Source organism: Actinocorallia populi (assembly GCF_002995495.1).
Taxonomy (GTDB): Bacteria; Actinomycetota; Actinomycetes; order Streptosporangiales; family Streptosporangiaceae; genus Actinocorallia; species Actinocorallia populi.
The window spans coordinates 668,835-726,505 of the sequence record NZ_PVZV01000004.1 but is presented as its reverse complement, the minus strand read 5'-3'; the positions used below and the strand labels follow the sequence as shown (position 1 = coordinate 726,505).

General features: G+C 67.9%; 44 protein-coding genes, 2 tRNA genes and 1 pseudogene (2 of these 47 cut by a window edge). 18 read left to right on the top strand and 29 right to left on the bottom strand.

Annotated elements, in window-relative coordinates; translation table 11 throughout:
* The 11 genes from C2865_RS20080 to C2865_RS20030 form a co-directional block, all read right to left on the bottom strand.
* Positions 1 to 246: the 5' portion of a TIGR03960 family B12-binding radical SAM protein gene (locus tag C2865_RS20080; RefSeq protein WP_106399994.1), read on the bottom strand. The gene continues 1,686 nt to the left of window position 1, outside the view; 246 of the gene's 1,932 nt are visible here — the first part of the coding sequence; its start codon is at positions 244 to 246; its stop codon lies off the left edge, out of view.
* A gap of 84 nt (positions 247 to 330) precedes the next feature.
* A complete protein-coding gene (gene rodA / locus C2865_RS20075) occupies positions 331 to 1,488 on the bottom strand; it encodes a rod shape-determining protein RodA (protein ID WP_106399993.1) in 1,158 nt (385 codons plus the stop codon).
* The gene (gene mrdA, locus C2865_RS20070; protein ID WP_106399992.1) at positions 1,485 to 3,533 is read right to left on the bottom strand and encodes a penicillin-binding protein 2; all 2,049 of its coding nucleotides are present in this window, start codon (positions 3,531 to 3,533) and stop codon (positions 1,485 to 1,487) included. Before mrdA ends, rodA begins: the two co-directional genes overlap by 4 nt.
* Positions 3,530 to 4,111 carry a rod shape-determining protein MreD gene (gene mreD / locus C2865_RS20065; RefSeq protein WP_106399991.1) on the bottom strand — a complete coding sequence of 194 codons (582 nt, stop codon included), beginning with the start codon at positions 4,109 to 4,111 and terminating at the stop codon, positions 3,530 to 3,532. The genes mrdA and mreD overlap by 4 nt, the downstream gene beginning before the upstream one ends.
* Positions 4,112 to 4,113: 2 nt before the next feature.
* On the bottom strand, positions 4,114 to 5,013 hold the full coding sequence (gene mreC / locus C2865_RS20060) for a rod shape-determining protein MreC (RefSeq protein ID WP_106399990.1): 900 nt from the start codon (positions 5,011 to 5,013) through the stop codon (positions 4,114 to 4,116).
* The gene (locus C2865_RS20055; RefSeq protein WP_106399989.1) at positions 5,013 to 6,053 is read right to left on the bottom strand and encodes a rod shape-determining protein; all 1,041 of its coding nucleotides are present in this window, start codon (positions 6,051 to 6,053) and stop codon (positions 5,013 to 5,015) included. Before C2865_RS20055 ends, mreC begins: the two co-directional genes overlap by 1 nt.
* Positions 6,054 to 6,311: 258 nt before the next feature.
* Entirely contained in the window at positions 6,312 to 6,722 is a 411-nt protein-coding gene (gene ndk / locus C2865_RS20050) for a nucleoside-diphosphate kinase (RefSeq protein ID WP_106399988.1), read from the bottom strand.
* Positions 6,723 to 6,746: 24 nt separating this feature from the next.
* Positions 6,747 to 8,144 (bottom strand): hypothetical protein, encoded by a 1,398-nt coding sequence (locus C2865_RS20045; RefSeq protein ID WP_106399987.1) that lies wholly within the window; start codon positions 8,142 to 8,144, stop codon positions 6,747 to 6,749.
* Between the two features lie 121 nt (positions 8,145 to 8,265).
* The gene (locus C2865_RS20040; RefSeq protein ID WP_106400089.1) at positions 8,266 to 8,583 is read right to left on the bottom strand and encodes a DUF4233 domain-containing protein; all 318 of its coding nucleotides are present in this window, start codon (positions 8,581 to 8,583) and stop codon (positions 8,266 to 8,268) included.
* Positions 8,583 to 9,950 carry a bifunctional folylpolyglutamate synthase/dihydrofolate synthase gene (locus C2865_RS20035; RefSeq protein ID WP_106400088.1) on the bottom strand — a complete coding sequence of 456 codons (1,368 nt, stop codon included), beginning with the start codon at positions 9,948 to 9,950 and terminating at the stop codon, positions 8,583 to 8,585. Before C2865_RS20035 ends, C2865_RS20040 begins: the two co-directional genes overlap by 1 nt.
* A 320-nt stretch (positions 9,951 to 10,270) precedes the next feature.
* The gene (locus tag C2865_RS20030) at positions 10,271 to 12,853 is read right to left on the bottom strand and encodes a valine--tRNA ligase (RefSeq protein WP_106399986.1); all 2,583 of its coding nucleotides are present in this window, start codon (positions 12,851 to 12,853) and stop codon (positions 10,271 to 10,273) included.
* Between the two features lie 121 nt (positions 12,854 to 12,974).
* Between C2865_RS20030 and C2865_RS40100 the strand changes: the two genes are divergently transcribed.
* Genes C2865_RS40100 through C2865_RS20010 form a run of 4 tightly spaced genes read left to right on the top strand, consistent with a single transcriptional unit; the run spans position 12,975 to position 17,154 of the window.
* A complete protein-coding gene (locus C2865_RS40100; protein WP_198653441.1) occupies positions 12,975 to 13,787 on the top strand; it encodes a hypothetical protein in 813 nt (270 codons plus the stop codon).
* A gap of 53 nt (positions 13,788 to 13,840) precedes the next feature.
* Positions 13,841 to 14,614 carry a sensor histidine kinase gene (locus tag C2865_RS20020; protein WP_106399985.1) on the top strand — a complete coding sequence of 258 codons (774 nt, stop codon included), beginning with the start codon at positions 13,841 to 13,843 and terminating at the stop codon, positions 14,612 to 14,614.
* Between the two features lie 10 nt (positions 14,615 to 14,624).
* A complete protein-coding gene (locus tag C2865_RS20015; protein ID WP_232835726.1) occupies positions 14,625 to 15,227 on the top strand; it encodes a response regulator in 603 nt (200 codons plus the stop codon).
* Entirely contained in the window at positions 15,217 to 17,154 is a 1,938-nt protein-coding gene (locus C2865_RS20010; RefSeq protein ID WP_232835710.1) for a sensor histidine kinase, read from the top strand. The genes C2865_RS20015 and C2865_RS20010 overlap by 11 nt, the downstream gene beginning before the upstream one ends.
* Positions 17,155 to 17,369: 215 nt before the next feature.
* On the opposite strand, the gene clpX is transcribed toward C2865_RS20010, so the two are convergent.
* From clpX to tig, 4 genes are all read right to left on the bottom strand, one after another.
* A complete protein-coding gene (clpX, locus tag C2865_RS20005; RefSeq protein ID WP_106399983.1) occupies positions 17,370 to 18,644 on the bottom strand; it encodes an ATP-dependent Clp protease ATP-binding subunit ClpX in 1,275 nt (424 codons plus the stop codon).
* Between the two features lie 176 nt (positions 18,645 to 18,820).
* On the bottom strand, positions 18,821 to 19,471 hold the full coding sequence (locus tag C2865_RS20000; RefSeq protein WP_106400086.1) for an ATP-dependent Clp protease proteolytic subunit: 651 nt from the start codon (positions 19,469 to 19,471) through the stop codon (positions 18,821 to 18,823).
* Positions 19,472 to 19,521: 50 nt separating this feature from the next.
* Positions 19,522 to 20,094, bottom strand: coding sequence for a ClpP family protease (locus C2865_RS19995; RefSeq protein ID WP_106400085.1), 573 nt, complete (start codon positions 20,092 to 20,094; stop codon positions 19,522 to 19,524).
* A 288-nt stretch (positions 20,095 to 20,382) separates the two neighbouring features.
* Positions 20,383 to 21,849, bottom strand: coding sequence for a trigger factor (tig, locus tag C2865_RS19990; RefSeq protein WP_106399982.1), 1,467 nt, complete (start codon positions 21,847 to 21,849; stop codon positions 20,383 to 20,385).
* A 244-nt stretch (positions 21,850 to 22,093) separates the two neighbouring features.
* On the opposite strand from tig, the gene C2865_RS19985 reads away from it, so the two are divergent.
* Positions 22,094 to 22,167, top strand: a tRNA-Pro gene (locus C2865_RS19985).
* A gap of 73 nt (positions 22,168 to 22,240) precedes the next feature.
* On the opposite strand, the gene C2865_RS19980 is transcribed toward C2865_RS19985, so the two are convergent.
* Positions 22,241 to 23,620: an MFS transporter gene (locus tag C2865_RS19980; protein WP_106399981.1), complete on the bottom strand. Its 1,380-nt coding sequence runs from the start codon at positions 23,618 to 23,620 to the stop codon at positions 22,241 to 22,243.
* Between the two features lie 321 nt (positions 23,621 to 23,941).
* Between C2865_RS19980 and C2865_RS19975 the strand changes: the two genes are divergently transcribed.
* A complete protein-coding gene (locus C2865_RS19975; RefSeq protein WP_106399980.1) occupies positions 23,942 to 24,418 on the top strand; it encodes a cation:proton antiporter regulatory subunit in 477 nt (158 codons plus the stop codon).
* A gap of 8 nt (positions 24,419 to 24,426) precedes the next feature.
* Positions 24,427 to 25,716: a cation:proton antiporter gene (locus tag C2865_RS19970; protein WP_106399979.1), complete on the top strand. Its 1,290-nt coding sequence runs from the start codon at positions 24,427 to 24,429 to the stop codon at positions 25,714 to 25,716.
* Between the two features lie 21 nt (positions 25,717 to 25,737).
* Here the strand turns inward: C2865_RS19970 and C2865_RS19965 are convergent, their stop codons facing one another.
* The 4 genes from C2865_RS19965 to C2865_RS19950 all read right to left on the bottom strand — a co-directional run bounded on the left by C2865_RS19965 (position 25,738) and on the right by C2865_RS19950 (position 29,739).
* Positions 25,738 to 26,751 (bottom strand): hypothetical protein, encoded by a 1,014-nt coding sequence (locus C2865_RS19965; RefSeq protein ID WP_106399978.1) that lies wholly within the window; start codon positions 26,749 to 26,751, stop codon positions 25,738 to 25,740.
* A gap of 177 nt (positions 26,752 to 26,928) precedes the next feature.
* Entirely contained in the window at positions 26,929 to 27,999 is a 1,071-nt protein-coding gene (locus C2865_RS19960) for an acyl-CoA dehydrogenase family protein (protein WP_106399977.1), read from the bottom strand.
* Complete coding sequence (locus C2865_RS19955) at positions 27,996 to 29,186, bottom strand: acyl-CoA dehydrogenase family protein (protein ID WP_106399976.1); 1,191 nt, start codon at positions 29,184 to 29,186, stop codon at positions 27,996 to 27,998. Before C2865_RS19955 ends, C2865_RS19960 begins: the two co-directional genes overlap by 4 nt.
* A gap of 79 nt (positions 29,187 to 29,265) precedes the next feature.
* Positions 29,266 to 29,739: an anthrone oxygenase family protein gene (locus C2865_RS19950; RefSeq protein ID WP_106399975.1), complete on the bottom strand. Its 474-nt coding sequence runs from the start codon at positions 29,737 to 29,739 to the stop codon at positions 29,266 to 29,268.
* Positions 29,740 to 29,856: 117 nt separating this feature from the next.
* On the opposite strand from C2865_RS19950, the gene C2865_RS19945 reads away from it, so the two are divergent.
* Both C2865_RS19945 and C2865_RS19940 read left to right on the top strand, forming a co-directional pair.
* On the top strand, positions 29,857 to 30,840 hold the full coding sequence (locus tag C2865_RS19945; protein WP_106399974.1) for an AraC family transcriptional regulator: 984 nt from the start codon (positions 29,857 to 29,859) through the stop codon (positions 30,838 to 30,840).
* A gap of 8 nt (positions 30,841 to 30,848) precedes the next feature.
* Positions 30,849 to 30,922 (top strand) — tRNA-Gly (locus C2865_RS19940).
* Between the two features lie 1,064 nt (positions 30,923 to 31,986).
* Here C2865_RS19940 and C2865_RS19935 read toward each other — a convergent pair.
* The 5 genes from C2865_RS19935 to rmuC form a co-directional block, all read right to left on the bottom strand.
* Positions 31,987 to 35,205 carry a type I restriction endonuclease subunit R gene (locus C2865_RS19935; RefSeq protein ID WP_106399973.1) on the bottom strand — a complete coding sequence of 1,073 codons (3,219 nt, stop codon included), beginning with the start codon at positions 35,203 to 35,205 and terminating at the stop codon, positions 31,987 to 31,989.
* A complete protein-coding gene (locus tag C2865_RS19930; RefSeq protein ID WP_332873377.1) occupies positions 35,202 to 35,984 on the bottom strand; it encodes a restriction endonuclease subunit S in 783 nt (260 codons plus the stop codon). Before C2865_RS19930 ends, C2865_RS19935 begins: the two co-directional genes overlap by 4 nt.
* Before the next feature lie 346 nt (positions 35,985 to 36,330).
* Positions 36,331 to 37,953, bottom strand: coding sequence for a class I SAM-dependent DNA methyltransferase (locus tag C2865_RS19925; RefSeq protein ID WP_106399971.1), 1,623 nt, complete (start codon positions 37,951 to 37,953; stop codon positions 36,331 to 36,333).
* A gap of 14 nt (positions 37,954 to 37,967) precedes the next feature.
* Positions 37,968 to 40,004: a DNA methyltransferase family protein gene (locus C2865_RS19920; protein ID WP_106399970.1), complete on the bottom strand. Its 2,037-nt coding sequence runs from the start codon at positions 40,002 to 40,004 to the stop codon at positions 37,968 to 37,970.
* Between the two features lie 82 nt (positions 40,005 to 40,086).
* The gene (gene rmuC, locus C2865_RS19915; protein WP_198653439.1) at positions 40,087 to 41,652 is read right to left on the bottom strand and encodes a DNA recombination protein RmuC; all 1,566 of its coding nucleotides are present in this window, start codon (positions 41,650 to 41,652) and stop codon (positions 40,087 to 40,089) included.
* A gap of 359 nt (positions 41,653 to 42,011) precedes the next feature.
* Here rmuC and C2865_RS19910 point away from each other — a divergent pair, with 359 nt between their 5' ends.
* The gene (locus tag C2865_RS19910) at positions 42,012 to 43,694 is read left to right on the top strand and encodes a DUF6119 family protein (RefSeq protein WP_106399968.1); all 1,683 of its coding nucleotides are present in this window, start codon (positions 42,012 to 42,014) and stop codon (positions 43,692 to 43,694) included.
* A gap of 241 nt (positions 43,695 to 43,935) precedes the next feature.
* Positions 43,936 to 44,829 (top strand): annotated as a pseudogene (locus C2865_RS19905) (transposase); the annotation flags it as partial.
* On the opposite strand, the gene C2865_RS41845 reads toward C2865_RS19905, so the two are convergent.
* The 3 genes from C2865_RS41845 to C2865_RS19890 form a co-directional block, all read right to left on the bottom strand.
* Positions 44,771 to 45,424, bottom strand: coding sequence for a transposase (locus C2865_RS41845; protein ID WP_408608324.1), 654 nt, complete (start codon positions 45,422 to 45,424; stop codon positions 44,771 to 44,773). The pseudogene C2865_RS19905 and the gene C2865_RS41845 sit on opposite strands and share 59 nt — an antisense overlap.
* A 243-nt stretch (positions 45,425 to 45,667) precedes the next feature.
* Positions 45,668 to 46,222 carry a hypothetical protein gene (locus tag C2865_RS19895; RefSeq protein WP_157963822.1) on the bottom strand — a complete coding sequence of 185 codons (555 nt, stop codon included), beginning with the start codon at positions 46,220 to 46,222 and terminating at the stop codon, positions 45,668 to 45,670.
* 307 nt (positions 46,223 to 46,529) lie between these two features.
* Positions 46,530 to 47,183: an HAD family hydrolase gene (locus tag C2865_RS19890; protein ID WP_106399966.1), complete on the bottom strand. Its 654-nt coding sequence runs from the start codon at positions 47,181 to 47,183 to the stop codon at positions 46,530 to 46,532.
* 14 nt (positions 47,184 to 47,197) lie between these two features.
* Between C2865_RS19890 and C2865_RS19885 the strand changes: the two genes are divergently transcribed.
* The 7 genes from C2865_RS19885 to C2865_RS19855 all read left to right on the top strand — a co-directional run bounded on the left by C2865_RS19885 (position 47,198) and on the right by C2865_RS19855 (position 57,426).
* A complete protein-coding gene (locus C2865_RS19885; protein ID WP_157963821.1) occupies positions 47,198 to 48,481 on the top strand; it encodes a helix-turn-helix domain-containing protein in 1,284 nt (427 codons plus the stop codon).
* Positions 48,482 to 48,601: 120 nt separating this feature from the next.
* Positions 48,602 to 49,594: a TauD/TfdA family dioxygenase gene (locus tag C2865_RS19880; RefSeq protein WP_106399964.1), complete on the top strand. Its 993-nt coding sequence runs from the start codon at positions 48,602 to 48,604 to the stop codon at positions 49,592 to 49,594.
* Positions 49,595 to 49,651: 57 nt separating this feature from the next.
* Positions 49,652 to 50,743 carry an amidohydrolase family protein gene (locus C2865_RS19875; protein WP_106399963.1) on the top strand — a complete coding sequence of 364 codons (1,092 nt, stop codon included), beginning with the start codon at positions 49,652 to 49,654 and terminating at the stop codon, positions 50,741 to 50,743.
* 26 nt (positions 50,744 to 50,769) lie between these two features.
* Positions 50,770 to 51,885: a radical SAM family protein gene (locus C2865_RS19870; protein WP_106399962.1), complete on the top strand. Its 1,116-nt coding sequence runs from the start codon at positions 50,770 to 50,772 to the stop codon at positions 51,883 to 51,885.
* A gap of 132 nt (positions 51,886 to 52,017) precedes the next feature.
* The gene (gene aspS, locus C2865_RS19865) at positions 52,018 to 53,319 is read left to right on the top strand and encodes an aspartate--tRNA(Asn) ligase (RefSeq protein ID WP_106399961.1); all 1,302 of its coding nucleotides are present in this window, start codon (positions 52,018 to 52,020) and stop codon (positions 53,317 to 53,319) included.
* A gap of 445 nt (positions 53,320 to 53,764) precedes the next feature.
* Positions 53,765 to 54,409, top strand: coding sequence for a hypothetical protein (locus C2865_RS19860; RefSeq protein ID WP_157963820.1), 645 nt, complete (start codon positions 53,765 to 53,767; stop codon positions 54,407 to 54,409).
* Positions 54,410 to 54,768: 359 nt separating this feature from the next.
* Positions 54,769 to 57,426 (top strand): AIPR family protein, encoded by a 2,658-nt coding sequence (locus tag C2865_RS19855; protein WP_106399959.1) that lies wholly within the window; start codon positions 54,769 to 54,771, stop codon positions 57,424 to 57,426.
* A gap of 40 nt (positions 57,427 to 57,466) precedes the next feature.
* Here the strand turns inward: C2865_RS19855 and C2865_RS19850 are convergent, their stop codons facing one another.
* A protein-coding gene (locus tag C2865_RS19850) for an IS5 family transposase (RefSeq protein ID WP_106399958.1) crosses the window boundary here: on the bottom strand, positions 57,467 to 57,671 show its final stretch. 632 nt of this gene lie beyond the right edge of the window; 205 of the gene's 837 nt are visible here — the last part of the coding sequence; the start codon falls outside the window, past its right edge; its stop codon occupies positions 57,467 to 57,469.

Sequence of the window (57,671 nt, the reverse complement as noted above, 5' to 3'; positions counted from 1 at the left end):
GGGCCAGACCGAGTAAGTGCGCTCGGCCAGCACGCCCTCGCGCTCGTTGAGCACCTCGTACAGGATCTGCACGCCCTGGTTGGGCAGGCCCACCTCGTAGGCGTCGGGATACATCAGCGCCCAGCGCACCTCGGCGGAGTCCCAGTCCTTGACCTGGGAGTTGAGTTCTCCGCCGACGTACTGGATCGGCTTCTGCACCGACGGCAGCAGCGGCTCCAGCCGGGGGAACACCGACTCAACAGGCATGTCGTACCTTCCAGAAGACTTACGGGGTTCCCGGGGGCAGTGGCGGGATCGCGCTCCCGGATCAAACCCCCAGCGTACCGCCGCTCACAGGCTCCTGCCCCGGGCGTGCACTCCCTGCAGCAGCCCGAAGGCGATCATCGTGGCGAACGTGGCGGAGCCGCCGTAGGAGACCAGGGGCAGCGGGAGTCCGGTGATGGGCATGATCCCGATGCACATGCCGATGTTCTCGAAGGTCTGGAATCCCAGCCAGCAGACCACTCCGGCCGCCACCAGGGTACCGAACTGGTCGCCGGCGTGGACCGCGATCCGCAGGCCGCGGTAGAGGATCACGCCGATCAGCAGGATGATCATCAGCGACCCGAGGAAGCCGAGCTCCTCCCCCGCCACGGTGAAGATGAAGTCGGTCTGCTGCTCGGGCACGAACTGGCCGGTGGTCTGCTCGCCGTGGAACAGCCCCTTGCCCAGCAGGCCCCCGGAGCCGACCGCGATCTTCGCCTGGTTGGCGTTGTAACCGGCCCCCCTGGGGTCGGCGGTCGGGTCGACGAAGGCGGTGAACCGGGCGATCTGGTAGTCCTCCAGCAGCCCCAGCGCCACCGCCGCGACGGCGGTGCCCACCCCGGCCAGCACCAGGCCGATCGTCCAGCGCTTGGCCACCCCGGAGATCACCAGCATGCCCATCAGGATGGCGCCCAGCACCATCGTGGTGCCCAGGTCGGGCTGGAGCATGATCAGCGCCGCCGGCACCCCGGCCAGCACCAGCGCGGTCAGGATGTCCTTGCGGCCCGGACCGACCTCGCCGTCCCTGGGCTCGCCCAGGATCATCGCCAGCAGCACGACCAGACCGACCTTGGCGAACTCCGAGGGCTGCACCTGGAAGCCGCCGCCGATCACGATCCACGAGTGGGAGCCGTTGATCGTCTCGCCCAGCGGGGTGAGGACCGCGATGAGGCCGACGAGCGAGAGTCCGTAGAGGATCGGCGCGTAGGCGCGCAGCAGCCGGTAGTCGAAGGAGGACACCACCGCGTAGAGGACCGCCCCGATGCCCAGGTTGAGCAGGTGCTTCTTGAGGAAGGCCTCCGGGTCGGCGCGGTGCCCGGCCCGGGTGGCCGAGTAGACCAGCAGCGCGCTGATCACGCCGAGCACGATGACGGGCAGCACCAGCCCCCAGTCCAGCCGGCGCAGCACCGAGTCGCGGCGCACCATCCGGCTCGGCCAGGACCGCCGCTCCTGCAGCGTCGTCATTGGCTCACCTTCGGCAGTCCGGCGGGGATCTCCCCGTTCTCCAGCGCGGCGGGCGTGTCACCGAGCCCGTAGATCGCCTCGTAGATCTTGCGGACGGCCGGGGCCGCGTAGGTGCCGCCCGTGCCGGCGTCGGTGATCATGACGACCACCGCGTACTTGGAGTTCTTGGCCGGGGCGAAGGAGGCGAACCACGCGGTGTCCTTGTAGCCGTACGCCTCGGCCGTACCCGTCTTGCCCGCCACGTGCACCTTGTCCAGCGGGAAGTCGCCGAAGACGCCCGCCGCGGTGCCCTCGGTCGTGACGGCCGCCAGCGCCTTGCGCATGTACTCGATGACCTTCTTGTCGACCTGCAGCTTCATGCCGCGCTCCGGCTTGATCTCGCGCACCACGGTGCCGTCCGGGCGGACGACCGCCTTGGCCACCTGCGGGACCACCAGGGTGCCCCCGTTGGCGATCGCGGCGTACGCGCGGGCGAGCTGCAGCGGGGTGACCAGCACGTTGCCCTGGCCGACGGAGAAGTTCGCCGCGTCGCCCGCGCGCCACATGTGGCCCTCCAGGCAGTTCTCCTTGGCGATCGCCGTCAGGTAGGACGCGTGCGTGGCGTTCTTGACCTCGGGGTAGCCGGTCTTGGCGCGCTTGCAGTCGACCTCCTTGGTGCTCTCCCAGTAGCTCTTCTTCCAGGCCCGGTCGGGGATGCGGCCGGGCACCTCGCCGGGCAGGTCGACCCCGGTCCTGGCACCGAACCCGAACACCCGGGCCATCTTGATCATCGGGTCCTTGGGGTCGGGCACCGGCTTGGTCGACCCGTCGCGGATCCACTGCTCGTAGGCGAACTTGTAGAAGATCGTGTCGCAGGAGACGACGATCGCCCGGTGCAGGTCCATCGGGGGGTAGGGCGTGCTCCGGAAGTTGGTGAACGCCCGGCTGCCGACGTTGTAGGAGCCGGGGCACGGGTAGATCCCGTTCAGCTTGTAGCCGTCGGCCACCGCCGCGGCCAGCGAGGAGACCTTGAAGGTCGAGCCGGGCGGGAACTGGCCGGCGATGGCCCGGGAGATCAGCGGCTCGCCCCGTTTGGGGCCCAGCAGCGCGTCGTACTCCTCCTGGGAGATGCCGCCGGTCCACACCGCGGGGTCGTAGGTGGGGTAGCTGGCCAGCGCGACGACCTTGCCGGTGTCGACCTCCAGCACCACCCCCGCCGCCGCCGGGTCCCCGCCGATCTTCTTGACCGCCGCGATCTGCTCGGCGAGCGCGTCCTCGACCGCGGCCTGCACCTTGGCGTCCAGGTTGGTCACCAGGTGCGAGCCGGGCACCGCCTCGGTCTCGGAGGCGGTGCCGGTGACCCGGCCGCGGGCGTCGACGTTCACCCGCCGGACGCCCGGCTCGCCGCGCAGGTCGACGTCGTAGGAGGCCTCCAGGCCGTCCCTGCCGATGAGGTCGACGCCGCTGTAGCCGGTGACCTTCAGGCCCTCGCGCTTGTCGAGCTCCTCCTGGGTGACCGGCTGGAGGTAGCCGAGCGTCTGCGCGGCGCTGGCGCCCTCGGGCTCGGGGTACTCCCGGACGGCCTGGACCTGGGCGATGACGCCGTCGAAGTCCTCGGGCCGCTCCAGGATCTGCAGGCCCTCCTTGGCGCTCACCCGGTCGTCCACCGGGATCGGCTGGTAGGGCGAGCCGGGCCAGCAGGGCCGCGGCACCGTCGGCGAGCACAGCCGGGTCTTCAGCTCCAGCTGCTCGCGGGTGGTGCCCAGCACCTCGGCCAGCCGGGCGAGCACCGCCCTGCCCTGGTCCTCCTGCCTGCCCAGCGCGGTCTTGTCGACCGACACGACCAGCGCGGTGCGGTTGCGCACCAGCGGCCGGCCCATGTCGTCGAGGATCGAGCCGCGGACGGCGGGGACGACGATGTCGCGGGTGCGGTTGTTGGCGGCTATCGCCTGGTACTCCTCGCCCTGGGCCACCTGGAGCACCCACATGCGGCCGACCAGCACCAGCAGCAGCGTCCCCACCATGACGTGGAGCACCAGGAGCCGGGAGTACGTACGGGAGTTCACCGCTGCTGCCTGCCCAACCGAGCCGAGAAACCGGGGACGCTGAGCCCGCCGCGCGGTTCCAGCCTTTCGTTGCGCTGCGAGAGGCGCAGCACCGCCCAGACCACGAACGGGCTGGCCAGCACGTTGTACAGGACGGCGAGCGGCACCGTGCGCGAGACGATGGACCAGTCGGCGCGCGGGTCGCCGAGCATCACCCCCACCAGCGCGTAGGCGAGGTTGCCCACCAGCGCGCCGATCGCCACCGCCACGAACGGCAGGGACTGCGACCGGTCCATCTCGGGGCTGACCAGCCCCGAGAGGTAGCCGACGACGCAGTAGACCAGCGCGTACATGCCGATGGTGTGGTCGGCGGGCGGCACCAGGTCGGTGGCCAGCCCGGCGAAGAAGCCGGCGACCATGCCGACCGTCTCGCCCTTGAACAGCGCCAGCGCCACCACGGTGAGCATGACGAGGTCGGGCGTCACCGAACCCGGCAGCGGCAGCCTGTTGGCCACCGCGACCTGGAGCAGGATCGCCACGACGATGATGAGGACGGAGCGGAACGGTCCGCTCCTGACCTCCTCGACCGAGTTCAGCACGGCTAGCTCCCCGACGGGCTCGCGGCAGGCTGGGGCGGCAGGACGGCGTCGTGCGGGTCGCGCTGCGGCGGGGCGACCACCACGCCGACGACGTCCAGCCTGGTGAACATGACGTAGGGACGGATCAGCGCGGTGCGGGTGAGGGACCCGGGGGTCTTCTCGATCCTGTCCACCGTGCCGATCGGCACGCCCGGCACGTACGGGCGGTCGCCCTTGGAGCCGAGCGTCACCACCCGCTGGCCGACGGCCAGCGGCGCGTCCGCGGAGAAGAGCTGCAGCCGCAGCGGGGTGGCGCCGACGCCCAGGCCGCGCCTGCCCTCGCCCTTGATGACGCCGATCTCCTTGGAGTCCTCCAGGCGCGCGCCCACGGTGGAGGAGGCGTCGGTGGCCAGCAGGACCGTCGCGGTGGCGGGCCCGGCCCTGGTGATCCGGCCGACCAGCCCTTCGCCGGTCATCACGGTCATCTCGGGCTTGACCCCGCTGAGGGTCCCGGCGTCGATGGTGACGGTGTCCTCGTAGCCCTGTCCGGCCGAGATGACGTTCGCCGCCACGATCTTGTAGCCGCCCAGCCCGGCGCTGCCCAGCAGCCGCTCCAGCTGGGCGGCGCGGTCCTTGTCGATGGTGTTGGAGCGCAGCTGCTCGCGCAGGCGCTGGTTCTCCCGCTGCAGGTCCTCGGCGCGCCGGCGCTGGCCGGGCGCGTCGCGCAGCGCGTCGAAGGTGTTGCCGACGGGACGCACGACACCGGAGGCGACCCGCTCCAGCGGCCCGAACACCGTCGCGCCCAGCCCCCGCAGCCCGCGCAGCGGGGAGTTCTCCCCGCCCTGGTGGTCCACGGTGATCAGGAGCAGCGAGGTGACGAGCAGGACGCCCAGCACCAGCCGGGTTCGTCGGGTGTCTCGCATCAGTGACGCGGCTCGGGCACCAGGACCTGGCGCAGCGACTCGAAGTCCTCGACGCACTTGCCGGTGCCGAGGACGACCGAGTCGAGCGGGTTGTCGACGAGGTGGATGGGCATGCCCGTCTCCTCGCGCACCCGCTCGTCGAGCCCCTTGAGCAGGGCGCCGCCGCCGGTGAGCGCGATGCCGCGGTCCATGATGTCGCCGGACAGCTCCGGCGGGCACTTGTCCAGGGTGGTCTTCACCGCGTCGACGACGGTGCTGACCGGCTCCTCGATGGCGCGGCGCACCTCCTCGGCGGAGATCACGACGGTCTTGGGCAGGCCGGAGACCAGGTCGCGGCCGCGGATCTCGGCGTTGGGCTCCTCCTCGCCGTCGCGGGCGGGGTAGGCGCTGCCGATGGCGATCTTGATCTCCTCGGCGGTGCGCTCGCCCAGCATGAGCGAGTACTCCTTCTTGGCGAAGGTGATGATCGCCTGGTCGAGCTCGTCGCCGCCGACGCGCACCGACTGGCTGGTGACGATGCCGCCCAGGGAGATGATGGCCACCTCGGTGGTGCCGCCGCCGATGTCGACGACCATGTTGCCGGTCGGCTCGTGCACCGGCAGGCCCGAGCCGATCGCGGCGGCCATCGGTTCCTCGATGATGAAGACCCGGCGGGCGCCCGCCTGGTAGCCGGCCTCCTTCACCGCGCGCTGCTCGACGCCGGTGATGCCCGAGGGCACCGCGACGACGATGCGCGGCTTGGCGAAGTGGCGGCGCTTGTGCACCTTCTGGATGAAGTACCGCAACATCCGTTCGGTGACCTCGAAGTCGGCGATCACGCCGTCCTTGAGCGGGCGGACCGCGACGATGTTGCCGGGCGTGCGGCCGATCATGCGCTTGGCGTCGATGCCCACCGCCACGATTTTGTTCGTGTGGGTGTTGATGGCCACCACCGAGGGCTCGTTCAGCACGATCCCTCTTCCCCTGACATAGACGAGGGTATTGGCGGTGCCCAGATCAACCGCCATGTCACGGCCGAGGAACGACAACTTGTTACCCATGGAGAAAAGGGGGCCCTTCCTGCTGGCGGTGTCACCAGAGATGACGATCGAAGCGGCGTGATTCATCGTAACGCGATATCCACTCCGGGGGCATCCGCCAACGGGGTGCGCTTACGCGAAAAAACGTCCGGCCAACGTTCAGTTTCCAGCAAAACGACTGCCGGTCTCTGAAAGACAGCCGCACCGCGCGCCGATCATACGGCGCGCGGTGCGGCTGTGATACCCGTACGGCCCGATCTCATGCGACCGGGCGCGGGTTCAGGCGAGGCCGGGGAAGAAGATCTTGATCTCCCGGGCGGCGGACTCCGGCGAGTCCGAGCCGTGGACGATGTTCTCGCCGATCTCCAGGGCGAAGTCGCCGCGGATGGTGCCGGGTCCGGCCTCGACCGGGTTGGTGGCGCCGGCCAGCGAGCGGAAGGCCTTGATGGCGTGCGGGCCCTCGGCGACCAGGGCGACGAGCGGGCCGCCGGTGATGAACTCGACGAGCTCGCCGAAGAAGGGGCGCTCGCTGTGCTCGGCGTAGTGCTCCTCGGCCACCTCGCGGGGCAGCGTGCGCAGCTCCAGCGCGACCAGCTTCAGGCCCTTGCGCTCGATGCGCGAGACGACCTCGCCGACGACGCCCTTGCGTACGCCATCGGGCTTGACCAGGATCAGAGTGCGCTCGGACACGGCGGTGTTCTCCAGTGAGTTCGGCTAGTGGGATACCCCCGAAAGCCTATCCCCCCCGATCATGTCCCGGCGCCGCGTCACGGCGGCGGCGAGCGCGGACAGCGCCAGCGCCAGCACTCCGGCCGCCGCCAGCCAGGTCTGCTGCGCCGTGCCCAGCGCCGCCAGACCGGCCGCGGCGCCGTCCGCGCCCCGCACCCGGTCCGCCTGGAGCGAACCCGCGACGAGGTTGCCGCAGAGCAGCGCGGGGAAGCACAGCGCGAGCGCGAACTGCGCGGCTCCCGGACCCGCGCCGCGCAGCGAGGCGGCCAGCGCCAGGCCCGCGCCGCCGCCCAGCAGGGCCAGGCACGCCGCGAGCTCCGCCGCGCCCGCCCGGGGGCCGGCGCCCAGCAGCAGGAGGACCGCGAGCACCAGCAGCGCGTCCCCGGCCAGGACCGCCCTGCGGGCGGGCGGGCGCGCGGCGCACAGCGCTCCGGCGAGGGCGGCGGGGACCGCGGCGGCGAACGGCCACGCCCCCTGCCCCGCAGGGGCCGCGGTCAGGAAGGCCAGCCCGCCCGCCGGGGCGGCCACGGGCAGCACCAGCCATCCGATGAGGACCGCCTGCAGCGCCGGGGCGCACGGCCCGCCGAGAGCCGCGTCGCGGGTGCAGGCGAGCGCCAGGCCCGCGAACGCCGTGATGCCCAGGCCCGCCACCAGGACGCCCACGCCCGGCTCCCAGGAGGCGCCGACGGCGGTCACCGCCAGGAAGGCGAATCCGGCGGAGGGCACCAGGGGGAGCAGCAGCCGGGTGCGTTCGATGGCGCGCAGCGGCGGCAGGGGGCGTCCGGCGCCGCCCGGCAGGCAGGCCAGCAGAGCGCACGACAACGCCAGGCCCAGCAGCCAGGGGAAGGGCGTGAGCGCCTCGCGCCAGCGGCCCGGCTCGCGCGGCACCGCGCCGAGGGCCAGCGGCACGGCGAGCGCCAGGGAGCCGCAGAGCGCCCCGGCGAACAGGGCCAGGGGCGTCCTCGAACGGCTCTGCCAGACGAGGGCGAGCGCGGCGGACAGGACCGCCCCGGCCCCCGCGCCCTGCAGCACCCGGGCGGCGCCCAGCACGGGCGGGGATCCTGCCTCCAGCGCCAGGACCTGCCCGGCCAGCACGGCGAAGATCCCGGCCAGCAGCACCAGCGGCGGCGGGAGCCTGCGGGCGGCCACCGCGGCGGGCGCCAGCGTCAGCACCAGGGCGGGCAGCGCGGCTCCCGCGGCCTGCACCAGGGCGGCCGACCCGCCGCCCAGATCCCGCCGGGCGGAGGCCGCGACGAGGGTGATCACGTTGGGGACGGTCAGCACCGCGGCGGGGACCGCGGTCAGCGCCACCGCGGCCGCGACCGCCGCGGCGAACCGTGTTCCCCGCCCGCCGGAGCGGTCCCCGGTGCCGGATTCCCGCACGCCTTCCTCCGAAAGTCGGCGGCATTGTCGACAGCGGATATCACATATGGTGATAATTGGCTGTAATACCCGGTTTTTCCAGGGGTAAATACCCCGCGGAAAAGGCCGCCCGGAGAAGAAGCTAGCGCTTCTGCCGCCCCTCCACCTTCACTCCCAGCCAAATGGCATAGGCCCACAACGCGCCGAAGACCACGCCCAGGATGAACATGGTCGGCACGAAGAAGCCGAGCGCCAGCACGACGACCTGGAAACCCGTGGCCAGGGGAACGCCCCAGGACCTGCCCAGCGTTCCGGCCAGCAGCAGGGCGAGCACCGCCAGCACTCCCCCGGATATCCCGGCGGTCCTGGCGTCCACGTGCGCGACCGAGATCGCGACCGGAATCGCCAGGGCGAGGATGATCGCCTCACATGTCAAGATCGTGGCGAGCAGGCGCCGCATCACTTCACCTTCAACAGAACTCGTGCGTCGCCGGCCGTGACGACCGACCCGGTGATGACCACACCGGAGCCCCCGTATTCCCCCGCCTCGTCGGCCAGCGCCACAGCCCGCTCGAACGCGTCGTCCAGGCGCCCGGCGCGGTGCACCCGCTCCGGACCGAAGATCTCCGCGGCCAGCGCGGCCAGTTCGTCCACCGGCATGGCGCGCGACGAGGAGTTGCGGGTCGCGACCACCTCGGTCAGGACCGGCTCCAGCTCCGCCAGGATGCCGGCGACGTCCTTGTCGGCCGAGACGGCCACCACCCCGACCAGCCGGGTGAAGTCGAAGGACTCGCTCAGCGTCTGGGCCGTGGCGGCCATGCCCGCGGGGTTGTGCGCGGCGTCCAGGATCACGGTGGGGCCGGTGCGCACCACCTCCATCCTGCCGGGCGAGCTCACCCGGGCGAAGCCGTCCCTGACCAGCTCCGGGTCGAGCCTGCCCTCGCCGCCCTCGGGGGCGGCGTAGTCCGAGGAGACCCTGCCCCGGGTCACCTCGCCGGGGTCGAGGACCGCGTTGGTGGGAGCGCCGCTGGCGAACGTCTCGACGGCCACGAGCGCGACCGCGGCGTTGGCCGCCTGGTGCGCGCCGAACAGCGGCAGGAAGACCTCCTCGTAGTCGCCGTGCACGCCGCGCAGGTGCAGCCGCTGGCCGCCCAGGGCCAGGTCCCGCTGGAGCACCCCGAACTCCATGCCCTCCCGGACGACCGGCGCGCCGGTCTCCGCCGCGCGGCGCAGCAGCACCTCGGCGGCGGCCGGCTGCTGCTGGGCGATCACCGCGACCGTGCCGGGCTTGATGATCCCGGCCTTCTCGTGGGCGATGTCCTCGATCGTGTCGCCGAGGTAGTCGGTGTGGTCCAGGCCGATCGGGGTGATCACCGAGACGGCCGGGTCCACCACGTTGGTGGCGTCCCAGGTGCCGCCCATGCCGATCTCCACGACCGCGACGTCCACCGGCGCGTCCGCGAACGCCGCGTAGGCCATCGCGGTCAGCGTCTCGAAGAACGACAACCGCACCGGGTGCTTGCCGTCGATGAGCTGCAGGTACGGCTCGAGGTCGGCGTAGACCTCGGCGAAGCGCTCCTCGCTCAGCGGCTCCCCGTCGATCGCGATGCGCTCGCGCAGCTCGCTCAGATGCGGGCTGGTGAACCGCCCGACGCGCAGTCCCCGCTCGGTGAGCAGCGCGTCGATCATCCGGGAGACGCTCGACTTGCCGTTGGTCCCCGCCACCAGGATCACCGGGCAGGCCCGCTGGGGTTCGCCCAGCAGGTGCAGCAGGTCCTGGATCCGGTCGAGGGTGGGGTCGAACTCCCATTCGACGCCCCGTGCCATGACCGCCGACACGGCGGTCCGATAATCCGTCACGCCGAAAAGGCTATCTCTCCCCCGGCCCGGCCCGGTTCCGGCCTTGCCCGGCCCCGGACGCCGGAGCAGCCGGACCCGGTGGGACCACCGGGTCCGGCTGCGGTTCAGTCGTCACTTCTTCTCCGGAGGGACACGACCCGCCGGTCGCCCCCTGTGTCTTCAAGATGCCCCCGCCCTCTGAGCAGGCGCTGAGCCGATGATGAGAAGAATCTGAGAGCCGCCCCCGGGACGCCGGCGGCCCGGCTCCCCGCGGGGGGCCGGGCCGTCGGCGCGGTGGACGGGGCCGCTCAGCCTGCCGGGAGGGAGGCGAGCTGGGACTCCAGGCGGGTGATGTCGGCCTGGGCGGCCTCGAGGCGGGCGCGGTTCTTGCTGATGACCGCCTCGGGGGCCTTGGCGACGAAGTCGGCGTTGGCCAGCTTGCCGGAGGTCTGGGCGACCTCCTTGCGGGCGGCCGCTAGGTCCTTCTCCAGGCGGGCGCGCTCGGCGGCCACGTCGATGGCTCCGGCGGTGTCCAGCTTCACCACGACGCCCTCGACGGGCAGGGACGCGGTGGCGGAGAAGGAGCCGCCGGGGGCGGTCAGCTTCAGCAGCGAGCGGATCTGCTCCTCGTAGGCGGCCAGCGGGCTGCCGTCCAGCTCCAGCGCGGCGGTGACCCGCTGGCCGGACTTCAGGCCCTGGTCGGAGCGGAACCGGCGGACCTCGGTGACCAGGCGCTGCAGCGAGACGACGACGGCCTCGGCGGCGGCGTCGGCGCGCGCGGTGTCCGCGGTCGGCCAGGGGGCGCGCACGATGGTCTCGCGGCCGGTCAGGGCCGTCCACAGCTCCTCGGTGACGAACGGGACCATCGGGTGCAGCAGCCGCAGCAGGGTCTCCAGGACCTCGCCCAGCACCCGGCGGGTGGCCTCGGCCGTCGCGCCGCCCTCGGCGAGCGGGACCTTGGACAGCTCCAGGTACCAGTCGCAGACCTCGTCCCAGGCGAAGTGGTAGAGCGCCTCGCACGCCTTGGCGAAGTCGAAGTTCTCGATGTGGGCGTCGACCTCGGCGATGACCGTCTGCAGCCGGGAGAGGATCCACGCGTCGGTCGTGGACGGCTCGGCGGGGAGCTCCCCGTTGACGTGCGCGCCGTTCATCAGCGCGAACCGGGTGGCGTTCCACAGCTTGTTGCAGAAGTTGCGCGAGCCCTGCGCCCAGTCCTCGGCGACCGGGACGTCACCGCCGGGGTTGGCGCCGCGCAGCAGCGTGAAGCGGGTGGCGTCGGCGCCGTAGCGCTCGATCCAGTCCAGCGGGTCGACGACGTTGCCGAAGGACTTCGACATCTTCTTGCCGTGCTGGTCGCGGACCATGCCGTGCAGGGCGATGACCTTGAACGGCGCCACGCCGTCCATCGCGTACAGGCCGAACATCATCATCCGGGCGACCCAGAAGAAGAGGATGTCGTAGCCGGTGACCAGCACGGAGGTGGGGTAGAAGCGCCGCAGGTCGGGCGTGTCGTCGGGCCAGCCCAGGGTGGAGAAGGGCCACAGCGCGCTGGAGAACCAGGTGTCCAGCACGTCGGTGTCCTGGGTCCAGCCCTCGGGCACCTCCTCGCCGGGGCCGAAGCACCGCTGCTCGCCGTCGGGCCCGTACCAGACGGGGATGCGGTGGCCCCACCACAGCTGCCGGGAGATGCACCAGTCGTGCATGTTGTCGACCCAGGCGAAGTACCGGGCGGACAGCTCCGGCGGCTGGATCTGGACCCGGCCGTCGCGGACGGCGTCGCCCGCGGCCTCGGCCAGCGGGGCGACCTTGACGAACCACTGCAGGGACACGCGCGGCTCGACGACCGTCCGGCAGCGCTGGCAGTGGCCGACGGAGTGCTCGTAGGGGCGGACCTCCTTGACGATGCGGCCCTGCTCGCGCAGCGCCTCCACCACCGCGGCACGGGCCTCGTAGCGGTCCATGCCCCGGAAGGGGCCCTCGGCGGTGACCTCGGCGTGCTCGTCCAGGACCGTCAGGGACGGCAGGCCGTGCCGCCGCCCGATCTCGAAGTCGTTCGGGTCGTGGGCGGGCGTGACCTTGACCGCGCCGGTGCCGAACTCCGGGTCGACGTGCTCGTCGGCCACGACCGGGATGCGGCGGCCGGTCAGCGGCAGCTCGATCTCGGTGCCGACCAGGTGGGCGTAGCGCTCGTCGGACGGGTGGACGGCCACCGCGGTGTCGCCGAGCATCGTCTCGGCCCGGGTGGTGGCCACCACGACCTCGTCGGTGTAGCGGATCGAGACGAGCTCGCCCTCGCGGTCGGAGTGCTCGACCTCGATGTCCGACAACGCGGTCAGGCAGCGCGGGCACCAGTTGATGATGCGCTCGGCGCGGTAGATGAGGTCGTCGTCGTACAGCCGCTTGAAGATGGTCAGGACGGCGCGGGAGAGCCCCTCGTCCATGGTGAAGCGCTCACGCGACCAGTCGACGCTGTCGCCCAGGCGCTTCATCTGGCCGAGGATGCGGCCGCCGGACTCGGCCTTCCACTGCCACACGCGCTCCTGGAACGCCTCGCGGCCCAGGTCGTGGCGGGTCAGGCCCTCCTTCTTGAGCTCGCGCTCGACCACGTTCTGGGTGGCGATGCCGGCGTGGTCCATGCCCGGCAGCCACAGCGCCTCGTACCCCTGCATGCGCCTGCGGCGTACCAGCGTGTCCTGGATGGAGTGGTCCAGGGCGTGGCCCATGTGCAGCGAGCCGGTCACGTTGGGCGGCGGGATGACGATCGTGTACGCCGGCGCGTCGGGAGCGCGCTCGGGGTCGGCCTCGAACAGGCCGGCGGAGGTCCAGCGTTCGTAGAGCCTTCCCTCGACCTCGGCGGGCGCGTACTGAGTGGGCAACTGGGACTGGGTCACGAACGCAGATTCTACGGCGTGGCGGCCCCTGTTTCCGGCGGTCGCCGGGGAGACCGGGACAAGGAACACCAGATAGGACACAATGGTCCCCTGTCCGTTCCCCTCGCACACGCTCCCGGAGATGACCTTGAGTGGTTGGAACCCCCCGCCCCAGGGCCCCGGCTACGGCGGGCCCCAACCGCCGCAGCAGCCCTACGGCCAGCAGCCCCAGCAGCCCCAGCAGCCTTACGGCCAGCCCCAGCAGCCTTACGGGCAGCAGCCCTACGGCCAGCCGGCCCAGCCCGGCCAGCCCTACGGGCAGCCGACGCCTCCCCCGTTCGGGCAGCCCACGCCGCCGCCCTTCGGGCAGGCCGGGCACCACCCCGCGCCGCCCAAGAACAACAAGACCGGCCTGATCCTGGCGCTCGCCGGCGGCGCGGTCGTCGTGGTGATCGTCGCGGTGATCGCCATCGTCGGCCTGAGCGGCGACGGGGGCGACGGAGGCGGCGAGTACACGCTCAGCGCCCCGCCGAGCGCGGGCGGGTACCCGCAGGTGAACGACTCCTCCGGCGACGCCTACGGCAGCACCTTCCGCAACCTCCTCGGTTCGCAGGGCACCGTCGTGTCGGCGACCTACGACGCCGAGGGCTCCAAGGTCACCTTCACCGGGATCACCGGCCCCGGCATGGGCGACAGGAACGACTTCCGCCAGGGCCTGCAGAGCTCCGGCGCCAACATCAGCTTCCACGAGACGGACGCGGGCGGCTCCGGCACGGCGAGCTGCGCCGAGATGACGATGTCCAGCATCAAGATCCCGCTGTGCTACTGGCAGACCGACAACACGCTCGGCATGGTGATGGCCGCCCCGAACGTCACCGGCGGCCCGTCCCTCGGCTGGTCCCAGCTGGCCGACGTCATGCGCAAGATGCGGCCCGACGTGGAGAAGCCCGCCTGATCCGGGACACGCGTCCCTGTCGGTGATCTCGGCGGTCGGGGAGGGTTTCGGGTATGTACGGCGTCACCGCGCTCGGCGCGTTCCTGCTGGGGCTCGCCGTCGGCGTCCTGCTGACCCGACGGCTAGCCCCCGCCGCGGATGACCGCGCCGGCGCGCTCCAGCGGTCCCGGGAACGCATCCTCGCGGCCGCCGAGGAGGAGCGCCGCCGGCTGCGGCACGACCTGCACGACGGGCTCGGCCCCACCCTGGCCAGCCTGGCGATGGCGCTCGACACCGCCAGGCTCACCCTGCGCGACCGGCCCGAGCAGGTCGGCCCGCTGCTGAGCGACCTGCGCCGGCGGCTGGCCGACGCGGTCGGCGACATCCGGGAGCTGGTGGCGGGGCTGCGCCCGCCGGCGCTGGACGACCTCGGCCTGGCCGGGGCGGTCGGCGGGCTGGCGGACGGAACCGACGGGATCCTGGTCGACGTCAAGATCAGCGGCGAGCTGACCTCGCTTCCCGCGGCGGTCGAGGTCGCCGCCTACCGGATCGTCTCCGAGGCGCTCAGCAACGTGCGGCGGCACTCCCTGGCCGCCAGCGCCCTGGTGCGGCTCAACCGCGGCCCGGACGCCCTCCACCTCGTCGTCGCCGACCCCGGCACCGGCGTCCCGCAGGGGCGGGACGGCACGGGCCTGGCGGCGATGCGCGAGCGCGCCGCCGAGATCGGCGGCGTGTGCACCATCGGACCCCGACCCGGCGGCGGCACCGCGGTGGTCGCCCGTCTCCCCCTCAACCCGCTCCCGGAGGAACCCCGTCGTGTCCGACGACATCCGAGTGATCATCGCTGACGACCACCCCATGTTCCGCCAGGGCCTGCGCGCCCTGCTGGAGGCGCTGGGCATCGAGGTCGTCGGCGAGGCCGAGAACGGCCCCGCCGCCGTCCGGCTCGCCCACGACGTGCAGCCCGACGTGGCGGTGATGGACCTGCACATGCCCGGCGGCAACGGCATCGAGGCCACCCGCACCATCACCCGCACCAGCCCGCACATCGGCGTGCTGGTGCTGACCATGTTCCGCGACGACGACTCGGTGTTCGCCGCGATGCGCGCGGGGGCGCGCGGCTACCTGCTCAAGGAGTCGGGCGCCGAGGAGATCGCGCGGGCGGTGCGCGCGGTGGCGGCTGGCGAGGCGATCTACGGGCCGGAGATCGCCCGGCGGGTGCTCACCTACTTCACCGAGATGCCCGACCCGCGCAGGTCCGCCTTCCCCGAGCTGACCGACCGGGAGCGCGAGGTCCTCGAGCTCATCGCCCAGGGGCGCAACAACGGCGAGATCGCCGGAATCCTCTTCCTTTCGCCGAAGACGATCCGCAACCACGTCTCCAACATCTTCATGAAACTGCACGTGGCCGACCGCGCGCAGGCGATAGTGCTGGCGCGCGAGGCCGGCCTTGGCACGTAGGACCGTCCTGTGGGCCGGGGCGCTGGCCGGCCCGCTGTGCATCATCCTGGCGTACGCCTTCCGCTACTCGGTGCCCGTGGAGTACCGGACGAGCCAGTCCTGGCGCCCCGAGGTCGTCATGGGCTGCCTGTACCCGGTGGTCGGGGCGTACCTGCTCAGCCGCAGGCCCGGCCTGGTCGTCGCCCGCCTGCTGTGGGGGATCGGCCTCGTCGCGGCGGCGCACTGGCTGCTGATCCCCTTCTCGCGCTGGGCGCTGCTGCACGACCTGCCCGGAGCCGTCTTCCTGCGCTGGGGCGCCACCTGGCTGTACATGCTGGAGTTCCTGCCGCTGGTGATGATCGTCCCGCTGCTCTTCCCCGACGGCAGGCCCCCCTCCCGGCGCTGGCGGCCGGTGCTGTGGTTGTCGGTGGCGCTCATCGGGACGAACGTCCTGCACCGGATGCTGCTCCCGGGCGACCTGAGCGTGGGCGGCAAGGAGGCGCACAACCCGTTCGGCGTGCAGGCCCTCCTCGATCTGGAAGGTCCGTACCTGAACATCGTGCAGCCGTTCACGGTGGCCGTCACCTTCCTGAACTTCCTCTCGCTGGCGCTGCGCTTCCTGGCGGGCAACCCCATAGCCCGGCGGCAGATCGCGCTCATCGCCTACCCCCTGCTGGGCACCGCGCTGGCCGGCTACTCCGACCTCATCTGGAAGGACGTCCCCTTCTGGCTGTTCGCCACCCTGACCTGCACCGCGGTGGCCACCGTGCCGGTCGCGCTGGCGATCGCCATCCTGCGCTACCGGCTCTACGACATCGACGTGATCGTCAACAGGACGCTGGTCTACGGCACGCTGACGCTGATCCTGGGCGCCGTCTACTTCGGGCTCATCGCCCTGGTCAACAACCTGGTCGTCGGCCATGCCGCCGGGTTCTTCGGCGCGCTGGCGGTCGGCGCGCTGTTCCAGCCCGTCCGCTCCCGCGTCCAGCTCTCCATCGACCTGCTGTTCGGGATGGAGCGCGACCCCTACCTGCTCGCCGACCGGCTCGCGCGGACCGTCCAGCAGACCGAGGACCCCGCCACCGCGCTGCGGCTCGCCGCACGGGCGGTGCGCCGGACGCTGGCGCTCTCGGGGGTCTGCGTGGAGATCGACGACGTCGTCGTGCACACCGACGGGGTGGAGGACGGCCCCGCGCAGGTGGTCCCGCTGGTGTGGCACGGCGAGCAGATCGGCCGGATGCTGCTGTACGGGCCCGGACACGCCGACCACCGGCTGGTCGAGGTGCTCACCCGGCACGTGGCCGACCTCGCGCACACCGTCCGGCTGCTGCGCGTCTCCCAGGAGACCGTCATCAACACCCGCGAGGACGAGCGCCGCAGGCTCAGCCGCGACCTGCACGACGGGCTGGGGCCCACCTTGGCGGCGCTGGCGCTGTCGGTGGACGCCGCCCGGGTGCGCCTGACCACCGACCCGGAGTCGGTGGAGCCGTCGCTGCTGGCGCTGCGCGAACGCATGACCACCGCGATGGGCGACATCCGGGAACTGGTGCACGGGCTGCGCCCGCCCACCCTGGACCGGCTGGGGCTGCTGGGCGCCGTCCAGGCGCTCGCCGCCGACCTGCCCGAACCCCGGGTGGACGTGTACTGCGCGGACCTCCCGCAGCTCGCCCCCGTGCAGGAGGTCACCGCCTACCGCATCATCCAGGAGGCCCTCACCAACGCCCGGCGGCACGCCAAGGCCACCAGCGTGGAGCTGCGGCTGGCCGAACGGAACGGGGAACTGGAGATCACCGTCTCCGACGACGGCCGCGGCCTGCCCCGCCAGGCCCGCCAGGGCCTCGGCCTGACGTCCATGCGCGAGCGCGCCTCCGAACTCGGCGGCACCTTCACCATCGCCTCCCGCCCAGGAGGCGGCACCACCGTCACCGCCCGCCTCCCCCTCGCCTGACCCTCCGGTGCCCGCCCAGGGAACCGGCGGGCCCATGCCCGGCGACCCCGCGCCCTCACGTAGGGCGCTCGGCGAAGCCGGTGTCCGGCGGCACCGGATCCGGGAGCCGGCCGGGCCGGTGCCCGGCCGGGGCCCTGAGGGCCTCGTGGCGGGCTCGGCCGCGGCCGGAGACGACAGAACCCGGCTCGCGGGAGCCGGGTTCGTCTGGGGTGTGCTCAGGCGCTCTTCTCGCGCGGTTCACGCTTCTGCGAGCGCTCGCGCGGGACGAGCGTCGGATTCACGTGCTCCAGCACCGATTCCCGGGTGATGACCACCTGGGCGACGTCCTCGCGGCTGGGCACCTCGTACATCACCGAGAGGAGCACCTCCTCCAGGATGGCGCGCAGGCCGCGCGCGCCGGTGCCGCGCAGGATGGACTGGTCGGCGACGGCCTCGAGGGCGTCGTCGGTGAACTCCAGGTCCACCCCGTCCAGCTCGAACAGGCGCCGGTACTGCTTGATCAGCGCGTTCTTCGGCTCGGTGAGGATGTTGATCAGCGCGGCCCGGTCCAGGTTGTGCACGCTGGTGATGATCGGGAGGCGGCCGACGAACTCGGGGATCATCCCGAACTTCAACAGGTCCTCGGGCATGACGTCGCCGAAGATGTCGCTGTTCTTGGCGAAGTCGACCTTCGAGCGGATGACCGCGCCGAAACCCACGCCCTGCTTGCCCACCCGCGACTCGATGATCTTCTCCAGGCCGGAGAAGGCGCCGCCGCAGATGAACAGGACGTTGGTGGTGTCGATCTGGATGAACTCCTGGTGCGGGTGCTTGCGCCCGCCCTGGGGCGGGACCGAGGCGGTCGTGCCCTCCAGGATCTTCAGCAGGGCCTGCTGCACGCCCTCCCCGGAGACGTCCCGGGTGATCGACGGGTTCTCGCTCTTGCGGGCGATCTTGTCGACCTCGTCGATGTAGATGATGCCCGTCTCGGCCTTCTTGACGTCGTAGTCGGCGGCCTGGATGAGCTTCAGCAGGATGTTCTCGACGTCCTCGCCGACATAGCCCGCCTCGGTCAGTGCCGTGGCGTCCGCGATGGCGAACGGGACGTTGAGCAGTTTGGCCAGGGTCTGCGCGAGGAGCGTCTTGCCGGATCCGGTCGGGCCGAGCAGCAGGATGTTCGACTTGGCCAGCTCGATCCCGTCATCGCGGGAGTCGCCGGACTGGATCCGCTTGTAGTGGTTGTAGACCGCGACGGAAAGTGCCTTCTTGGCCTTCTCCTGCCCGATGACATAGCCGTCGAGGAACTCGTAGATCTCCCGGGGCTTGGGCAGGCTGTCCCACTTGAGGTCCGAGCTCTCGGAGAGCTCCTCCTCGATGATCTCGTTACAGAGATCGATGCACTCGTCGCAGATGTACACACCCGGGCCCGCGATGAGCTTCTTGACCTGCTTCTGTGATTTGCCGCAGAAAGAGCATTTCAGCAGGTCACCACCGTCGCCGATGCGTGCCACCCGGTTGTCTCCTTTTCGTGGGGCCGCCTCGCGCCCGGCGGTACGCGGAGCTCATGCTCCCCGTACCGCCGACGAAGGCTGCTTCGACGGTACCGTCTCCGGGGCGCCGGGCCGTGCCCCGAGAGTCCCGGGACCCGACCGCGAAAGCCGGGGGTCTCCCCGAACTTAGCGCCGTCTTATGAAGACACTACCTCTACCCGGCGCTTCTTGCTGACGAAGACGTCGTCGATCAGGCCGTAGGCCTTGGCCTCGTCCGCCGTGAGGATCTTGTCGCGCTCGATGTCCTGACGGACCTCTTCCAGCGACCGACCGCTGTGCCGGGAGATGATGGTCTCCAGCTGCTCGCGGATGCGCATGATCTCGCGGGCCTGGATCTCGATGTCCGAGCCCTGCCCGTAGGTGCCCTCCGTGGCGGGCTGGTGGATCAGGACCCGCGCGTGCGGCAGCGCCGCGCGCTTGCCCGGCGTGCCGGCGCCCAGCAGCACCGCCGCCGCCGAGGCCGCCTGGCCGATGCAGACCGTCTGGATGTCGGGCTTGACGTACTGCATCGTGTCGTAGATGGCGGTCATCGCGGTGAACGAGCCGCCCGGCGAGTTGATGTAGATGCTGATGTCGCGGTCGGGGTCGATCGACTCCAGGGTGAGCAGCTGCGCCATCACGTCGTTGGCCGACGCGTCGTCGATCTGCACGCCCAGGAAGATGATCCGCTCTTCGAAGAGCTTGTTGTACGGGTTCATCTCCTTGACCCCGTACGCCGTCCGCTCCACGAAGGACGGGATGATGTAACGGCCGTCGACCGGCCGCACGCCGCCGGCGCGAATTTCCATGCTGCTCTCCATAATCGGACGGCTCTCCATGGTCGGTCCGAAGTTCTCCATCAGGAGACCGGACCCTCGGAGGGAACCTCGTTGGCGCTGGTCACCACGTGGTCGACCAGTCCGTAGTTCTTGGCCTCCTCGGCGGTGAACCAGCGGTCGCGGTCGGAGTCCGCGGTGATCTGCTCGACCGTCTGGCCCGTGTGGTAGGCGATCCGCTCGGCGAGCGTCTTCTTCACGTAGAGCATCTGCTCGGCCTGGATCTTGATGTCCGAGGCGGTGCCGCCGATGCCGCCGGAAGGCTGGTGCATCATGATGCGCGCGTGCGGGAGCGCGTACCGCTTGCCCGGGGTGCCGGCGCAGAGCAGGAACTGCCCCATGGACGCCGCCAGGCCCATGCCGACGGTGACGATGTCGTTCGGCACGTACTCCATGATGTCGTAGATCGCCATGCCGGCGGTCACGGATCCACCCGGAGAGTTGATGTAGAACGTGATGTCGCGCTTGCCGTCCTCGGCCGAGAGCAGCAGCAGCTCGGCGGCGAGACGGTTGGCGATGTCGTCGTCGACCTGCTGGCCGAGTACCACGATCCGCTTGCGCAGCAACTGCTGGTGCAGGGCCTCCTGCGCGGCCATGGCCTGCAGCCCGCCCTCGCGCGCGAAGATCGGGTCGTGGAAAATCGGAGGCTTGCTCACCCTGTTCCTCCGTAGGTGTCTAGCGAGTTGTGGTCCCTGAACGGTCGGATGATTGGACACTAACGCGCCCCGCGGGGGCCTCACGCCATACGGACGTTCTTTTCGCTGGCGGCGTACCCTCCGCCCTTTTCTCGACCCGAGGTTTAGCCCCGGGCGAACATGGTTTGAACGGGAGCGCCCCGCATGCCATTTCCGGCATACGGGGCGCATTTGCATTTTTCATGCGATTCAGGACTTGGTGGAGCCCTCGTCGCTCGCCGCCTCTTCGGCGGGCGCGGCCTCGGCCGGCTCGTCGACGACCTCGGCCTCGGCGACCTCGCCGTCCTCGGCCGCCTCCGGCCCCTCGTCGGCCCCGGCGGTGACGGTCTCGCCGTTGATCTCCTTGCGGAGCTCATCGAGGTCGAGCTCGTTGCCGGACTCGTCAGAGATCTTGACGTGCTCGACGATGAGGTTCAGCGCCTTGCTGCGCAGCACCTCGGCCACGAGCGCCGGGATCTGGTTGTTCTCGGTGAGGTACTGGGCCAGCTGCTGCGGCGGCAGGTTCATCTGCATCGCCTGCGTGACCACGTACTCGCTGAGCTCCTCGTTCTCGACGCCCAGCTCCTCGTCGAGGGCCAGCTGGTCGAGGATGAAGCCGCCCTTGACCGCCTTGCGCGCGGCCTCGTCGAGCTCGGCCTCGAACTCCTCGGCCGTCTTTTCCTCGTCGGCCAGGTAGGCGTCGCGGGTCAGGCCGGCGTAGGCGAGCTGCTGGTCGAGCTGCTCGTTGCGGCGCTGCTTCTCGCTGTCCACGATGCTGTCGGGCAGCGGGATCTCGACCTTCTCCAGGAGGGCCTCGAGGGCCTTGTCCCGGGCCTGGCCGATCTGGTTGAGCTTCTTCTGGCGCTCGAGCCGCTTGCGGACGTCGTCCTTCAGCTCCTCGATCGTGTCGAACTCCGAGGCGAGCTGGGCGAACTCGTCGTCGGCCTCGGGCAGTTCCTTGACCTTCACCGACTGCACGGTGACGGTGACCTCGGCCTGCTCGTCCTTGCGGGAGCCGGCCACCAGCGTGGAGGTGAAGGTCTTGGACTCGCCGGCGGACAGGCCGACGATCGCCTCGTTGAGGCCCTCGATGGAGCCCTCGGTGCCGACCTCGTAGGAGTAGCCCTTGGTGGCGGCGTCCTCGACGTCCTCGCCGTCGATGGCGGCGCTCAGGTCGATGGTGGCGGTGTCGCCCTCGGCCGCGGCGCGCTCGACGGTGGTGAGGGTGGCGAAGCGCTCGCGCAGGTTCTCGAGCGTCTCGGCGATCTCGTCGTCGGTGACGACGGCGTCGTCGACGGTGACGGGAAGGCCCTCGTACTCGGGCACCTCGAAGGTCGGGCGGATGTCGACCTCGGCGGTGAACTCCAGTTCCTTGCCGTCGTCGATCTTGGTCACCTCGACCTCGGGCTGGCCGAGGACGAAGAGCTCCTTCTCCTCGATCGCGGCGCCGTACAGGCCGGGCAGCGCGTCGTTGACGGCCTCCTGCAGCACCGCGCCGCGGCCCACGTACTGGTCGATCAGGCGGGCGGGCGCCTTGCCCGGGCGGAAGCCCTTGAGCCGCACTTGCCTCGCGAGCTCCTTGTAGGCCTTGTCGAGGCTCGGCTTGAGCTCTTCGAACGGAACTTCGATGGTGAGCTTCACCCGGGTCGGGGTCAACTCCTCGACAGCGGTCTTCACTGGGGCAGGTCTCCTTGATCCGGCGGTTCACACGGCTCGGCGCGCTGGGACGCGGCCCTGCCGAGCCGCGAGCGCGAGCGACCGCCGGTCTCGCTTGATCGTTTCGGGCGGCACAACGCATGCCTGTGCGGCCTTCAGTCTAGGGGGTCACGGCCACCTCCCGTGACAGGCTCCCGCGCGAGCCGCCTCCCGGAGAAAAGATCAGCCTGCGCCGGTCGCCGAGCGGCTAAACTGTCGCGCGACACGGGCTGTGGCGCAGCTTGGTAGCGCGCTTGCTTTGGGTGCAAGAAGCCGTGGGTTCAAATCCCGCCAGCCCGACCGCAGGTCAGAGCCCCGGCGTCCTCGACGCCGGGGCTCTTCGCCTTCTGTGGTGCGGGTCGGCCGCGCCGGGTCAGACCCCCGCCTCGGCGAGGCTGCGCCGCGCGGCGCCGGTCCTGCGCAGGTAGGCGGCCCAGGTGAGGACCACGCACACCGTGTAGAAGACCGCCAGGATCAGCAGGGCGGGGACGATCGTCCCGGCCTCGGCCAGCGAGATCCGGAAGGTCTGCTGGATCAGCACGCCGCCCAGGGCGCCGACGGCCGAGGAGATGCCGATCGCCGCGGCCGCCGTGCGCCGGGCCGAGGAGACCGCCGCGGCGACCGCCTCCCCGTCCCCGGGGTCCACGCCCTCCAGCGCCTTGTTCTTGAAGATCGCGGGGATCATCTTGTAGGTGGAGCCGTTGCCGATGCCGGTCGTGGCGAAGACGCACAGGAAGGCGGCCAGGAACAGCGGCCAGCTGCCCGCGTCGACCGCGGACCAGACCGCCACGATGCCCAGCGCCATGACCAGGAAGTTCCAGAACGTCACCCGGGCGCCGCCGACCCTGTCGGCCAGCCAGCCGCCGATCGGGCGGGCCACGGAGCCGATGAGGGCGCCCAGCCAGATGTAGTCGGCGGCCTGGATGCCGGGGAACTGGTTCTTGATGAGCACTCCGAAGGAGAAGGAGTAGCCGATGAAGGAGCCGAAGGTGCCGATGTAGAGCACCGACATGATGACCGTGTGCGGCCTGCGCGAGATGGCCGCCATCTCCTTGACGGTGTAGGCGCTGGTGGCGTGCCGCAGGTTGTTCATGAAGAAGTAGGCGCCCGCCGCGGCGACCAGCACCAGGGGCATCCACACCCAGCCGACGGCGGCGAGCCCGGCGGCGACGATCAGCGGCGGCATCGCCAGCTGGGTGACGCTGGTGCCGAGGTTGCCGCCCGCTGCGTTCAGGCCGAGCGGCAGGCCCTGCTTGTCCGCCGGGTAGTAGTGCGTGATGTTCGACATCGACGAGGCGAAGTTGCCGCCGCCCAGGCCGGTGGTGGCCGCGATGAGCAGCAGGACCCAGAAGGGGATGTCGGGGTTCTCGATCGCGTAGACGAACAGGGCGCACGGGATCAGCAGCAGCATCGCGCTGATGATCGTGAAGTTCCGGCCGCCGAACCGGGCGGGGCCGAAGGTGTAGGGGATGCGCATGAAGGCGCCGACGAGGTTGGGGACGGTCGTCAGCCACAGCTGCTGCCCGACGTCCAGGGTGACGCCCACCGTGCCGAGGTTGATGACGGCGATGCTCCACAGGAGCCAGACGCAGAAGCCCAGGTGCTCGGTGAGGATGGACCAGGCCAGGTTGCGGCGGGCGACGCGCTTTCCGGTCTCGTTCCAGAAGCGCTCGTCGTCCGGTCGCCAGTCCTCGATCCAGCGGCCCCGCCCCGCGTCTGGCGCCGCGGGCCTCTCGCCGGTCAGCGTGGTCATGCCCTGCCTCCAGGTACGTTCTACTCAGCTCGGTCGTTCTCGCTGACCCGAAAGTAGGTGGGGACCTCTTCCCCGCTGTTGCCGCGACGTCAAGACCCGATTACCTGTCACGCACCGCGCACGGCGCGTCAGTGTGAGCACTTCACGCGCCCGCGGGGCACGGACGTGAAGGGGCGGTAACACGCCCGTCACGGGCCGACGTTCTGGCCGCATCTAGAGATTTTCCACGAAACGGTCACGGGACCCGACTTGGAGCGTTGCACGTCACTGGGCCAAAATCGGCCCTTGGACTTTCGTGCTTCACCCAAGGGAGGGGAAGTAGTGGACGTAGAACAGACGGCGCTGCCCGGTATCGGGCTGCGCCACGAGTTCACCACCCGTGCCGGACGCCGGATAGGCATCGTGTCCTACCGGACCGGCCGCCGGGACCTGGTGATCTACGACAGGGCCGACCCCGACCGGGCGTGCGAGACGGTCAAGCTCAACGACGAGGAGGCCGACGCCCTCGTCGAGCTGCTCGGCGCGCCGCGGATCGTCCAGCGCCTCAACGCCCTGCACCGTGAGGTCGAGGGCCTGGTCAGCCTGCAGGTCCCGGTGGCGACCCGGTGGGCGGGCAAGGCCATGGGCTCGGCGCAGGTGCGCACCCTGACGGGCGCGTCCATCGTGGCCGTGGTCCGCAACGGGCAGGTCAACGCCAGTCCCCTGCCCGACTTCGTCCTGCGGGAGAACGACGTCGCCGTGGTGGTGGGGAGCCTGGAGAGTACCGAGGCCGCCACCCAGATCTTGACCGGCGGGTAGGGGAGCGCGTGCACGACATAGCCATTCTGTTCCTGGAACTCGGCGGGATCATCCTCGCCCTCGGCATCCTGGGCTCCTTCGCCCTGCGCGCGGGTATCTCCCCCATACCCCTCTACCTCATCGCCGGTCTCGCCTTCGGCCACGGCGGGATCCTCTCCCTGGGCACCAGCGAGGAGTTCGTCCACACCGCCTCGGAGATCGGCGTCATCCTCCTGCTGCTCACCCTGGGCCTGGAGTACAACGCCGACGAACTGGTCACCTCCCTCAAGGGCAACGCCAAGGGCGGGCTGGTCGACCTCGTGCTGAACGCGGCGCCCGGCGCGATCATCGCTCTGGTGCTGGGCTGGGGCCCGGTCGCGGCGGTCGCGATGGCGGGCGTCACCTACGCCACCTCCTCGGGCATCACCGCGAAGGTCCTCACCGACCTGGGCTGGGTCGGCAACCGTGAGACGCCCGTCGTGCTGTCGCTGCTGGTCTTCGAGGACCTCACGATGGCCGTCTACCTGCCGGTCCTCACCGCCATCCTGGCGGGCGCGGGCTTCGCCGCCGGCGCCACCAGCGTCGGCATCGCGCTGGCCACGGTCACGGTGGTCCTCGTCATCTCGCTGAAGTTCGGGCGCTACCTGGAGATGTTCGTCTCCAGCCCGAACTCCGAGGTCATGCTGCTCAAGGTGCTGGGCCTGGCGCTGCTGGTCGCCGGCATCGCCCAGCAGCTGCAGGTCTCCGCCGCGGTCGGCGCGTTCCTCGTCGGGGTCGCCCTGTCGGGCCAGCTCGCCCACGAGGCGCAGGAAGTGCTGGCCCCGCTGCGCGACCTGTTCGCCGCGGTGTTCTTCGTCTTCTTCGGCCTGAACACCGATCCCGCGAAGATCCTCCCGGTGGCCGGGCTGGCGCTGCTGCTGGCCTTCGTCAGCATCATCACCAAGCTGCTCACCGGCTACTACGCGGCGCAGAAAGCGGGCATCGGACGGGCCGGACGGGCGCGGGCGGGGCTCGCGCTGGTCCCCCGCGGCGAGTTCAACATCGTCATCGCCGGCCTGGCCGTGGGGGCCGGCGCCCACCCCGACCTCGGCCCGCTGGCGGCGGGCTACGTCCTCATCCTCGCGGCGTTCGGCCCGCTGGCGGCGCGGCTGCTCCAGCCCGTCATCACCTCGCTGGCCGACCACCCCGAGGACCACCTGCCGTTCTTCCGGCGCAAGAAGGCCAAAGTGAAGCGGAAGGAGACGGCCGACGCCGCCGTCGAGGTGCCGGAGCAGTCCGGCTCCGTCGATGACGACGACGTCGAACCCGTCAGTAAGTGACCCCTGCCCGCGCGCCCTCCCTCACAGGTGGGCGCGCGGGGGCGCCTGCACGTGCGGCAGCCGGGGCGGCTGCGGCGGCATCGGGCGGTCGGGAGAGAGCTGCACGCGCGCAGGCGCGGCCTTGGGCGCGGGCGGGACGGCGGCCACGGGGCGCCCGACCCGCTCGTAGCGGGGGAAGAGCAGGACGGCGTACAGCGCCAGGAAGACACCCGTCAGCTCCAGCGCGAGCCACAGCGGCTCGGACGGCCAGGGCTCCCCGAACAGCAGCGCCGCGCCGCACACCAGCTGGATCTTGCCGACGATGTTCATCACCGCGCAGACCAGGATCAGGCGGCGTTCCTGCAACCCGATGTGCAGCAGGCCCAGGCCGAGCGCCCCGGCCAGCAGGAACACCACCGGGTAGGGCGTGTACAGCAGTTCGCGCGGGGCCTCGGTGACGTAGGGGATCATCGCCACGCCCATCGTCTCGGCGGTGCCCAGCAGCACGCCCGCGCCGATCCCGTAGGCGACGCCCGTCAGCCTCCGGGCGTGCCGGCCCTCCACCTTGCGTTCCCGGACGCAGAACAACCAGATGGGGAAGAGGAGCGAGGGGACCGTCGCGGCGGCGAACATCCAGGGCGAGGGGTCGGGCAGGCCGGCTCCGCTGCGCGAGGGGAAGGCGCCGTACCCGTACACGATGGGCACCGCGACCAGGACGAGGGCCGCGGCCAGCAGCCCCAGCGCGGATCCCTCGCGGCGGTTCAGCCGCTCCTTGAAGCCCGAAAGGCCCACCGCGAGCAGCAGGAGCAGGCCGAAGAGGTACGTCGCGAGCATGATCGAGACCGGTGCGGTGTTCACCGCGGCCGCCGCCACGACGGTGCCGCTCATCACCGTGGCCAGGCCGACCAGCCACGGGGCGCTGGACACCAGCTTCACGGTGGCGTGGAAGGGGCGGCGGGGGGAGAGCGGTGGCAGCGACGCGCCGGTCGTCTTGAAGATCACGAAACCGGTGAGGTAGATGAGGTGGGCGGCGCAGGCCAGGAGCACGGGCTGCATGGTTCCTCCGGGGTGGGGCGAAGGGAGCCTCATCGTGACATGGAGGACATGCTCCATAGCAGGCGGCGACCGCAAGGAGTTTCCGGCGGTTTTTGTCCCCTCCGCTCAAGAAAACCGAGGAGCGCTTCTCTCGTGTTCCGAGCGGAGGGGACCGTCACGCGGCCCCGGGAGAGCCGGTCATCCCAGACCGAGCCGCTCGGCGAGCAGCCCCCGGTGCCGGCGCCGGGGACCCAGCAGCAGTTCACTGCTCTTGGCGCGCTTGTAGTAGAAGTGCGCGTCGTGCTCCCACGTGAAGCCGATGCCTCCGTGCAGGAGCAGGTGCTCCTTGGCCACCCGGAAGTAGGCCGGTCCGGTGTAGGCCTGGGCGAGCGCCGCGGCCGTCGGCAGCTCCTCCGGCGCCTCGTCGGCGGCCCACGCGGCGTACCTGGCCACCGACTCGGCCTGCTCCAGGAGGCAGTGCAGGTCGGCGAGCCGGTGCTTCACCCCCTGGAAGGAGCCGACGAACCGGCCGAACTGGACGCGCAGTTTCGTGTACTCGACGATCGTGTCCAGGCAGCGGCGCAACCCGCCCAGCTGCTCGGAGGCGAGCACCGCGCCCGCGACGTCGAGGGTGCGGGCGAGCGCCTCCGTGGCGTCCGCCGGGCCGACGAGCCGCGCCGGAGTGGCGGAGAACTCCACCACCGCTTGGGGACGGGTGAGGTCCAGGACCTCCAGCGGGGTGCGCTGGACGGCCTCGCCCTGGACCGCGAACACGGCCGGCTTCCCGTCCAGGCTCGCCACGACCAGGAGCAGGTCCGCGTCCGCGCCGTGGAGAACGCGTTCGGCACGCCCGTCGAGGGTGTGGTCGGCGGAGGCCGTGACGCCCTCGGCGAAGGAGAGGGTGGCGACCGTGGTGCCCGCCGCGATGCCCGGCAGGTACTCGCGCTTGGCGGCCTCGTCGTCCAGCGCGAGCAGCGCCTCGGCGGCCAGGACGGACGACGCGAAGTACGGCACCGGGGTGAGCGCCGTGCCCAGCTCCTCCAGTACGACGGCGACCTCGGCGCGTCCGGCGCCCGCTCCCCCGTACTCCTCGGGGACGGCCAGGCCGGTGACGCCGAGCTCCCCTGCGAGCCGCTCCCACGTCTTGCGGTCGTAGGGCTCCTCGCCTTCGGCGACCTGCCGGACCCGTGCGATCGGCGCGGCGGCGGCCAGGAAGGACCGGACGGCCCCGGCCAACTCCTGCTGCTCGGTGGTAAGGATCAGTCTCACGCGCCCGCCTCCTTCTTCTGCGTGCCGACCTTGAGTTCACGGAAGGGGACGTCGCGGTCGACCTGCGGTTCGCGGGGCAGCCCCAGGACCCTTTCGCCGATCGCGTTACGGACGATCTCGTTGGTGCCGCCGCCGAGCGCCATGCCCGGAGCCCAGGCCAGAGCCGCGGCGTAACGCGCCAGCTCATCGTCCTCGGAGTGGGCGACGACCCCCTCGCCGAAGATCTCGGCGGCCGTCTCGGCGCTGTCGAGCGTCAACTCGGCCAGCAGGAGCTTGGTCACCGAGCCCCGCGAACCGGGGTTGATGCCAGCCTTGACCTCCTGGGCGAGGCGGGCGTTGAACAGTTCCAGCGCGCGTTCCTGAACGTAGAGGTCGACCAGCTTCTCGCGGACGGCAGGGTCTTCGGTGAGGCCGCGCTGCTGCGCACGGGCGGCGATGCTCCTGTACGACGTGGGGCGGTCGGGCGCGGCGCTGCCCATGCCGATCGACAGGCGCTCGTGCAGCAGTGTCGTGATGGCCGCGTGCCAGCCGTTGTTGACGCCGCCGACGACCTGGTCCTGGGGGATGCGCACGTCGTCGAAGAAGACCTCGTTGAAGTGCGCGATACCCGTCATGTCGCGCAGCGGGCGGACCGTCACGCCCGGGGCGTGCATGTCGACGACGAACATGGTGATGCCCTTGTGCTTGGGCACGTCCACGTCGGTGCGGGCGATGATGAGTCCGTAGTCGGCGTGCTGGGCGACGGTCGTCCAGACCTTCTGGCCGTTGAGGACCCAGGAGTCGCCGTCGAGGACCGCGCGGGTCTGCAGGGAGGCGACGTCCGAGCCGGCTCCGGGCTCGGAGAACAGCTGGCACCAGATCTCCTCGCCGCGCAGCAGCGGTCTGATGTAGCGCTTCTTCTGCTCCTCGGTGCCCAGCGACAACAACGTCGGGCCGCACATGCCGAGGCCGATGCCGAACACTCCCGTCGGCAGCGCCTTGCCGCGCGCGGCCTGCTGGAAGACCCGTTCCTCCGCGGTGCTCAGCCCCTGCCCCCCGTACTCGGCGGGCCAGGAGATGCCGGAGTACCCCGCGTCGTAGAGCACGGCCATGAACTGCCTGGACACCTCCGTCCCCGTGTTCTCGGGGATGGGTGTCTCGGCCAGCCAGGCTCTCGCCTGGCTGGCATACGCCTCGATATCAGCCATTCCGGACTCCTCAACCGAATTGGATTCGGTTTCTTATTCAACCCCAACGGCACCCCCTCCTTCCAGACCCACGGCCAGATCACCTGGCGCTTCGGTAGGCGAGCACGAACGCCACCCCTGCACTGAGAGCCCCCAGGCAGCGGAGATGGTTGAACGCCGTCCACCGCGACACGTACGTCGTCCAGAAGTCCGCCGTACCGGCGGCCGTGGCGTCCAGAGCCTCGAGCTGGTTGTTGTAGGGAACGTGGTAGACGACCGTCAGGACGATCGGAATGAGATAGAGGGCGGCTCCCACGACGGCGTAAACAGCGCCCGGGGCCGACATGTCACGCAGCCCCGTGAAACCCACGATGACGCCCGTCACCGCCGTACCGAGCAGGGCGAGCATGAAGAACGGGTTGGGCGCGGCACGGTTGATCGCCTGCATGGCGGCGGCTCCCTGCGCCGGCGGGATGCTGCCCAGACCCCGCATGATGAACGTGGAGAAGGCGAAGAAGACTCCCCCGCTCACGCCTGCGCCCACCGCTGAGACGAGTAGCAACGTACGGTTCAAAACGTTCTCCTTGGGACTTCGGTGTCGAACACCTTCATCCCATCGCATGGAGACTGCGCCCTCCATGCCCGAAAAACGCATGCCCATACGCATCCGTCCCGCGCTACCTTCAATGCCATGGACGCTCTTGCCGCCCTCCTGGACGGCCCCCGCGCCCGCGGCGCCTTCCTTCTCCGCTCCGTCATGGACCCGCCGTGGTCCATGCGCATCCAGGACCACTCCCCGCTGACACTCGCGGTCGTCGCCCGCGGCCACGCTTGGATCGTCCCCGAGACCGGCCCCCCGGTGCTGTTGAAGCCCGGCGAGGTCGCCCTGGCCCGCGGCCCCCGCCCCTACACCGTCGCCGACTCCCCCGACACCCCGCCGCAGATCCTCGTCAACCCCGGCCAGATCTGCACCACCCTGGACGGCACCGACCTGGTGGAGTCGATGTCACAGGGCGTCCGCACCTGGGGCAACGCCCCCGACGGCCAGACCGTCATGCTCACCGGCACCTACGAGACCGCCACCGAGACCGCCCAGGACCTCCTGAACGCCCTGCCCCCGCTCCTGCACCTGCCGCCCGACCCCGCCCGGACCCCGCTGGTCTCCCTGCTCGCCGAGGAGATGACCCGCGACTCCCCCGGCCAGTCCGCCGTCCTCGACCGCCTCCTGGACCTGCTGACCATCACGCTCCTGCGCGCCTGGCTCACCCGCCCCGAAGCACACCCGCCCGCCTGGTACCAGGCCCAGTCCGACCCGTTGACAGGCCAGGCCCTGCGCCTGCTCCACCACAACCCGTCCCACCCCTGGACCCTGGACCTGCTGGCCCGCAAACTCGGCGTCTCCCGCTCGACCCTCGCCCGCCGCTTCACGGCACTGGTGGGCGAACCCCCCATGGCCCACCTGACCCGCTGGCGCCTCAGCCTCGCCGCCGACCTCCTCCAGGACCCGTCCCTCACCCTGGAGACCATCGCCCACCGCGTCGGCTACGCCACCCCGTACGCCCTGAGCACCGCCTTCAAACGCACCCGCGGCCTCACTCCGGCCCAGCACCGCGCCCGCCTGGCCCCCGTTTCGCGCACACCCCCCGAAACCCTGTACGCTACCGTCGGGACGTAACGCCCCACGCGGATGTAGCTCAATGGTAGAGCCCTAGTCTTCCAAACTAGCTACGCGGGTTCGATTCCCGTCATCCGCTCCACGTTTCCCCAGGTCAGAGCCTTGATCCACTCGAATGGATCACGGCTCAAGATCTTTTGTCACCTAAATGTCACTGAGAATCGCTGCTACGCGCTGATAGCTCCCATGCGAATCCGGTCTCGATCAGCATCGTCTGGCACCTCCGCTGGCGTCCCGCACCTCACCCAAATCACTATGACGAACATGAGTCCTTAACCTGCGTTCATCGTCACAACGGGCCTCAGGATCTCTCCAGAGGTGAAGACGTGTCAGATGCACCGAAGACGACAGTGGGGTTGCCGCCGAAGCTCGACCGCCGTCGCACCGTGGTGCTGCGTCCTTGGGACACAGCCGATATCTACGCACGCCCCCGTCCGGAGCTGGCTCGGCTGGCGCACCGGGGCGCGTTGCGGGGCAGTCGCGGGCGTCGCGGTACCGCGGCAGCGAGTCACCCTGCGTCTGGACATCGGTCAGGTCGTCTTCGTCAAGCGGCAAGTGGAGCGGTTCAGTGTGGAAAGATTCAAACGCAACCTCGTCATCGAGGGCCTGGACGGCCTGTACGAGGAGGTAGTAGAGACACCGAAGGCTGCGGCGTAGGCGAGCAGAAAGCCCGAGGCCGCCGGTGAGCACCCGTACGGCCGCGAGGCTGATGCTGCCTAGCAGCCAGTCATCGCAGTAGCAAACGTAGCGCAGCCGCCAGTAGCCCGGATCATTCGGATCCTGGCTCGGCAGGGAGGCGGTGCTGAAGCCTCAGCTTCCGCACCGCCTCCCTGTCACCGTGGTAGATCGTCTGCCAGGGTGGCAGCAGCCGTCGGCGCATCCGGCCTGCACCCAAGTACCCCAGCATGTCGATGATCTCCCAGCGATGGAAAGCTTTGAGAACAGCTTCACGAGTGGTTGCGCGACGTACACAGGAGGTGCGGAATCAACACGATCAAGGAACACTTGGTCCTCAGCGTGATCGGCTACCCGATCTCCCCCGCACTCTTCTGTGCCAGCGATCGCCGGTCGCTGGCACAGTTCTTCCGTGACGCGAGGATCAAAGTCGGCCAGCCCATTGATGGCGACTACGTCGAGCGTGTGTCCTCAGCTCTCCTCGTCTTCGTCGCTGGCCCGGTCACGGGCCCACTCGTCGGCGTAGGTTTCCATCTGTTCGAGGACACGCTTGATGGCGTCGGGCTGGGCATCCGGCGGGTAGCCGTGTCTGGCGAGGAGGAGTTTGATGGTGGCCCGGAGCTTCGCGCGGACATCATCCCGGTAGACCCAGTCGGTCTTGGCGTCGCGCTGGACGATGCGGACGAGGTCCCGGGCGATGTCGGCCAGGGTGTCGTTGCCCATAACGTCGAGCGCGGACTGGTTGGCTGCGACGGCGTCGTAGAACGCCAGCTCGTTGCTGTTGAGCGGGGGTGAGAAGTCCTTGCCTCGGTTGGCCTCCGCAGAGATCTCCTTCGCCATCTTGACGAGAGCGTCGATGATCTCAGCGGCGGTCAGGTTCTGGTTGGTGTACCTGCGCATCAGCTCCAGCAGCCGGTCGCTGAAGCTCTGCTGCCGGACGAGGTTGTGCCGGGTGACCTCGCGCATCTTCCCCTCGATGACCCGGCGCAGCGCCTCGATCGCGAGGTTGGGGTTGCGGGCATCGCGCATGCGCTGCAGGAAGTCCTCGCTGAGGTTCGACAGGTCCGGCTTCTCAATGCCGGCCGCACCGTAGATGTCGATGATCCCGTCGGATTCGATCGACTCCTGGGTCAGCCGTCTGAGGTAGAGCTCGACGTCCTTGGGGATCGGCAGGCCACGGGCCCGGCGTTCCTCGGCGTCGAACTTCGCCATCCAGACGCGCACCGCGACGAAGTAGGCGATGTCGTCGCGGTAGCCGCTCAGGTCCGTGGCGCGGGAGCACAGCGCGTACAGCCGTTCCAGCTTTCCGGATGCGGCCCGGAACCGCTTGGGCAGGGGATCGACGCCTTCCTCGACCACCAGGTGCCGGGGGTCGCGAAGGTAGTTGACCGCGCCGGTGACCGCGTGGATGAACGCGTGCGGTGACGGGGACTTCAGCTTGGCCCGCCAGTCGTAGCCGTGCAGGATCCCGTTGCCGATGACGTCGTGCAGGTTCTTGACCTCGTCGATCGCCCGGTCGAGGTCCTTGCCGAGCGGCCGGTTCTGCCTGTCGTCCGCGCTGTACTCGGCGATCGCGGCCATCAGGTTCTCCGCGATGGGGGCGGTGCCAACCAGCAGGCCCGCCGGCTTGCCGCGGAACGTGCGGTTTACCCGGGCGAGGGTCTGCATGAGCTGCGCGCCCTGCATCGGCCGGTCCAGGTAGAGGGTGTGCAGGGGCGGGGAGTCGAAGCCGGTCAGCCACATGGATTGGACGATCACCAGCTCGATCTCGTCGTCCGGATCCGTCATCCGGGTCTTGATCGCCTTGACGGCCGAGGGCCGCCGCACATGCCTGGCGACCTCGGGGCTGTCCTTGGCGGGGTTCCCCGTGTAGACGACCTTGATTTTTCCTTCCTCGTCACGGTCGGAGTGCCAGTCCGGCTTTATAGCGATAATTCGCCTGTAGAGGTCAGCGCAAATGTCTCGGGTGGCGCACACGATCATGCCTTTGCCGCGGACGCCGATGAACTTGCGCATCTGCTCGGCGCGCTCGTCCCAGTGTCCGACGACGAACTCCGCCAGCTCCTGTATCCGGTCGTCGGCGCCGTACACGGTGTTGAGGACCTGAACGTTGCGGCGCAGCCGTTCCTTCTCCGTATCGTCCATGCCGGCCATGGCCTCGTCGGCCCGCTCGTCGATCTCCTCGGGGTCAACGTCACCGATCAGGCCCACCGTGATGAGGTGACTCTCGTAGTAGACCGGCACGGTTGCCCCGTCCCGGACGGCACGCGACAGGTCATAGGTGTCGATGTAGTCGCCGAAGACCTCACGGGTGTTGCGGTCAGCCTTCGAGACCGGCGTCCCTGTGAAGGCGATCATCGTGGCGTTCGGCAAGGCGTCACGCAGGTGCCGGGCGTACCCGTCGAGGTCGTCGTAGTGGCTCCGGTGCGCCTCGTCCACGATCACGATGATGTTGTGCCGGTCCGACAGCAGGGGGTGCTTAACGCCCTCCTCTTTCTCGGCCTTGGTCTTGCCGAACTTCTGCAGCGTAGAGAAGATGATGCCGCCCGCGTTACGGCCCAGCAGCGCGCCGCGCAACTCATCGCGGGTGGCGACCTGGACGGGCGGCTCCGGCAGCAGCTCGCTGGAGGCGAACGTGCTCCACAACTGGTCGTCGAGGTCCATGCGGTCGGTCAGGACGACGACCGTCGGGTTCCCCAGGGCCGGGTGCCGCATCACCAGGTTGGTGTACAGCTCCATCTCCATGGACTTGCCGGAGCCCTGCGTGTGCCAGACCACACCCGCCAGCCCGTGGGAGCGAACGGCTTCGAGGGTCCTGTCCACCGCCTTCTCGACCGCGAAGAACTGGTGCGGCTTGGCGATCCGCTTGATCAGACCGTCCTTGCCCTCGGCGAAGGCGACGTAGCTCTCCAGCAACCCCGGGAACCGCCCCAGGTGGAATAGGCCGTGCAGGAGCAGGTTCATCGGAAGATCCAGCAGGTCTTCCCGGGTCGCCCACTCCCGCACCTCGTTGCCGTTATCGTCGACGTTCCAGGGCGCGTAATGCTCGAAAGGAGTGAAGGGGGTGCCGTACGCGGCGGTGATGCCGTCGGTCGCCACACAGGCCATGACGGAGCTGAACGCCATCGGGAACTCGGCCACGTAACGCATGAGCTGAGCGTGCGCCCCGCGCAGATCGGCGTCCTCCGCCCCGGCCTTCTTCACCTCGAGCACCGAGACCGGCAGCCCGTTGCAGTACAGCACGACATCGAACCGCCGCCGGTGATCCCGGTCCTTCACGATCACCTGGCTGACCGCGAGGTAGTCGTTGTTCACCTGGTTCTTCAGGTCGATCACGCGGATAGTCGGCGTGTGCTCTACCCCGTCGGCGCCGGTATATGTGATCCGCAGCCCCTGGTCCCGGGCCACCAGAATGTCGTGGATCCGCTTGTTCTCAGAGATCGCGTCCCGCGAGGCGGCGGAGACCACCCGCTGCACAGCCTCCTCGACCGCATGCGTCGGCAGCCCCGGATTCAGCCTCGCGACCGCCTCCCGCAGCCTCCCGTACAGCACAAGATCGACCCACGACTTCCGCTCCCCCGACCCGGGCGCCACCGACGCCCCCGCCACCGGCTGCCACCCCAACTCCCCCAAGGTCTCCAGCGCGATCGCTTCCCACTCCGCCTCAGACAGATCCCGAAGCCCGCTCATACCGCCTCCTCCACCACCCTCTCGGCATCCTTGACCCGGATCTCCCCGGACATCAGCTTCGGCAGCAGCGCATCCCGCAGCTCCATGAGACTCCGTGACTCCTCCTCCGCTGCCTGCTGGCGTTGCAACATCGGTCGAACGAATTCCACGAAACGCGTCACTGAATCTGTCTCCGGAAGGGAGACTCCAAGAGAAAGCGCAGTCTCGCGATTCAGCCCCGGGATCGCCGAGTCACCGACGACTCCTCTGAGATCGACACGCTGCAGCAGGAAGAAGAGGTATTCGAGCGGGAGTCCCTCCCCCTTGGACTCGACATAGAACGCCGTATCGATTGGCCAGAAATCTTTCTGTGACCATGAAACGGATCCCGCATTCGCCCCCTTCCTCCCGATGATGATCCCCGGCCCTGACACAAGCGGAGTGTCATGCGACCCGGAAATCCCATTTCCCCCGAAGACCGGAACATCTCCTGGAGTACGGTCGGTAGCCTTCAGAGCTTTTCCGTACCTAAGCTCGATCACCTCTGAGAGTTTCCGAACCCTCGACACATCCCAGTGCAGGACATCCGAGTAACACCGCAACAAAGAGCTAGACACTTCCCGGATTCGATCATTTACAATGATCTTATCATCAAGTGATCCAAGAATTTGAGAAACCGCATCCTGGACGGAAATCTGAGGTAGTACACCGAGGTCGAGGCGCCGAATATCGGCGACATTCAGATGCGCCACAGTCGACCCCTCAGATCGCATCCGCATAAGCTCCTGAATTTCAGGCATAAGAAGGCGGTAGTGCAGATAACGCGGCGAGACAAGTTGCCGATCCGGGCGCAGCAAGACCGTTCGCTGACCAAGGCAAATCGGGGTCTCACCGTCAACCAACCCGACTTCACCAACTGGAGCTTCGCGGGCAAGAATGATGTCGTTTCGCTGCGGTATTGCACGAGCGGTCCAAGCTTCATATGTCACCCGATCAACACGCTTGGCACTATCATAGACAATCCGACCCATTCGCAGGTTCGGCGTACCTATAGAGTACCCATATTCGCTTCCTGGAGCCGCTGCTGGGGCAGTTTTGTGCTCGCAATCAACGATCAGCGAGCAGACCGATTCAAGGCTATAACCATTAGACATCGAGACGCTCCATCTGCTCGCGAATAACCTGCTCCAAGCGGGCGGATTCGTCGAAGTGGGCGAAGAGTTCTTTGGTGAGACGGTTGATCTTGTCGGCGATGGGTTCGTCGTCGGTGTCGGCTTGTTCGGCGGCTCCTACGTAGCGGCCGGGGGTGAGGATGTGGTCGTGTTCCCGGATCTCGTCGCGGGTGGCGGAGTAACAGAAGCCGGGGACGTTCTCGTAGGTGAGGTTCTCGGCTCCGGCTGAGGAGGTGCCGCGCCAGGCGTGGTAGGCGTCGGAGATCTTCCTGAGGTCGTCCTCGGTGAGGACGCGCTCGGTGCGGTCGAGCATGGTGCCCATGGCGCGGGCGTCGATGAACAGGACCTGACCCCGGCGGTCAGTGTGGCCGTCGCGGGCGGACTTGTCCTTGGCGAAGAACCAGAGGCAGGCGGGGATCTGGGTGGTGCGGAAGAGTTGGGGAGGGAGAGCGATCATGCAGGAGACCAGGTCGTTCTCGACCAGGTTGGCGCGGATGTCGCCCTCGCCGGATTGCTTGGAGGACATGGAGCCGTTGGCCATGACGACGCCAGCGGCGCCGCGTTCGCCGAGCTTGTAGATGATGTGCTGCATCCAGGCGAAGTTGGCGTTGCCCGCCGGAGGGACACCGAAGCGCCAGCGAGGGTCCTCGGGGTCGCGGTGCCAGTCCGACATGTTGAACGGCGGGTTGGCCAGGATGTAGTCGGCCTTGAGGTCGGGGTGCTTGTCGGAGTAGAAGGTGTCGGCCCAGCGGGAGGACAGGTCGCCGCGTAGGTTGTGGATGGCCAGGTTCATGGTGGCCAGGCGCCAGGTGCGCTCGTTGGCCTCCTGGCCGTAGATGGCCAGGTCGGCAAGGTGGTTCTTACCGCGGTGCTGCTCGACGAACTTCTCGGCCTGGACGAACATGCCGCCGGAGCCGCAGCACGGGTCGTAGATGCGGCCTTTGAAGGGTTCGAGGACCTCGACCAGCAGTTTGACGACGCTGCCGGGAGTGTAGAACTCGCCTCCGCGCTTGCCTTCGGCGCGGGCGAACTTCTCCAGGAAGTATTCGTAGACCTCGCCGAGCACGTCGCGTGCCGTGCGCCCCTGATGGCCGGTGAACTGGGTGTTGCTGATCAGGTCGATGAGCTGACCGAGCCGGCGCTGATCGACGTTGTCCTGGTTGAAGATCTTCTTGAGGGCGGCGCGCAGCGGCGGGTTCTCGTCCATGAGGACCTGCATCGCGGCGTCGAGCAGGACACCAATGCCCGCGCTCTTGGAGTTCTCGGACAGGTAGGACCAGCGGGCCTGCTCAGGCACCCAGAAGACCCGGTCGCCCTCGTAGTAGTCCTTGTCCTCGAGGAAGGTGTCCAACTGCTCTTCGGGGATGCCCGCGTCAAGGATCTTCTTGCGGACCTCCTCCCGCTGTTCCTCGAAGGTGTCCGAGACGTATTTGAGGAAGACCAGGCTCAGGACGAAGTCCTTGTACTGTGCGGCGTCCATGGACCCGCGCAGCTTGTCGGCGGCCTTCCAAAGGGTGTCCTTGATGTCGGAGAGAGTCGGCACGGGCGCGACCCCGGGCAGCTCGCCCTGACCTGCGGGCTTCTTACGCGGCGGCATGGGGAATGCTCCTTCTATCGTTCTGGGTCGAGTGTCAGCGTTCCGTCGCCGAGACCCGTCACTGCGATACGGGCGAACTCGGCCAGGGCGTCGAGTTCGGTCTGCGCGGTGCGTTGCCGCCGTTCGACGTCCGCTAGGACATCATCCAAGTGGCGTGCAACTTCCGCAGGGAGAAGCGGGATCTCGTGGTCTTCGAGCCTGCGCCCCCGGACGGCTCCGGCGGCTCGGCCGCCCGTGGGCGCGTGGTTGAGCAGTGCGGCCAGCACCCGAGGCGTGAGCTGTGGCTCCTTCTTGGGAACCCGGAGAACTCTGGCGGGGAACTCCACGATGGAGAACCCGTTATGGTCTACCTGGGCGGCGAGGAACGGCTTCGTGGTGACTACCACATCGCCGGGCTCGGTCAGGCGCAGCCGCGGCTGGTGCGCCACGTAGTCCGTGTCCACGCCCCAGTGCCTGCCCGTGCCTGTTAGCTCGGGTGATCCGATGATTCGATGCTGGCCGTCCCCGCTGATCGCTTCAGCAGGCACCGGGCGGAACCCGTTAGTCAGTTTGAGACGTCCCGACCTGACGAGTGCCGCGATCGGCTGGGTGACCGGCGGCCGGAAGGGGGCGTGCTGCAGGCCACTCCGCACAGGCTGCCGCTCGATGGCAGCCAGGGCGAAGAGCTCTGACTCCAATTCACGGACCCGGGCGATTCGCAGGGGCACATCCTCACGGTACTGGCGTGGCGTGGGCAATAGCCGCAGGCTGAGAGCGCGCTGGGAGGCGACGAGATCATCGACCTTCGCAGGCCGACAGTAGTCGCGGGTGTGCGCGTCAGCCTGGTAACCGGGCCGACGCCAGGTCACCACGTCCTCAATGAGGGCGGCCGCCAGCCCCCGGGTGAGGGTCCGGTCGGACACGTCGGCCAGGAGAACCTCGTCCCCGGGTTCGCCCGTGTTCGACATCACCCAAAGCGCCGTCGCGTAGCCGGGCCGATAGGGCATCAGCCCCGCAGGAAGGCGGATCACAGCTTCGACCATGCCGCTGCGCAGGGTCGCGTCCCGTGCTCGTTTGGCGTCAGAGAACGGTTTGAGGGCACCCGCCAGCACGTCGTCGGGTCCCAGCACGATCGCGGTCTCCCTAGGGGCCAGTCCGATCGCGATCTCGTCGAGTCTCATGAGCATGCTGGTCGCTGAGCGGTCCTCCGCCGGCTGGTAGGGGAAACGGGTCACGATGACGCCCGGCCCTGTCTCCTCGTCCGTGGGGCCGTCCCCGTCGAGCAGTCGGGCACCGACGCCGTGGACCGTGAGGCGGCGCAGGGCCAGCCTTGCCGCCCATTGTTCGTCCTCGGCTAGGGCGAAGTCGATGAATCCGACCTCCCCCACTTGGTCGACCGCAGCTATCAGGAGATCTCCTGGCCCCGCATGGGGATCGGTGACGCGGACTACGCCCAGCGTCCGCGCCAACTCCCGTGCCCCGGACAGCTCGACCATCAGACCGACCAGTTCGGGGGCGAGCACGTCCTGCGACAGCCACAGTGCACCGAGCCGGTTCCGCTTATCCATGAGACGCTCGATGGCGTTCCGACAACCCCAGGCCGCTTCGACGAGGTCATCGGCGACCCCGGCCAGCCCTAGGTCCGGCAGCCGCTCGATCTCGGATCGCACCATCGCGTCGGCGGGGTCGTGTTCGGCCGCGAGTGCCGCAAGTCGCGCCCTCAGACCAGGCTCCCCATCGTCGAGCGGCTCGTCGCCGTTGAGGTGACGCAGGCAGATCAACGCCGTCAGCAGGACCACCAACTCCTGGCCACCGGTCTCCTCCGCCAGCCGCGCGAGCGCGTAGAGCCGCAGGTCAGGATCTACCTGGTCGCGCTTCGCGCGGCCGGTCTCGATGAGCCAGTCAGCGACGTCCTGACCGTTGAACACGGGGACCGCGTGGCCGTCCGGCACGGGTGCGGGGAACTCGGGGTGGCGGCGACGCCAGGTGCTGACGACCTCTCTCTGGACCCCAGCCAGCTCTGCGATCTCCGCCATCGTCATGAGAAGCGGCTCGCTCCGCATGTCGATCATCGTCAGTACCTCCCCTCACCCACTTGAAATCCTAAAAGATGATCTAATTTACAGGAAGCGAATTCCCCGATAAGGGGGATTATCAGCTATCCGCCATGCGGATTTCTGACTCCTCCACGAGGAGGTCGACGGCATCGGCGGCGGCCTGGACCAGCTCGGGACTGCTGAGACGGCGCGGGGTCCTCAACACGGTCTGGAGCGGCTTGAGCTGCTCTTCGACGACCTTGAGCTCGTTGAACTTGCGGGCGCTGACCATGACGCGGCCTTCCAGGGAGCCGATCACGGCGTTGTAGTCGCGCACAGACCTGTCGAGGGAACGGCCGAGCTTATCGACGTGCCCGCCCAGGATGGAGAGACGCTCGTGGAGCTCCCGGCCCAGGTCGAAGACCTGCTTCAGGTTGTCGGCCAGAGCCGCCTGGGTCCAGGCGTAGGCCACAGTGCGCAGCAGGGCGATGAACGACGTAGGCGTGACGATCAGGACGCGCCTGGCAATGGCGTCCTCCAAGAGCGTAGGGGAATGCTCCAAGGCCGGCACGAGGAAGGCATCGCTCGGGAGGTACATGACAACGAAGTCCGGGGAGGCGAAGCGGCGGAAGTACTCCTTGGCGGCGAGGGCGTCGACGTGCTTGCGGACCTGCTTGGCGTGCCGTTGCCAGTGGTCGGCGACCTCGGCCTCCTCTGTCGCCTGGGTGGCGCTTAGGAAGGCGTCCATCGAGACTTTGGCGTCGACCACCACGTGCTTGCCGCCCGCCAGCTTGACGACCATGTCCGGCCGCTGGTCCTGGCCGTCGCCCGGGGTGTAGACCTGGAGGTCGAACGTGCAGTGCTCCAGCATTCCCGCGGCCTCTGCGGCGCGCCGCAGCTGCATCTCACCCCAGCTGCCGCGGACCTGTGGCTGCTTCAGAGCCTGGACTAGGCTGGTGGTCTCCTGCCGGTTGCGGACGCTCTCGGCGGTCAGGCCGATGATCTCCTGGCTCAGCCTGGCCTCCGACTCCGTCCTAGCCGTGTCGAACTCTCTGAGCCGGCGCTCCATCGCTGCGAGCTGCTCATGCACGGGCCTGCTGGCCTCCGCCAGGGTGGTCCCAGCGGTGGCGACGAGCTGCTCCTGGGAGAGCTTCAGCATCTCGGTCACCATGGCGCGGAGCGTCTCCTCCTGGAGCCGGTTGTTCTCCTCCCGAACCTGGTCGAGCTCCCTGTACTTGGCTTCGAGGGCGACCGCGCGCTCGGTCAGCGCTTGCTTCTCCACAGACTCCTCGGCGATCACGCGCTTGAGCTCCTGGCTCTCCTCGTGGAGCCGTGCCTCGCGGGCCTGGGCGGCGGAGATCTGCTGTTCGGCAGCTCGGAGCTGCCGCTCGGTCTCCTCCGACCGTCTGGTCCCATCGGCGAGCGCCGCGTGCAGCCGTTCGGCCTCGGCCTCTCCGCGCTGGAGGTCGGCCCGCACGGAGACGAGTTCAGTGTCGAGCCGGCCGAGCCGCTCGCGCAGGCCCTGTTGTTCAGTCGTGAGAGCCGAGTTGGCCTTCTCCAGCTCCTCGGACCGCCTCGCCGCGTGGTCGCGTTCGGCGCGCAGCTCCTCGGCCTGTCGCCGGGCCTCACGGCTCTGTTCCTCAGCGACCTTCTGCGCGGCGGTCCGCTCGGCGTCACGGCGCATGGACCGGGTCCTGGACCACAAGTGGCCGAGCGCTGCGGAGATCACGACGGCGATGAAAAAGGCGGAGGGAATGACGAAGTCCATATCGGTCGTCCTTTTCGGGGGAATACGGCTGATCGCGGTTGCGGGCAGCGGGGAAGCACGTAATCGCCCTGGTCGGTTGCCTCTCGCAGCGAGGCTCACGTCCCAGTGGTCTCAACCGTAGGAGTTGCTGGATCACTTACAAAGCGATTCTCCCGATAACCCCCCTTATCGAATTCCTTGTGGAACAAAATTCTCACTCCGCCTAGGATTTCGCCTTGTTTCGTCCCGAGACCGAGAAGGTTCCCTTCGTCCCTTTCACACCCCCTGGAGAGAGCATGTGCAAAGCCAACTCAGCGGTCGCGACGACCAAGCCCGAGACCCGGAAGAGCACCATCTACAGGCTCAAGCCCCCTCCTGATGGTGACCTGTGCGCCCTCGTCCGTGCCCACTACCTCGAGAAGGAAGGATTCAAGGCCCGCCCCTTCGAGCGCGAGGGCGTCACTGGCCTGCTGGTCACCGGCACGATCGTCCGTGATCGCGCCAAGTGGTGTTCCACTGCCGAAGAACTGACCGGCCTCTCCGTCCAGGAGGGGAACAACTCCAGCGCCGGCCTGCTGCTCATACCTACCCAGCGCGCCATCTACGCCATCAGCTACGGCCTGGGGCATCACATGCTCGACTCGTTCTACCTAGACATGGGATTCGGTCTGGAGTTCGGCACTCGGTGCCTGGACTCCGGCCGGATCAAGCTCGTGCGCCAGCAGATCATGGATGCTCGCGGTCGCACCGAGGAGAACACCACAACCCTGGGTGAGAGCATCGAGGACTTCGGCATCGACCAATTCGGTTCCATCTTCACCAAGATCAGCGGGACGGTGTCAAAGGAAGCTCTCACCCATCTCGGTGACGGTGCCCGCACCGTCACCGTTTCCTGCAGTGATAGCAACATCAAGCTGCCGATGGCCACGAGCTGGGCCGAATTCCGTAACGACCTGCAGGTCATCGAGGATGTGTGTTCGCGCCAGAATCCACTGCCCGAACTCGACTTCATCGACCGCGTCCACCCGTTGACCAAAAAGACCGAGCTTGTAGAGCAGTTGAACAAGGAGCTGGATGCGTTGCTCGCTGACCCGTCCAGCTCACGGCTGGCGCTCGCCGTCCCGAGCGAATGCCTCGATGGGTTTGACAGCGCGCAAGCGTTCCAAGTGACAAAGGGAAAGCGTGTCCACCAGGTCGACGAGCTGAACCTGAACGCGCTGCTGGAGTTCGTGCACGATCGTGCCAGCGGGACGCGGATCGACGTGCTCAAGAGCGTTCAGGTCCAGATGTTCAGCGATGCTGAATGTGACACACCCGCTAGCGGCCGGGTCGTAGGACACCGGTGGCTCACCGCAGAGGTTTCGCATGGGGCAGGCCGGTACTTCTACCACCAGGGCCGCTGGTACGAGATCGGTGCGGAGTACCTCGAGTCCATCGAGAAGGAACTCACCGAGCTATTCAACCAGAAGTCGAGTGTCGCCATGCCCCCTTGGCCAAAGCGCAAGGCGGGCAGCACCGAAACGTACGAGGAGGGCGCCTACAACGAGGATGCAGCCAAGCAACCCGGCTATATCCTTTTCGACAAGAAGAAAGTTGTCACACAAAAGTTCAAGGGCGGCGGGCTGGAGATCTGCGACCTGCTTGGTCCAGACAATCAGCTGATCTGTGTCAAGAAGGCCGACCAGAGCACTGCCCCGCTGAACCATCTCTTCGCTCAGGGAGTCGTAGCTGTGGAGACCCTGCGCCATGATCGGATAGTGCGCGAGAAGTTCCTGGAGCTCCTGGCCGAGCATGCTCCAGGGCGTGTCGCTTCTGAAGACCTGGGTTCCATCACCCTCGTTTACGCAATCCGACTCAAGGGAGGAGAGAAGATCAACATCAATTCTCTGTTCGCATTTGCTCAGGTGTCACTACTGCGCGCCGTAAAGCGGCTACGGGAGATGGGCGCCCGGGTAGAAATCGTCACCATCACTCGCTGATTCCACGCCTGAGACACCCGGAGCTCCGGACATCCCCATTATGATGGGTGATGTCCGGAATCTTCCAGATACCCCGGGAATCTCAAGTTCACCTATTTTACTCGGAATCAGCGTTGAGGATGCGAAGGAGAGCGGGCGTGGGAACTCGGTATGAGTGACCGATTCTCAGGACCCGGCAGGGGAAGGCTCCATCCTTGGCCAGCTGGTACCGCAAGTTCAACCGGTCGTCGCAACACCATTCGTGAAGGAGGGTGTTGTGGCGCAGGGAAGGGCTCGTGCGGCGATTCGGGCTGGTCGTCCTCCGCTTCGGTCACCGGGCCGGCCGCCGGTTAACCGGCGCCAGGAGCAGCAGCGCTTCTGGCGGAAGATCGCTGAAGGACTGTCGAGTGAGGACGCCGCCATCGCGTGTGGCGTGTCGCAGCCGCTGGGGCCGCGCTGGTTTCGTGAGGGTGGCGGGATGCCGCCGATCAGTCTTGACCAGCCGTCGGGCCGCTACCTGTCGTTCGCCGAGCGTGAGGAGATCGCCATCCTGCGGGCCCAGGGCTGCGGAGTGCGAGAGGTCGCCCGCCGACTCGGCAGGGCGCCTTCGACGATCTCGCGGGAGCTGCGGCGCAACGCCGCGACCCGCTGCGGCCGCCTGGACTACCGGGCCTCGGTCGCCCAGTGGCATGCCGACCGGGCAGCCCGCCGACCCAAGGTGAGCAAGCTGGCCGCCAACGACCGGCTGCGGGAGTATGTGCAGGAGCGGCTCGCCGGCAAGCTCCGCGTCCCGGGCAGCAGCGAGGTCGAGGGCCCGGCGGTTGCGTGGAACGGGTGACGACATGGACGCCGTCAGGACCGGCGCTGGGCCAGGTCGTGGAGCCCGGAGCAGATCACCCACCGGTTGAAGGCCGACTTCCCCGAGGATGAGACGATGCGGATCTCGCACGATGCCATCTACCAGGCCCTGTATATCCAAGGCCGCGGGGCGCTGCAGCGTGAGCTGACGGCGTGCCTGCGCACCGGCCGGGCGCTGCGGGTGCCCCGGGCCTGCACCCGCAACCGCGGCAAGAAGCTCGTCACCGACGAGATGATGATCAGTCGGCGGCCCGCCGAGGTCGAGGACCGGGCCGTGCCCGGGCGCTGGGAAGGCGACCGTGCGGCATCGTGTCGCACGGTCGCCTTCCCAGTGGCCGGGGACCTGGCGGCCGAGTGCTTCGGCGGGACGGTCGTGGATCGAACGCATCCCGACGATCCGGGCGCCCTTGGAGGCGTCGGGCCTGCGTCGGGGGCCTCTCGCGGTACGGCAGCCGGGCAGCATCACGCCCAGGCGGGCCAGTTCGCCCTTGGGCAGCGCGTAGATCCAGGTGTAGACGGCTTCGTGCGAGATCGTGGCCCCGCCCGGCCGGGAGCGAGCCTTCCGTGAGCGCAACGGTGCCGTCCGCGGCCTCGAGTTTCAAACGGCCCGCGATCTGGTTCGGGGTCCGCCCGTACCGCAGATCGGCCAGAACCCGCTCCCTCAGGACCAGCTCGCCATCCAGTCGCCGCTGTTGAGAACGCCTGCCGCGTTCCACAGCCCGACGGTGGGCCGTGAAAACCCGGTAGCAGCCCGTCGAGGAGTTCCGGCGGATCTCCCGGCTGACCACCGACGGGACCCGGCCGATCCGCCGCGCGATCTCCCGCACACCCTCACCCCGCTCGCGGCCGACCGCGATCTCTTCACGCTCCTCGAGCGTCAACGCTCTCCGCACTGCCACGAGCAACCCTTCTCACCTGCACTGTTGCTTCGAAGCTATGACACCGCTGTTCTGTAATCGCAGACGCCTGCATTCAAGACTCGGCTACCGGACTCCGCAGGAGGTCGAAGACAAGTACCTGACCCGACAGCACGCAGCGTAATCAGACCACCAGCCGCTGTCCGGAATCTTCGAGGCCCCTCAATACCAAGGCCAATCCTTGGAGCGTGGGGCAGGACTGCTTGTTGGGCTAAGCCCTCACTCCACCGACTTCCAGATCGAAAATGCGCGCTGGACTTCGCTTTGTAGCCGTTCCAGCTTTGGGAACTCGTCATTGATCATGTCCCAGTCACAGATCAGCCCTCCGTCGAGGAGAGCAGTCCAGGAGATAGCGAAGTGCTCCAGGCACTGGCGGATGTGCTCTTGGTACGCCACGATGTGACGGACCTGGCGCTGTTGGCGGTTCGCTTCTACCTTCGCCTGATCGTTAGGCATGCGGCGCACGAACGGCGATGGGACGGGGTTCGGGCTGGTGTCGGGATTCAGAATGTCTGATCCAGTGTTATAGACCTGGATGGTCTGGAGAATCAGGCTTTCGAAATCTTGCCTCCGGACGCCGGATGCCACTTGCTGGAACTCCTCGATCACCCATTCCCAGGCACCTGCATCCAGCTGCTGCCCGCTGTGCCAGGGGGTGAACTGTGCGGCGAGCGACCGGATCCTCACACCTGTGAGGGTGAGCGCCATGAGTAGCTGACTGTGGCGGGTATAGAGCTCAGCGGTACTTTCCTGCTCTTCCTCGTCGACACTCATGATCCATATCCTCTGCATTTGGGGAGTCGCGTAGCTCAATGAAGCAGGCCTCGCCTGGCTCTGATCAAGCATTCGCGAGCCTACTCCTGCGGTCTGACATCTTGGGTGTGCTTACCCGGCCGAGGTCGGCGCCCAGTCTGCGGCGTGTCAACAGCCAGATAGTTCTCATACTTGGCGGCCAGATGGGTAACACAATGTCGGCCACTTGAGGGTCCCCAACCGCGACCAGATAATCCCCCCGCGTGTTGATGCTGGTAGATCGGGTGAAGGGTTTCACTTGGCACTTCCGTTTTCTGGGGTGTTGCGATCACCCGGCCGGAGTGGTCAGTAGAGATGCCAGCTCGGTCAGGCTGTTGATCCGCCAAGTGGCGTTCTCTTTGACCTCTTGGTCGTCGGCATGGAGGTAGCCCCAAGGTCCGCGTCGGATGTGTGCGGTGTGGAGGCCAGCCGCTTTGGCAGGGAGGATGTCGTTCACCGGGTGGTCGCCGACATAAACGATCTCGTCTGGGGCACCGGGTGCCCAGGCGATCAGGTAGTCGTAGAACTCGGTGCTGGGCTTGGCTACGCCCCATTGGCCGGAGGTGGCAATGGCGTCGACGGGGAGATCAAGGGCAGCTAGGAGTTCCGCTGCTCGGGTGGTCTGGTTGCCTGCGATCCCGACCCAGAGCCCGTTGGCCTTGAGCGCGCTGAGTGCGGGCCGGACGTCTGGGTAGAGGTCGCTCTCGCTGATGGTTTCACCCTGGCCGGCTTCTTCTCTGGCTTGGCGTTCTGCGGCCAGGTCGAAGTCAGGGCAGATGAGGCGGAGGGCTTCGACGTTGTCGTGGCCGAGGGCGGTCACGGCGCCGACGAGGGCGGCGAGGGTGTGGCGGGGAACGCCGAGCCAGTCGGCCCAGGAGCCCCAGAAGGTGGAGTCGTCCATGAGCGTTTCTCCGACGTCGAAGACCACCGATCGGATCGCCATGGGGGGTGTCCTCCGTGCTCTCGACTCTTGCGGATCGTAGATTGTTGATCCGACTCTGGGGTGAGCATACGGCGGTTCCTCGTAGCGGCGGTCTGGAGGCGGCGGTGATGACTCCTGTGGATTTGGGTGACAGGCTGCGTGTGTTGCGGAAGCTGCACCGGTTGACCCAGCAGGAGCTGGCGGACCTGTCCGGGGCGTCGAAGTCTCTGATCAGCAAGGTGGAGGCGGGGCACCGTCCGGGCAGTTGGGATCTCGCGGTTCGGGTTGCGAATGCGCTGGGTGTGGAAGCGCCCGTCTTGATGGGGCTGGCTCCGGATGAGAGGGGCATCGAGGCCCGGATGTCAGCGTGCCTGCCTCCGCTGCGGCAGATGATGGTGGATTACGACCTGCCGCGTGCTCGGCCGCCGGTGCGGTCCCTCGGAGAGCTGGCGCACGAGACCGAGCGGGCCGGGCAGCTGCGCTTGAACTCCCGGTACGTGGCGTTGGGAGAGATGCTCCCGGCTTTGCTGGAGGATCTGCTCGCAGCGAGCTTCCACGCGCGAGGTGCGGACCAGGACCGGGTGTACTGGCTGCTGGCTGCTGCCTATCGGTGCGCGGACGCGATCGCGCACAAGCTGGGACACTTGGATCTGTCGTTGGCAGCGATCGAGAGGGTGCGGTGGGCGGCCGAGCGGTCTCGGGATGAGCTAATGATCGCAACCGCGTCGTACGTGCGTTCTGAGACGTTCTTCGTCACCGGTTCGGCGGAGTCGGGCCTGGTCCTTTTGGAGTCGGCCGCTGACCGGATTGCGACCAAGGTGATGACGGATCGGCGAGCCGCGAGCGTGTACGGAGCGCTACATGCCCGGGCGGCCGTGCTCGCTGCATTCGGCGGACACACATCGGTTGCGTGGTCAAACCTGAAGATCGCGAAGATGATGGTGGACGCGGTCGACGGTGACGTTGAGCACTTCCACACCAGCTTCGGCGCAGCCAGCGTGAAAGTCCATGAGGTGGCTGCTGCGGTCGAGTTGCGGGACGGAGCGGAGGCCGTCCATCGCGCCGCAGGCTGGACACCGCCCGTGGGACTACCCGCTGAGCGGGCCAGCCATTTCTTCATCGACCTGGCGCGTGCCCAGATCTGGGCGGGCGATCCGGCGGGAGCGGTCGCGTCGTTGCTGGAGGCACGACGTCGGGCACCTCAGCACACGCGCACTAACCCTGGAACCCGAGAGGTCGTCACCGCTGTTCTCGGACGAGCAGGCCGTAGCACGGATGCCGTGCTCGGCCTGGCCACCTGGCTGGGCGTACCGTACTGATCAGCGTGACTATTTCGTTATTGAGCGGGCCGAGGGTTGCACACGAGTGCAACTTTCCGGCTGATGCGGGCGCGAGGCTTGTGATCACAACGGTCCGCCTCACCGCTTGGAGCGTCGGCCATGGCTCCCACGACCCGTCTCACGACCCTCGACCTCACCCCTGCCCTGTCCGCGGCCGTGCATCGCACGGCCGCCGTGGTGACAGCGAACCCCTACAGCGAGCCTGAACTGTTCGTCGCGCAGGCCAAGTATGCGAGTGGGTCGCTGCCCGCGCCGGTCCGTGATGCGCTCGCCGCGCTGCGGACGCACCAGGACAGGGTCGCGTTGTTGATCCGGGGGCTGCCGCTGCCGTGGTTGGTGCCGGAGACACCCCGCGTGCGGTTCGACTTCCTGGCCTCCCAGACACCGCTGGGGACTGAAGGAATCCTGGGCGTGCTCGGCTCTGCAGTCGGTGAGATCTTCGCCTACCGCGAGTGGGACCGCGGGCACTTGGTCCAGAACCGCTACCCGATCGCCTCCCACACCGAAGTCCAGGCATCTTCCGGGTCAGCCGAGCTTGTCCTGCACACCGAGGCGTCGTTCGCGGACGTTTCTCCCGATCATCTGGTGCTCATGGCGCTGCGAGCCGACCCGGCAGGGAAGGCGCGCACGTCCGTGTGCGACATCGGCTTGGCGTTGAGCCGCCTGACAGAGCGTGCCAGGGAGCGGCTGAAGCGTCCGGAATTCGCCTTCGAAACAGACCAAGGGACGCATCTGTCCGGAGGCCGGCGGATGACGAAGCCGCAACCAATCTCACGCGCTGTGCAGGTCGAGTACGCGCAATCGCTGGTCGGCTGTACCCGGGCGGCGTGCAAGGCGTTGGACGAACTCGCCGCCGCGTTCGGCGCCTGTGCTGTGAATATCGCGCTCGAACCGGGCGATGCGCTCGTCATCGACAATCGGCGCGCGGTCCACGGGCGCACCGCGTTCACGCCAGCCTACGACGGCACCGACCGCTGGCTTCAACGTCTCTTGCTCCGCCACCCCTCAGGCGACGGTGCGTGCATCGTCAGCGATTCGCGGGCCGCCAGCTATCCGTCGAGCTACCGGCGCACCCTCGCCCTGCCGAACTGATCCAAGGGGACAGCCGTGTGGAATGAAAACGATGCCATCGACACCGACGGTCATGTCATGGAGCCCTTGTGGCTGTGGCCCCAGTACGTGGAACCGGCGTTCCGTGACCGGTGCCTCCAGGTCGTCCGGGACCCCGCCGACGGTGACAAGCTCCTGATCGACGGAACTCCGTCGCGGCTGATCCGCCGACTGGGCGGCGTCGCGCCACGTGACGGTCACGAAATCCTGGACTGGAACCATCTGCCCGCCACCGGTGAGTTCGTCTCCTACCGCGACTCGTGCACGATCACCTCCTGGAACGGCCCCGCCCGACTGAACTGGCTGGACCAGGCAGGCATCGATGCGACTCTCCTGTTCCCCAGCCTCGGGCTCATCTGGCCGCGAGAGATCGACCCGATCAGTCCCTATGCCGAGGCCCATTTCGACGCCTACAACCGGTGGCTGCTCGACATGACGTCCGCAGCCCCGGGGCGCCTCATCCCTGTCGCCCAGACCGCGTTCACGCCCTACCTGTCCACGAGGCTGGCGGCCTTGGCCGATGAAGGCTTCGGCCACGTCATGCTGCCCGCGGGACTCACATCGTTCGCCGACGCGGACCTGTTCTTCGCCACCGTGCAGGATCTCGGCCTGGTCGTGCATCTTCACAAGGTCGCGATTCCGCACTTCCTGCCCTCGTCGTCTGGCTTGAGCCTGCGCTCGGATGCCGCCGGGGCCTTCTTCAACCATGTCAACGAGACCCTCCCCGGCCCGCTCTGCTTGGCCGCCCTCCTGGACACGCGGATCCCCGACCGGTTCCCCGGTATCCGGTTCGCCTTTCACGAGTGCAACGCCGGATGGCTGCCCTCCTGGCTGGATCGTGCTCAGGAGTCGTGGGAGACGCTCCGCCGCAACAAGGCCGACCGGCTCCCGAACCGGCCACCGGCCGAGTACTTCACCGAGGCCGACACTTTCTTCTTCTCGATCGGTCTGGGTGAGGACGTCACCGCGATGCCCGCCTGGCTGCGCCGACGGCTGATGCTCGCCACCGACTACCCGCACCCCGGCACGCCCGCAGACCCGACCGCCGAATGGAAGCCGGTCCTCGACCGCCTTCCCCCGTCCGATGCCCGAGCCCTCCAAGGAGGCAACGCCCACCGACTGCTCACGTGAGCCTGATCCTCTGAAAGGGAGACACCGTGTTTTCCCCTACCTCGCGTACTTCCCGTTTCAACCTGGCCATCACCGGCGCCGGCAAGGTCAGCAAGCTCGAGCTGTTCAGGCTCGGCGTGCTCCGTGACGGTGTCCAGCTCACCACCGCGGACATCCGCTTTCCCGTCCTCGGCCAGGTGGTGCCCCGCATCGAGATAGAGGTCTCCGACGGGGACACCCGCAAGAAGGTCACCGTCCGCGTGAATCAGCTCTCCTCGTTCATGTTCGACGGCACCCACCTGAGCGCCAGCATCAACGGGACGGTTCAGCGCATCGGCTGCGTCCAGTTCATCGACGGTGATCGAGCCCCCACCGGCATGTACAACTTCGGACTGCTCCGCGAAAACGGCATGCGCAGCTTCGTGTTCGACTACCACACCTTCTGCGCCTACAAATGCGACTTCTGCTTCAAGGAGTCCGAATGGGAGATCCTCGCAGTCCAAGGCGCTTCCGCAGCCGGCTACTCCGACAACTTCGAAGCCTGCCTGCAGCACGTCCGTGAACACGCCGAGGACTTCCTGACCAAGTACGACATCGTCTGGCTGTGCACCGGAAGCATCAAGGACGCCCAGCTCGAACTTGACCGCCACTGTCGTCTAGCTGCGGAGCTCCGCGCTGTCGGCTACACCGAAGGCATCTACGTCTCTCAGGTCATCCCCAACGCCATCCGTCATGACGGTGCCGCACGCCGCGACTACCTCCAAGCGCTCAAGGACGCGGGCGTCAGCCGCTTCAATAGCGGCGTCGAGATCGTCAACAACGACTACCGCAAGCGCTACGTCCACGGATACAAAGGCACCCTGACCTTCGACGATTACGTCACCGTATTCACCGACGCCGTCGAGATCTTCGGCCACCAGCAGGTCGGCAGCTGCCTGCTCGCAGGCATCGAACCCCCTGACGACACGCTCCGCGGCCTGGAGACCATCTCCGCACTCGGTGTCGTCCCCTCACCGACCGTTCTGACTCCGTTCGTGGTCGGCCAGCAAGACATCCCCTTCCACTACGACCTGGACGGCCTCATCGACGTCCACGTCGCCTTCAACGAGATCATCGAAAAGTACCGACTACCCATCTTCTCCGGGGTGTTCAGCCTCGCTTGACCGCTGCCGCACCCAAAAGCGGAAGACCCACGGCCACCTGTCGGGTAGCCTGATCAAGTCCCCGCAGGCGGCCGTCTACCGCACTGCTCACCCGGCGCGACCAACGCGCCTGCAACCAAGGGAGTTGCCGCGATGTCGCGCACCCTGATCCGCGACCTTCCCCACCACCCGGACGAGACGGTCACCGTCTGCGGCTGGATCCAGGCTCTCCGTCTCCAACGACGCATGCAGTTCGTGATCGTCCGCGACCACACCGGCCTCGTCCAGATCACTCACATTCGTGCTGACGACGCCATCGAGCACACCCTCGAGGCCTCGGCCGTCGAATCCGCCGTGAAAATCACCGGCAAGGTCGTCATGAACGACAAGGTCAAGCTCGGCGGCCTCGAGATCATCCCTGACCGCGTCGAGATCGTCGCCCCGGCAGAAGCACCACTGCCGATCGACGAGCACACGAACCTCGACCAGCGTCTCGACTGGCGGTTCCTCGACTTGCGGCGCCCCGCTCAGCAGCTCGTGTTCACCGTTCAGACCACCGTCGAACGTGCCATGCGTGAAGTAGCCGCGGCCGAGGGCTTCACCGAACTGCACACCCCCAAGCTCATGGGCACAGCCTCAGAATCAGGCGCCGAGGTATTCAAAGTCGGCTACTTCGACCGCACCGCCTACCTCGCCCAATCCCCGCAATTCTACAAGCAGATGGCCATCGCAGGCGGCATCGACCGCGTCTTCGAGATCGGCCCCGTCTTCCGTGCAGAACCCTCCTTCACCTCACGCCACGCCACCGAGTTCACCGGCGTCGACCTGGAGATGGCCTGGATCGATTCCGTAGAAGACGTCATGGCCGTCGAAGAACGCATGCTTCAACGCGTCCTCGCCGACGTAGCCGAGGCCCACGGTCCCGCTATCGAGGATCACTTCGGCATCACCGTGACCGTCCCGGCCCTGCCGTTCCCACGCATCACCATGGCCGACGCCCTCGCTCGCCTGCACGCCACCGGGTGGGACTCCGAAGGAACCAAGCAAGACCTCGACCCCGAAGGCGAACGTACTCTCTCAGCGCTCATCGCTCAGGAAACCGGCCATGAGTTCGTCTTCGTGACCCGGTTCCCAGCCGAGGCCCGTCCCTTCTACCACCTGCGTCCCGCCGACGACCCGACGGTCACTGAGAGCTTCGACCTGCTCTGGAAGGGCATCGAGATCACCACTGGCGCCCAACGTGAGCACCGCTATGGCGTCCTCACTGCTCAGGCCCGAGAAAAAGGCATGGACCTCGAACCGCTCGAGAGCTATCTCAACTGCTTCCGCTACGGGACTCCGCCCCACGGCGGCCTCGGTCTGGGACTCTCCCGCCTTCTCATGCTCCTCCTAGGGTTGCCCTCGATCAGAGAGACGACCTTTCTCTTCCGGGGGCCCAACCGGCTTGAGCCGTAAGCACCAGACAGCTACGCGGGGATCTACGGAACCTATGGTGAAGGCGACGCGGTCACTGGTGTTCCCCGGCTTCGGGAAGTACCCGTACTCAGCAAGGCAGGACTTGGTGAGCGCGAGCTTGGGCGACATGACCTCCGTCGTCGGCTTTACGGCAAACCCTCCCGGTCCACAGTAGGCCGGGCCGACCAAGGACACGGCTCGTCTCCGGGATCCGCTGAAAGCCTCAGGAAAGTATTCCTCCGGTCTCTCCCTCATCTGAACCATCGCAGCGCGTCCGGTGAGGCCCGGTCGTAGCCTCGCCGCTGGAGGTCGTTTTCCGGAAAGCGGTGACGGTATGCGGCGGTGGCGGTCCCGGTTCACCGGCTCGGTGCGAGTCTGCGCGATCAGCTTCTTCGCCGCCCTGGCGTTCGTCTCTGTTTCGTCCGACGGCGAGGGTCTCCCGGCCATGCGGGCCGCACTGTTTCTCGGAGGCATCTGCCTGCTGAGCGCGTTCGCGGCTCCCGTGTTCGGAATTCTGGCTTTGCGAGAGAGCGGACGTGCACGGGAGTCCCGACGGGTCGAACTCGCCGCCGCCCAGCGGCATGGCCATGACGAGGGGTGTCGGCTCACCGCCTTGCTCTTGGCGGGTGGAAGGCTTGAGCCCCTCACCGTCTGGGGAGTCGTACTGGACTCGGACGAGCACGCGTATCTCGACCTCCAGGCAAACTACGCACGCTTCTACGGCAGGACGGCCACGTACCGACATGTCAGCGGGGTGTTCTTCGGTCATCCGCGGTTCGTCGCCGCGGGCGTCGCCATGACGGCCCTCGGCAACGCCGTCCACCGCAGCCAGGCCCGAGCCGACGCCATGCAGTGCTGGCGCGACCAGTGCGCCACACGGGTCATAGCGACCGACCGGCGGCTGATCTGCCTGGTCTCCGGCCAGTGGAGGAGCTTCTCCTACGACGCCGTGACGGCCTTCCATCCCGAACCCATAAGCCGGTCCGCCGTCTTCGAGTTCTCCGGTGCCGCGCCCTTGGCACTCTTCGGTCCTCCCTCCCGAGCCTCATCTCCTACACGACCTACCGGATCCACGGCCTCGACGGCCTGAAGGAGCATCCTTCCCTGGCGTCGCTCCGCTGACCGCCCAGTCCCGGGAGGCTCTCCGGCACCGGTGCCTGTGGAAACGCCGGCGGTCAGTTGGTCCGCCTCTGTCCTGCACCGGTCTGGCGGAGGCCCGATGCCGGGGCCGTCCGACGCGTGGACCCGGCCTGCGCGCCGGTCCGTGCCCCGGCGCACAGGCCGGGGATCAGGAGGAGCGGCGGGTCGGAACGAGGGCTCGTCGGTCGTGCTATGGGACCACCCCCGCGGCCTCCCCGTACGCAGTGAACGCTGACAACCGGCGCTGGTGTACGTGGTGACCCTCGCGCACGAACGCGGTCAGCCGACGACCGCAAGTGATGAAAGGCGATGAACTACCGGAATCAGCCGTGGCCCGTTACCCATGCTCATGCTCCTGCCAGCGACAAGGCCTACAGAGAGGGTCACGAAAACCATCACAAGACGAAAATTTCTTACAGAGAAGACAAGTCCCAGGTAACATCGATCCTTGTCACTCTCCTCCCCGAAGCCGAGGCTTGCACCTTGAGCATCCTGCACATCAACCAGATCGCCGCGCACCTCAAACGCGAATTCCTCCCCCACTTGGACCTATCCGACCTCCAAGACCGCAGCGAGTCCAACCCGGCAGTGCTGTCCCGGGCCCTGACCGCACTCGGAATCCAGGCGCTCACCGGCTTCACACCGCAGGCAGCGGCGGCCTGCGTAATCGACGGATTCAGCGACAACGGCATCGACGGTGTTGCGGTGGACGACGCGCATGAGCGGATCGTCCTAGTCCAGACCAAATGGCACCATAATGGCCGCAAAAACCTCAACCAGGCCGAAGCACTCAAACTCCGCAATGGAGCAGAAGATCTTTTCGCTGCCCGGTTCGAGCGCTTCAACCCTAGGCTGCGGGCGCTGGAGAGTGATCTCAACCAGGCACTGCTCAACACTCAAACCAAGATCACTATTGCCTTGGTCTCCACCGGTTCGGACCAACTCGGGGCGGAGGTCATCCGCCCCCTGGAAGACTTCTGCGATGAGATCAACAGCGACGGAGAGATGATCGATCTCATCGTGCTGGGGACTCGCGCGCTACACGACTTCATCGTCAACGGCGCCTCTTCTCGAGGCGTCGACATCGACGTACACCTGACCGGCTGGGGCAGTACAGACACCCCCTATCGCGCGTACTACGGCGTCGCAAACGCCACCCAGATCGCAGAATGGTACGAGCAGCACGGAGAGCGTCTGTTCGATGGCAACCTCAGGGACGCCCTAGGCCATACCCCCGTCAATGATGACCTCACTGCAACACTGTGGAACGAGCCCGAGCATTTCTGGTACTTCAACAATGGGATCACCGTGCTCGCCGAGGAAGTCCGCCGGTCGGTGCGCGACAGTCCGAACCGGGAGTACGGCAGATTCAGCGTGACCGGCGCGACCATTGTCAACGGTGCGCAGACCGCGGCCAGCGTCCGGTCCATCCTACGCAAAGAACCCGAACGGCTCGGGGATGCCAAAATCTGGGTCCGGATCATCTCCCTCGAAGGCTGCCCCGACGGGTTCGGCTCACGGGTCACCAGGGCCACCAACACACAGAACGGAGTAGAAGCTCGAGACTTCATCGCGCTCGATCCGCGGCAGGAGATGATCCGGGCGCAGTTCCGCCTTCAGTTCAACAAGACCTACGGTCTGCGGCGCAGCAGCGAGCCCATCACAGGCGACGACGGGTGCGAAGTCGACGAGGCGGCGATCGCTCTGGCGTGTGCCTCGGCCGACCCTGACTTCGCGGTGGACGCGAAGCGACAGGTCAGCAGCTTGTGGTCATCCAGTGAGGACCGTGTCTACCAAGCTCTGTTCCCCGAAAACCTCAACGTCGTTCGCATGTGGAATAGCGTGCTGGTCCTACGCGCCATCGATGAACGACTCACCGCGCTCCGGCAGGAGATCAGCGGCCGTGATGCGGGAGTCGCCGTTCACGGCAATCGGCTCATAGCTCATCTGGTCTTCTCTCGGCTGAGCCCAGACGTTCTCGACGACCCCGATGCGACAGCGGAAGGACGGTTCGCGGTCGTCGGCGACTTGACCAAGACGATGCACGACCAGCTCGCAGCTCAAGTGGCCGAACAACACAGCGGCGCGTTCCTCGGCTCGTTGTTCAAGAACCATTCCAAATGCCGCAAGCTGGTCGAAGACGTTCTCGCCATCCAAACAGGTACTTTCGTACCCACCCCCCGGGTCCGTCCCAAAGCAGTTGACCTGAGATCCTCAAATGCTAGAAAGGCCGACGCCGTCAGGGTCATCCTCGATGAAGGCTCTCTAGAGGACGGAACGCCTCTGATCTTCCGTCCGGACACCGAGCGGGAGCGGAGGGATCTTCTGCTCTGGATCTCAAAGGAGCCCTCACGAGGCCGGGCGACCTGGTCCAATGACAGGAATTCGCCTCTGACATGGGCGGTCGACGGCGAACGCTACACGCCCAGTGGCCTTGTCATGCGCATGATGGTGCAGGCTGGCCTCAATCCGCCTTCCGGAATCCGCGGGACGACCAGATGGGAAGTCCAAGGCAAAGGGACACTCTCCGAGATCGCCCAACAGATCGAAGCTGCTCAGGATGAGGTCGTCGCCATCGCCATCAAGTGGGGGTTCACAGTCACCAAGGCTTCGAACCAGTCCTGGTTCAGACTCGAACACCAGGACAGCGGGCAAACCGTTTACCTGAGTCGGCAGACCAAGAGCCGTTCCGTTGTTGTCGCACCTGAGACTCCCCTCGACAAGATGCGAAGTGTCGTAGGGCTCGATGTACCGGCTGAGAGCGACTACTTCCACGACTCTGGCCTGGACAGGTTCCCCAAACGCCTTAAATCAGGCAAAAGACTGATCCACTATGGCTACGCAATCAAATGCACAGATCATTCAGCCATCGACGGTCTCCTCCGGCTTTTGACACAACTGGCGACCGATCGCGACACGATCGAAGATCCACCCGCTGTTCACAGTAGCGACCTCAGGATCTTCTAAGTGAGCGTTTGAAGCCGTGAAGTCTGCCTGATCACGGGTTTCAGGTTCCGCGCCAGTTTGGGGTGTTTTCGCTAGTGAGTCGGCGGGTCATGTTGTCGATCATCGCCAGGTGGATCATGGCTTCGGAGGTGGCGGGCAGGGCCTCGTAGTCGCGGGCCAGGCGGCGGTGGTGCATGAGCCACCCGAAGGTCCGTTCGGCCACCCACCTGCGGGGCAGGACGGTGAAGCCACGGATGGCCGGGTCA

Bases quoted from the DNA above. Each gene is read 5' to 3' on its own strand.
- rodA (WP_106399993.1), bottom strand. From the start codon at position 1,488: ATGACGACGCTGCAGGAGCGGCGGTCCTGGCCGAGCCGGATGGTGCGC.
- mreC (WP_106399990.1), bottom strand. From the start codon at position 5,013: ATGCGAGACACCCGACGAACCCGGCTGGTGCTGGGCGTCCTGCTCGTC.
- C2865_RS20055 (WP_106399989.1), bottom strand. From the start codon at position 6,053: ATGGGTAACAAGTTGTCGTTCCTCGGCCGTGACATGGCGGTTGATCTG.
- C2865_RS20040 (WP_106400089.1), bottom strand. From the start codon at position 8,583: ATGCGGCGCCTGCTCGCCACGATCTTGACATGTGAGGCGATCATCCTC.
- C2865_RS20035 (WP_106400088.1), bottom strand. From the start codon at position 9,950: ATGGCACGGGGCGTCGAATGGGAGTTCGACCCCACCCTCGACCGGATC.
- C2865_RS40100 (WP_198653441.1), top strand. From the start codon at position 12,975: ATGACCTTGAGTGGTTGGAACCCCCCGCCCCAGGGCCCCGGCTACGGC.
- C2865_RS20020 (WP_106399985.1), top strand. From the start codon at position 13,841: ATGTACGGCGTCACCGCGCTCGGCGCGTTCCTGCTGGGGCTCGCCGTC.
- C2865_RS20015 (WP_232835726.1), top strand. From the start codon at position 14,625: ATGTTCCGCCAGGGCCTGCGCGCCCTGCTGGAGGCGCTGGGCATCGAG.
- C2865_RS20000 (WP_106400086.1), bottom strand. From the start codon at position 19,471: ATGGAAATTCGCGCCGGCGGCGTGCGGCCGGTCGACGGCCGTTACATC.
- C2865_RS19995 (WP_106400085.1), bottom strand. From the start codon at position 20,094: ATGGCCGCGCAGGAGGCCCTGCACCAGCAGTTGCTGCGCAAGCGGATC.
- C2865_RS19980 (WP_106399981.1), bottom strand. From the start codon at position 23,620: ATGACCACGCTGACCGGCGAGAGGCCCGCGGCGCCAGACGCGGGGCGG.
- C2865_RS19965 (WP_106399978.1), bottom strand. From the start codon at position 26,751: ATGCAGCCCGTGCTCCTGGCCTGCGCCGCCCACCTCATCTACCTCACC.
- C2865_RS19955 (WP_106399976.1), bottom strand. From the start codon at position 29,186: ATGGCTGATATCGAGGCGTATGCCAGCCAGGCGAGAGCCTGGCTGGCC.
- C2865_RS19945 (WP_106399974.1), top strand. From the start codon at position 29,857: ATGGACGCTCTTGCCGCCCTCCTGGACGGCCCCCGCGCCCGCGGCGCC.
- C2865_RS19935 (WP_106399973.1), bottom strand. From the start codon at position 35,205: ATGAGCGGGCTTCGGGATCTGTCTGAGGCGGAGTGGGAAGCGATCGCG.
- C2865_RS19930 (WP_332873377.1), bottom strand. From the start codon at position 35,984: ATGCCTGAAATTCAGGAGCTTATGCGGATGCGATCTGAGGGGTCGACT.
- C2865_RS19925 (WP_106399971.1), bottom strand. From the start codon at position 37,953: ATGCCGCCGCGTAAGAAGCCCGCAGGTCAGGGCGAGCTGCCCGGGGTC.
- C2865_RS19920 (WP_106399970.1), bottom strand. From the start codon at position 40,004: ATGATCGACATGCGGAGCGAGCCGCTTCTCATGACGATGGCGGAGATC.
- rmuC (WP_198653439.1), bottom strand. From the start codon at position 41,652: ATGCGCCGTGACGCCGAGCGGACCGCCGCGCAGAAGGTCGCTGAGGAA.
- C2865_RS19910 (WP_106399968.1), top strand. From the start codon at position 42,012: ATGTGCAAAGCCAACTCAGCGGTCGCGACGACCAAGCCCGAGACCCGG.
- C2865_RS19895 (WP_157963822.1), bottom strand. From the start codon at position 46,222: ATGAGTGTCGACGAGGAAGAGCAGGAAAGTACCGCTGAGCTCTATACC.
- C2865_RS19890 (WP_106399966.1), bottom strand. From the start codon at position 47,183: ATGGCGATCCGATCGGTGGTCTTCGACGTCGGAGAAACGCTCATGGAC.
- C2865_RS19880 (WP_106399964.1), top strand. From the start codon at position 48,602: ATGGCTCCCACGACCCGTCTCACGACCCTCGACCTCACCCCTGCCCTG.
- C2865_RS19875 (WP_106399963.1), top strand. From the start codon at position 49,652: ATGGAGCCCTTGTGGCTGTGGCCCCAGTACGTGGAACCGGCGTTCCGT.
- aspS (WP_106399961.1), top strand. From the start codon at position 52,018: ATGTCGCGCACCCTGATCCGCGACCTTCCCCACCACCCGGACGAGACG.
- C2865_RS19860 (WP_157963820.1), top strand. From the start codon at position 53,765: ATGCGGGCCGCACTGTTTCTCGGAGGCATCTGCCTGCTGAGCGCGTTC.
- C2865_RS19855 (WP_106399959.1), top strand. From the start codon at position 54,769: ATGAACTACCGGAATCAGCCGTGGCCCGTTACCCATGCTCATGCTCCT.